Here is a 55,340-nt window from a genome sequence, read left to right on the forward strand (position 1 = left end):
GCCAATGCGCTTCGACAATTCGGGCGCGCCAAGCACCGGCTCACGCGCGCTGAATTCCGCCAGAATGCGCAGGCCGCGCTCGAGGCCCGGCACGAGATAAGTCGATCCGCCGGCGCTCTCTTCGTCGGTGGAATCCGGGGACTCGGCGTCGTTCGCCTGGGCCGGCGGCAACGCGCCGTCCTGCGAAATCGAGGCGGCCGCACCGCGTGGCTTTGCGTGCTTGCGTCCCACTCCTGTCTGCTCTTCTTTTGCCATCTTGGCTGCCGTTTCTGCTGTTCATCAAGGTCAGATCAGCATGATAGCGCGTGGCGCGCGCCGCCCTCACCGCCTTCGCTATTTCTTGCACGACGCCGTGGCCGCAAGCCGTGCGATCGTCGACCAACGCGACACGCGCGCGCTATGCCGGGTCGTGCGCCGGGTCGTGGTTAACCATGCCATTTGCTGCACCGCCACCATTTCGTGCGGTGCTATGCTTTGAAGCGGTCCATTGCGCGAGGTCTCGCTGCCGCGCATTCGCTCCGCCCAGGCGTCCGGAGGCCATGCTCATGTCCGATTCCATTCAGATTCAGGTTGCCGACTCGCACCTTTATCCGGGCTGCGCGGTGCGCATCGCGCACTTGCCCGAGCCGGCCCGGGGGGCAGCCGCCGTCGTCGAATTCGCGGATGGTTCCGGCGCCAACGCCACGTGCCACCGCCGAGCGCTCGACGAACTCGAATTGATGGTCGATCGCTATGCCACGCAAAAGCGTCACCCAGTCGATACGCGGCATTGGCTTCTGCTTGCCGTCGACGCCACGCATAACAGTTGGCGCGTGAAGCGCCGGCTGCCTTAGTCTGCATCTCTCGCCGCTTCGAATCCGCAACCGGTGCCGCGCGCACGCCGCTCCGAGCGGCGCTCTAGTGCCCGTCACAGCCACTTCGGAACCTACCGATGACCGACCACGACTCCACTCTGCCGCCGAACGCCGACAACGCCGATAACGCCCCCGACGACCCCGACCGCCGCCGAGTCCTGACCGGCCTGGCAGCGGTCGGTATCGGACTGGCGCTGACGGGCTGCAAAACCGACCAAAGCATGTCGAGCACTGGCGCGCCGCGCAGCGCTGCCGACTTGCGGCTCGACGCCGCGCTTCACGATCAGGTCAAGCACATCGTAGTGATCTACGCGGAGAACCGCAGCTTCGCGAACCTGTACGGCAATTTCCCCGGCGTCCAGCATCCGCTCGATGCCGTGAGCGCCGAGCGCTATCTGCAACTCGACCGCGACGGCAAAACGCCGCTGCCGCGCTTGCCGGCCATCTGGGGCGGCCTCGTGCCGCAAGCCCAGGAAGTGGACGGCAAGCGCTACATGATCGGCCAGAAGGATATCGTCAACCTGCATAACCGCCCGTTCCATATTGCCGACGCGCAGGGCGCGCCGCTGCCGACCGGCGTGATCACACGCGATCTGGTGCATCGCTTCTATCAGAACCAGATGCAGATCAATGCCGGCCGCAACAACCAGTTCGCCGCATGGGGAGATTCCGGCGGCCTGGTGATGGGGCACTACCGCAATTCCGCCGACACGCTGCGTCTGTGGAATCTCGCGCAGCAGTACACGGTGTGCGACAACTTCTTCATGGCCGCCTTCGGCGGCTCGTGGCTGAACCACATCTTTCTGATCTCGGCGCAGGCGCCGTTCTATCCCGACATCCAGAACAGCCCGGCGAAGAAGATGGTGTCGGTGGTCGACGGCGACGATCCGACCGGTACGCGGTTGAAGCAGTCGGAAGAGTCGCCCGCCTCCGCACTCGACGGCCCGCCGAAATTCGTCAACGACGGCGCGTTCACCGCCGACGGCTACGCCGTCAACACCATGGCGCCGCCGTATCAGCCGAGCAACGTGCGGCCGGCCGAAGGCGGCAATCCGGCCTTCGCGGACCTGTCGAATCCGCGCGTGCTGCCGCCGCAGAATTACGCGACGATCGGCGACCGTCTAACGGACAAGGGTGTCGACTGGGCGTGGTACAGCGGCGCCTGGCAGTACGCGTTGGAGCATCAGGATACGGGCGCGGTGCCCGACTTCCAGTATCACCACCAGCCGTTCAACTACTTCACCAACTACGCGCCGGGCACGGCGGCACGGCGCAAGTATCTCCGCGATGGTGGCCTCGGCAACGACGCGTCGACCAACCATCTGATCGCGGATATCGATGCAGGACGCTTACCGGCAGTCGCGTTCTACAAGCCGCAAGGCGATCTGAACATGCACGCGGGTTACGCGGACGTCGAGTCGGGCGACCGCCACATCGCGACGGTGATCGAGCATATCCAACGCGGGCCGCAGTGGGCGAACACGGTCGTGATCGTCACCGTCGACGAGAACGGCGGCTGGTGGGACCACGTGTCGCCGCCGAAGGGCGATCGCTGGGGTCCGGGCTCGCGGATTCCCGCGCTGGTGATATCGCCGCTGGCGAAGAAGGGTTACGTCGATCACACGGTGTACGACACCAATTCGATTCTTCGACTGATCAGCCGTGTGCACGGCCTCGCGCCGCTCGACGGTGTGGTGGCGCGCGATCGCGCATTCGCGAGCAATGGGCTCGCGCCGCTGGGCGATTTGACAGCGCCGTTGGATCTGGCTTGAAGGTTCGAGAGTTCGTGAGAGTTGAAACGCCTGCGGCCGCGCCGCCGGCGTTTCAGCACAAACTACTGCGCGACGCCATGCAGCTTGGCGATCACCGCATCTGAAATCTGCTGCGCCGTCTTCTTGATCGTCTTCTTCTCGTCACCGCTCGCCATCACGAACTTGGCGGCGATCACGTACGGATTCAGTTTGATGACCGCGCCCGGCATGCCCTTGCTGTCGGCTTCGTCGACGGCCTGATACAGCGGCGGCAAATCAGGTGCCCCGAGACTATCGCACGACACCGCCACCTGGATGTCGTTCTGGCCCGCGCCGAAACCCACCATGGCACGCCTGAGGCGATTGCCATCATCAACGCTCAGAAACACGCCGCGCACTTGCCAACCGACAGCCGGCAACGGCTGACCCGGCGCACTGCGGCGCGCATCGACACCAGCCTTCTTCAGATCGTCCGTCAGCGCGTCCGCCATTTCGTCCACGATGTGTTTGGCGTGGTCCTGAGGATTTTTGTCCTGCCCCATCGGTCCCGGTCCGCTCGGCAGCAAACCGCGCAGGCGGCGCGCGCGTTGGCCCGGTCCGCTGTCCGGCGTCACGTTCGCCACGTCCAGATCGAAGTCGGCTACATAGACGATCGGCACCGGCGCGGCGAACGGTGCGCTGTCCGCCGCGGCGCTGACGGCGGCCACCGCGCTCAGGCATCCCGCGATCACCGCGCATTGCAGAAATCGACTCAGCATGGCATGCCTCCGCGAACGTCAACAGGACGCGGCTATCGTACAGCCGTACGCATCGGGCGTCCGTTTTTTCGTGCCTGATCGTCATACGTTTTGCCTTGCATAACACGCTTTGCGGCGTAGACTGGTAAAGCCAACTTCGCACTTTGTACGGAACCCGCCATGCGACTGACCATCCTCATCAACGGTTCCGATCCCACCGTCAGCCATGACTACGCTGTGCTATGGCTCGATACCGACGAACACCGGTGGTCGAGAGAAGCACATCAAGGGATCGATCTGCCCCCCTGGGGCGAGTTACACGACGATAACGGTGTGACGACCCTCTGTGCGCCCAGCACGGATGCGCCGTTGTGCACGCTGCGCGGATTGCACGTGGACCGCAAGCAGCGCGTGAGCGCCGCGCAAGGCGCCGCAGCATGGACTGCCCTGCCGACGCGCGCGACGACCAGCGGCTTCTGGCGTCTGCAAGCAGTGGACCGCCAACAGGTCCGCGCTGAACACAGCGTATTCGGCAATTAAGTTTCCACACCCTTTTTTATCGGTCGAATTTTCCGTGCGCGAGCGGCGCTTCGCTAGCGCATGGGTACATTCGTATGCGCGTTCGTGCGCACTTTTTTTCGATTGCCGCTTTCGTCTCCTGCGCATTTAAGCTCGCCTTAAGTTTGCGTGCGTAGAGTTGGAAGTCCACGCATTAGGGTCGCTGCAAGGCGGCCCGTTTTTTTTGGTGCGGCGCGATGTGGTCGCAACGCTATACTTGCGCCCCCATCCCTCGACTGACTGACACATGAAGAAGTGGTTTGCCTGTCTGTTGTTCGCCGTTGCCGCTCACGCTAGCGCAGCGCCTTCCTGCACCCAATTCACACCGAATGCGCAATGGCCGGTTCTGAGCAATCAGAAGATGGCCCCGAAAACGCGCATGCTTTGCTATAGCGATTTCGCGGTTTTGCATTCGGGCATCACGCACGGTCCGCTGTGGTCCGCCGAGCATCTGACGCGCGACCATATCGAAGCCGCCAAAGACATGGTGCGCACCAACAAGTTCTTCGAAGACGCGCGTCTGCCGGACGGCGAAGGCGCCACGCTCGCGGACTACAAGCGCAGCGGGTTCGATCGCGGTCATATGAGCCCGGCGGGTAATCGCTGGAATCAGGAGGCGATGGCACAATCGTTCTCACTGGCCAACGTCGTGCCGCAAAACCGCGAGAACAACCAGCGTCTGTGGGCGCGCATTGAAACCTCGGTGCGCAAGATCGCCGTGTCGTACGACGATACCTATGTCGTCACCGGCCCGATCTTCAACGGCCAGCAGTTGCAGACCATTGGACCAACGCGCGTGTTCGTGCCGACGCAGTTGTTCAAGGTGGTCTACGTACCGTCGCGGAAGCTGGCGTTCGCCGTGGTGGTGGACAACGTCTCGACCAGCCGTTACGCCATCAAGACGATTCACGAACTCGAAGCAGCATCGGGCATCCGTTTTCCGGGCATTCCGGAGAACCTCAAAGATCAGCGACCGGGAGGACTGAAAGGTGTTTAAACCCTATTCGAACGACGACGATGTGCTGAACATTCAGGGCGATGCGTTGACCGTGAGTAACGGTACGACGCGCATCGTGCTGAATGGCACGCTGGAACTGACGCAGGATCAGCGCGGATTGAAGGCGGCGCTGGCACTCAAGGAAGCAGTGGATGCGATCGTGACCAGCTTGCAGGCGCAGAGCAATTTGCCCGCGAAAGTGAAGGATGAACCGGATGCGAAACCGGGGGTCGTCCAGAACCCGTTTCAATGACGCGCTAACTTAGCGCAGTCATGCGGAGGCGCGAAGACGTTCGCCGCCTTCGCCTTTCGCACGCGGTCTCACGTTTCGGAATACCCCTGCTAGCGCATCGTCGTATCCGGCACCGTTCACCGCCGTGGGCCGCGTAGCTGAAACTGCTTCGGGATCCCCAATATGTTTCAGCGGTTACGTTTTGTCACCACACCGTCGTCAACTCCTGTCTCCCCGCCAACGTTAAACCGGCAGCGCTGAAACATTTCAGCCGCGATACAAGAATCAACCAGGAATCAACCGGTTAACCAGGAGTTAAACCATGAAGACGCTTTTCGCCGCTCTCGCTTCCGCTCTGCTCGTGTCGACCGCTTTCGCTCAAACGGCCGCACCGTCCACCACACAAGCCGCCCAGCCCGCGCAGACGCAGCCCGCTGGCCAGGCGAACCTGAAGGCGAGCACCGCCGTGCAAACGGGCGCCACGGACGAAGGCGCCGCGGCAACGAAAGCGCCGGCCAAAGCCGCCACCAAAGCGCAAGTGAAGAAGACTTCCGCCCATCACACGGCAAAAGCCCACAAGACCACCAAGAAAGCCGCGGCAGAAACGAGCGCCGCCAAGACTAAAACGGAGAGCGCGAAAGAGGCCAGCAATGCCCCGGTGAAAACCGACGGCGCAAAGACCGACACGACGAAAACGCAATAACACGTGATCGGTTCCGGCACGCACCGGCCAGGCATGTATAGGTAATCGAAGCCGAATGTGCCGTTCAGGGAGGGCGAGTCATATGACTCGCCTTTTTTCGTGCGCGTTTCGGATCGCGTCGAGTTCTTGCACGTTAAGGGCGCCGTATGATTTTTCCAACGAACACCCCAATTTTTGCACCGCGTTTACCCGCAGACGTCTAATCTGAAGCTGTCTTGATCAACCATGGCGTCGACGAACGCCGCATCACATGGCTCTCACACAATCAATCGACAGTTTTGCCACTCAGCCGCTCAACGAGCCGCACGTTCAACGCAACAACGTCATTCCCTTTCCCGCGACGCGCGTCCGCTTGCAGGTAACCCTGCCGCACCGATCGTACGAACTTCCCGGCACCCAGCTTCGCGTCCTGCTCCATTCTCCTCTCGGTGTCTACGTCGTCTCCACAGAAGCGGTCCGCCAGGAAATCCGCGTGCAGCTCGACATTGCCCCCGACGACCTCGACTTCACGCTGCACACGCTGATCTCGACACTTCCCGCCGCGACGATCGGGCCATTGAAGCGCCGCAGCGCGGCCGCAAAGGCGCGCTAATCATGTTCTCAGGTATCTGGTTGCCCATCGTTACGCCGCTGCGTAACGGCGAAGTCGATATCGACTCATTGCAGCGCCTCGCGGAATACTACTTGCGCACGGAGATCAGCGGCATTGTCGCGTTGAGCACGACGGGCGAAGCCGCCTTGTTACAGGAAGCCGAGCGCCTCACCGTATTGCAGGCGCTGACCGAAGTGACCGGCTCCCGTCTACCGATGCTGATCGGCGTCGGCGGGTCGAACACACGCGACGTCCTGCACGATATTCAGCGCTATGAGCGCTGGGAGTGCGCGGGCTATCTGGTCTCCGCGCCGTCATACGTGTGTCCGGATCAGGCAGGCGTGCAATGGCACTTCGAGCAGGCCGCGCTCGCCACCGAGCGCCCCATCGTCCTGTACGACGTGCCGCACCGAACCGGCGTGACGATCGCGCCGGATACCGTCGCGCGACTCATCGAGTGCGGCAACATCGTCGCGATCAAGGAGTGCGTGAAGGAGCATTTCGACAAATTGAGCGCCCTGCCGATCAACGTCCTGTGCGGCACGGACGAAGCCTTGGACGATTGTCTGCATCACGGCGGAACAGGCGGCATTCTGGCCAGCGCTCACGTCTGTGCGGATCTGCTGGTCGCGTACCAGGACCTGCTCGGGGCTGAACGCGAGGTGGACGCGCGCAATCTGTTCGCCAGCTTGCTGCCCGTCTTGCGGCTCCTGTTCGCCGCGCCGAATCCGTCCGCAATCAAAGCCATGCTGGCCTTCGATCATGCGCTCAGCGACGAAACACGCATGCCGATCTCGCGCGCTTCGGCGCAACTCGTCGATCGTCTGAGCACCGCGCGCGACAGGCTGCAGGATTTGCGTGCCGAGTTTGCCGGCGTGATGAACTAGCGCACTCCCATTCGATCTCTCCTCACTGCGCCGCGAATGAGTACTTCATTCGCGGCGCAAGCTTGCGTAAAAACGCTGCATATTCAGCGCGACGCGGTGCGCATAGCCGCGCCCGCCGCCGCTGTAGCGAAACAACGCGGCATCGATATCGCCGTCGCTCTCGTCGAGATAGCGGCGCAGAATGGTCGAGCCGATCCGCACATTGATTGCCGGATCGGACAGATCGGTTGCGCCCGCGATCAATTGCGGATGTGCGGCGGGCAGGATCTGCATGAGCCCTCGCGCGCCCGCGACGCTGACCGCATGGCGATCGAAGCTCGATTCAACCGCCATCACCGCAAGCAGCAAGACGGGCGAGATCGCGTGGCGATCGGATTCGATCAGCACGGCGCGCGCGATCTTCAGCGATTCCATTGGCGCCACGCGAAATTGCGCGCGCAACACGGCGGTGATATCGCTGAGAGCCGGCAAGCTGGTTTCTGAAGTCGCCTCGCTCGCAACGATGGGTGCCTGTGCAACCGGCTGAGCGTCAGCGGCATGCGCGGCAGTGGCGCATGAGACGAAGATCGCCACAAGCATGATCGTCAAGCCGGATACCGGATAGCGGCCGACTTTTCGTTGTACTGGCACACCATCCAGAACACCATTTCCATGCATATTTTCGCTTCCTGACCGGGGTGTCTCGACCTTACCGGGCTGGATGTAGCGAATCGCAAAAGAAACAGGGGCGTGCCGTAAAAAGCTTATAAAGATTTCAGCGTCGCGTAGTGGATTGCGGCGGCCGTATACATCTCTTTTGCGCCGGGCAACGCGTTATTGAGCCGTTCGATATGGCGGAAATGTCAGACTCCAATGATCGATCATCGGAAAGTCATCATGTCCAGTCTGAACATCCGCCAGCACGCCGCCGTTTCGCTAGATGACACCAGCGACACGCCGCAACGCGCATCGCTCGCCGGGCGGAAGACGGCTCGTCAGCGCACGCTTGCGCTGACCGTCGCGAGCAGCGCCATCGCGGCCATCGCTATCGCGGTGGGCTTGCCGTCGATGGGTATCGCGGTCTATCTGGCCGCCACGCTGCCGTTTGCCTTCTTCTCGTGAGCAAGGCGAAAGAAAAAAAGCAAAAGCACAGCAATCAATCCGCAGCGGGATTCAACTCCGCCAGCGCGCCAAGTTTTTGCACATCGGTGATTTCGATTTCCGCATAGCCGAGTTTCAGTGCGCCTTGTGTTTCGAACTGCTTCAACACCTGGTTGATCGTTTGCCGGGAGAGCGCCAGCATCATCGCGAGATCTTCTTGCGGGACTTTGAGCACGCGCCGCAATGCACCGGGCTCGCCGTAGCCGCCTGCCATCAATAACAAGCGGCGCGCCACGCGTTGCGCGGCGGGCAGCAATGCGGCCTCTTCGATCGCGTCGAACGCAAGACGCAGCTTTTGCGTCAACAGCAAACCGAATAGATGCCAATAGGCGGGCGTGCGTTCGAGCAGCGCGGCGAGTGCGGCGCGCGGCACATGAAACAGCTCGGAATCGCGTTCGGCATACGCGTCATGGGTTCGCGGCCGGTTGTCGAACAGCGCGATCTCGCCGAACCAGTTCCCCGGATCGATGACGGCAAGCAAGGCCTCCTTGCCCGCCGAACTGGCCGCGCCGATTCTCATCAGGCCATCGAGCACACAATAGAGGCCATCATCGGAATCGCCGCGCGTGAAAAGTCGCTGACCGGCAGCGAGACGTTCGACACGCCCCGCTTCGATCAACTGCGCCTGCATCGCGGGCGGCGCCGAGCGAAACCACGCGCTGCGCCCAAGCAACGCGGCAAGCTCATTCGATGGAAAACTCGCTGTCATAGAACGGCACTCATGCCCGATTGTCGGCTACCCGATGGTTTCAAATTCCGCTGCCCGCGATTATGCTGACTTTGAAGGAGGAGCGGCATCCATGAGAACGCTGACGCAACAGCTTACGCAATACGCGGCCTACCATCGTGACCGGCGCAATATCGCCACGCACTTCGTCGGCATTCCGATGATCGTGCTGGCCTTGGCGGTGTTATTGAGCCGGCCTGCTTTCGCTGTCGGCGCGTGGCCGCTGACCTTGTCGCCGGCGTGGGTGTTATTCGTCGCGGCAACGCTGTATTACCTCGTGCTCGACGTGCCGCTCGGCGTGATGATGGCGTTCGTGTCCGCACTCTGCGTCGCGCTCGGCCAGTGGACGGCCACGCAATCCACGTTCGCGTGGCTCGTGATCGGCGTCGGGCTCTTTCTGGTCGGCTGGGTGTTTCAGTTCATCGGACACGTTGCCTACGAACATCGCAAGCCGGCCTTTGTCGATGATGTGATCGGCCTGCTGATCGGACCGCTGTTCGTGCTGGCCGAAGCGTTGTTCGGCTTCGGCTGGCGGCCCGCGCTACGCGAAGCGATCGAAGCGCAAGTCGGTCCGACGCGTATCAATGCTGACCGTACCGCGCCACATCGCTGAAGCGCGCCGCCCGCTTCATCGACTGCACGGTCGATCCGAATCAACCCAACTCAGTTCGGCGCGAAGCGAACGAGGCGCACGCTATGCAATGCCGTCAACGCGACCGCGATCCAGATGGGAATGTAGGTGGCCAACTGTCCCGCGCTCAACGTTTCACCGAGCAACGTGATCGAGATCAGCACCAGCAGCACCGGCTCGACGTAGCCGAGAATGCCGAACAACGCGACCGGCAACAACCGGCTCGCCTTGAGATACGACGCCAGCGCAATGGTGCTCAGTGCGCCGAGGCCAGGCAACAATAGACACCACATGTCAAGACGGCCGGAGATCATCGGCAGCGAGCCACCGCTGATCACGAACACGATTGCCGGCGGCAACAGCAGCACCATCTCCACGGTGAACATGGCGAGCGAATCGTGATTGATTTTGCGGCGCAACACGAAATATGGCGGATAGCCGAGCGCGACGAGCAAGGTCGGCCACGAAAACGCGCCCGTGATCCACAGCTCATGTGCGACGCCTGCCGCCGCGAACGCAACGGCCCACCACTGCAATCCGTCGAGGCGCTCGTGGTAGTAGAAACGCCCGACGAGCACCATCACCAGCGGCAGCAGGAAATAGCCGAGCGAGACGTCGAGCATCCGGCCGTGCAGCGGCGCCCATAGAAAGACCCACAGTTGCGCGCCGAGCAAGGCCGCGCTTACGATCATCGCGGCGCCGAGTGTCGGCTCGGTCACCATGCGGTAAAGAAGTTGCCGGAGAATCGGCAGGCGCTTTCGCAACGCCACCAGCAGTAGCGCGCCCGGCACAGTCCAGACGATGCGCCACGCGAAAATATCGAGGCCGTTCAGCGGCGCGAGCAGTGTGGCGTAAGCGGACAGTAAAGCAAACATCGTCGATGCGCAGACCGACAACGCGATGCCGCGCTTTGGGTCATACTGGTTCATCGAGCGCCCCGTTGGGCAAGCGCGTCGACGTGCAAGACAGGCGCGTGTGCAGGCAGATATGTTTGTAGCGCAGCATTCAATCGCGCAGCGTTCGTTGTTGTCATTAGAAGTGAGGTCTCACAAGCGGGCAGTGCGTATCCGGCACTGCGTTTTTTTGTCTTCGATAAGCGACGCAAAGGCGGCATTCTAGACGGGTTATCCGTTCGCGACTCCGCATGGTTTCGTCGGCGGGCTGAAATTATTCCGTGCGCATCGCGCGTCGATGGACTAGAACATAACTTCACGTGCGGCCAACAACGCCGGGCTTTTCACCGGCAACGCCGCACATCATCTCGCGCCAAGCGGCTCAAGCGCGAATCTTGCTACTTAGTCTTGCGACGCTGTTTGCATCACCGTTCGCAACGCCCTGCAGGAAGTCCCCTTGGGGGACGGCATGTGCAGCATCCATGAGCCGGGCCGGCGATGGCAGTCCTACGGACCGAGCCCGCCCTTCTTCTCCGCGGCACGCCTCAACTGCGTTTCATCACGCGTGCCGCCGCCCGGCAGCAATCCCGCTCATCGAATGTGACTACTGGAGCCAGCATGACCCAGCCAGCCCTATCGCACGACGCATCGCCCGACCTACGCTCCGCCTTTGCCGCCGACGTTCGCGCAGGCCTCACCCATACGCCGCAGAAAGAGCTGCCATCGAAGTATCTGTATGACGAAGTGGGCTCCGCGCTGTTCGAAGTGATTACCGTGTTGCCGGAATACGGGGTGACACGCGCCGAGGAACGTCTGCTGACCAGGCACGCCGCGGATATCGTCGCGCATCTGCCGCACGACGTGACGGTCGCGGAACTCGGCAGCGGCAGCGGCCGTAAAACACGGCGCATTCTGGAAGCGCTGTGTAAAAAACGCCCCACTTCTTACTGCCCAATTGAAATTTCGCGCAGCGCATTGCAGTTGTGCAGGCGCGAACTCGGCGACATCGAGCGCATTTCGATTGTCGGCTACGAACGCGATTACCTGGCCGGCCTCGCTGAAGTGAGCAAGCAACGCGCGGCGGACGAGCGGTTACTCGTACTGTTCCTTGGCAGTACGATCGGTAATTTCGGCAGACTCGCGGCGACACGTTTCCTGCGCGATATCCGCAACATGCTCGCTCCCGGCGACGCTTTGCTGCTCGGCACGGACCTGATCAAGCCGACGCCCGTCCTGGTGGCCGCTTACGACGACTCGATCGGCGTCACTGCGTCGTTCAATCTGAACCTGCTGGCGCGCATCAATCGCGAGCTCGACGGCGACTTTCCGCTGGAGGCGTTCGAGCACGTCGCGCGCTTCAACCCGGACGCGCGCAGCATCGAAATGCATCTGCGGGCGAAGCGCGATATCACCGCGCGTGTGGGCGCGGCGCAATTGACGGTGTCGCTCAAGGCGGGCGAAACGATCTGGACCGAGAGCAGCCACAAATATCGCGCGGAAGAAATGCCCGCGATTGCCGACGACGCCGGCTTCGTGTGCAGCCATCAATGGATCGAAGACGAATGGGGTTTTGCGGAGAGCCTGCTGGTGGCGCGTTGAGCGCGGCCGGCCGCTGACTGGGCCGCTGACTGAAGCACGGTCACGCAAACAAGGCGGCGCGCCATCGTGCATGATGGCGCGCCGCCTTTTGATTTTGCGTGTCTTGCGTGTTCTACGTGCGGCCGCTCAGTGCTGTTCGAAACGCTCGTAGCGCTTTTCGGTGGCGCGCTCTTCGCCGGTCACCTCGGTCACGCGCGCCGCCGGCGGCCCGTGACGCAGCCACGACAGCATCCGGTCGACCTGGTTGGCCGAGCCCTGCAACATGGCTTCGACGGAACCGTCGTCGAGATTCGCCACCCATCCCTTGATGCCGAGCGCGTGAGCCTGCCGCACGGTCGCGTGGCGAAAGCCGACGCCTTGCACAGTGCCGCGCACGCGCACGTAATACGTTTCGATCCGCTGGTCCAGATCCGGGGCCATGCCGTCCTCTCTTCGCAAACTTTCAAGCCGGCATTCTAGTCGTGTCGCGGCGAGCTTGCTCGGCAAGCGCGCGTTCAACCGCGTCTCTTTGAAACCGCCCACACGACACACGGCGCGCGCGCCACGTACAATCCGTCGACTGTCATGCAGGGAATGGAAACAGAATGACCGAACAGAATCGCGATCTCGTGCTCGTCACCGGCGCCTCCGGCTTCGTCGGCTCGTCGGTGGCGCGCATCGCGCAACAGAAAGGTTTCAAGGTGCGTGTGCTGGTGCGCGCCACCAGTCCGCGTCAGAACGTCGAGTCGCTGGACGCGGAGATTGTGATCGGCGATATGCGCGACGAAGCGTCGATGCGCAACGCGCTGCGCGGCGTGCGCTATCTGCTGCACGTGGCCGCCGACTATCGCCTGTGGGCGCCTGACCCGAGCGAAATCGAGCGCTCGAACCTCGAAGGCACCGAGGCGACCATGCGCGCGGCGCTGAAGGAAGGCGTCGAGCGCATCGTCTACACGAGCAGCGTAGCCACGCTGAAAGTGACCAGTTCCGGCCAGTCCGCCGATGAAACCGCGCCGCTCAAAGCCGATCAGGCGATCGGCGTGTACAAGCGCAGCAAGGTGCTGGCCGAACGCGCGGTGGAGCGGATGATCGCCGAAGACGGCCTGCCGGCGGTGATCGTCAATCCGTCCACGCCAATCGGACCGCGCGACGTCAAGCCGACGCCGACGGGACGCATCATCGTGGAAGCGGCGCTCGGCAAGATTCCGGCGTTCGTCGACACGGGCCTGAATCTCGTGCATGTGGACGACGTTGCGGCCGGCCATTTCCTCGCGCTCGAACGCGGCAAGATCGGCGAGCGCTATATTCTTGGCGGCGAGAATCTGCCGCTTCAACAGATGCTCGCGGATATCGCGGCGCTGACCGGCCGCAAGGCGCCGACGCTGAGCTTGCCGCGCTGGCCGCTCTACCCGCTCGCCATGGGTGCCGAAGCGGTCGCCAAGATCACGAAACGCGAACCGTTCGTCACCGTCGACGGGTTGAAAATGTCGAAGAACAAGATGTATTTCACGTCGGCGAAAGCGGAACGTGAGCTTGGCTATCGCGCCCGGCCCTATCGCCAGGGCTTGAGCGACGCGCTCGACTGGTTCCGGAAAGCGGGCTATCTGAAGCCGTGATGTCTGCGTGAATAAGCGGCTCGCACCGGGCGATCCGGTGCAGCCGCAAGCATTTTGTTACAACGTCACTGTGTTAGCGACAGGTAAAAGCCTACGCGCAGCAGTTAAAATCGTGGGTCTTACCAGAGAAACCTCGCATGAATCTTCACGAACAGCTCGGCGCACTCGAATTGGGCGTCGATCAGCTCATTCAGGCTGTCGTGGCCCCGCAGGCCGAAAACATCCCCGAGACACCCGTAGAGCACGCTGCGCCGCAAGCGCCGGCGCAGCAGGCCGCGTCCGAATCCAATGCGGAAGCAACTGAGACCGAGGCGGTCGTCGTCGAAGACGAGGCGGCGGCTCCGAAGCTTCAGCCCACGCTCGAAATCAATCGCCCCGCGCAGAACGAGATCACCATGACGATCGGCGGCCAGACGGTCGCGCTGCGCGCGGAGCAGATCGGCCAATTGATCGAAGAGTTGTCGAACGCCCGCGCGTCGATGACGCCGGAACCGCCGCCGGGCATTCCGCCGGGCTGGCGCTTCGTGTCCACGAAAAATCCGGTCATGGCGGTGCAGAAGCAGTCGAACGGCGATCGTTTGCTGGTCATGCGCCACACCGGCCACGGCTGGGTACCGTTCACGTTCTCGCCCGACATGGTGATCCAGCTCTACATGATGCTCACCAAAGGCTGATGTGAAAAAGCGGCGCCGAGAGCGCCGCTTTTCTATTCCGCTGCGATTGCTGACCGCTGCTTCAGCGTTCCTGCACCGGCGCCTGAACCCGCGCCTTCCATTGCCCGCCTTTGCCGCGCCAGTAGCGCACCGCCGACGCAAACGTCGCGCCGACATAGAACAACGCGACCAGCGGCAGAAACGGTGCCCACAGTGGTGAGCGGCGATAATAGCTCAGCATCGGCGCATAAGCGCAGCACATGGCCGCCCACGCGAGCCACGCCGGCCAGCCCGTCGGACCGAGCACCAGTGCGGCCACCGGCGGCATCAGGTAAATGATCGCCATGCCGGCCAGCGTACCCGCCAGCAGCAGCGGCGAGTAATGCAACTGCGTGAAGGCGGTACGCGCGATCATGTTCCAGATCTCACGCCAGCTATCGTACGGACGCAGTGACACGCTGCGCGCCGCCACATCCAGCCGGATCGGATGACGCCCCGTGCCGCGATGCTTGATGCGCGCGGCGAGACTGCAGTCGTCGATCAACTCGGCGCGGATCGACTCGATGCCGCCCGCTTCTTCCAGCGCGCTACGGCGCACGAGCATGCAGCCGCCCGCGGCCGCCGCCGTACGATTGCGCGGATTGTTGACCCACGAGAACGGGTACAGCTTGGCAAAGAAGAAGACGAAGGCCGGAATCAGCGCCTTTTCCCAGAACGAATCGCAGCGCAAACGCACCATCAGCGAGACGAGATCGCGCTGTTCCGCATCCGCACGCGCGACGAGTTGTGCGACCGCGTCGGCGGGATGGCCTATGTCGGCGTCGGTCAACAGAAGGAAGTCCGCGGACAAGCCGAGCGTGCGCACGGCCTCGATACCTTGCGACTGCGCCCACACCTTGCCGGACCAGCCCGGCGGCAGTGGCTTCGCGCTCAGCACGGTCAGACGGTCCGGGCATTGCAGCTGCAACGCGGCCGCGCGAGCGGCGTCGGCGGTGCCGTCGGTGCTGTGGTCGTCGACGACGATCACATGGAATTCGCCTTCGTAGTCCTGCTCAAGCAGCGTGGTGACCGCCTCGGCGATCACATCGACTTCATTGCGGGCCGGTACCACGGCCGCCACCGCCGGCCACGTTGCGCGCGGCTCGATGGTCAGCGGCGCAGCGGGGCGCGCGCGCCAGAAACCGCCGCGCGCAAACAGCAACACACACCAGATCAGCAAGGAGAGACACGAAAGAAGAAACAGAACCACCGCCATTAAGCATTACCCTCGATTGAACGCGCTTGCACGCCGACGCGCCGCGACAGCCACATCACCACGGTGCGGGCCGCGACGACGCACCATTCAAACGTATTGAGCACCGGCCGCTCGTGAAACACGTCGTAGCCCGCCTTCTCGATCCGTTCGAGAAAGCGCAGGCCGCCGTGAACGGCGCCGCACAACTCGAGGCCCAGCCGCCCTGGAATTCGCAACGCGAGCGGCGCGCCGCGCACCAGCGTCTCACGGACGAAGGACACTTCGTGCGCCATGAGCGCCCGCCAGTCTTCGTCGGCGACACCGTTGGCGATGTGCGCCTCGGTCACGTTGAAGCGCCGCATATCGGCGCGCGGCAGGTACACGCGGTCCTTTTTCCAATCGGCGGAGACGTCCAGCCAGAAGCTGATCAACTGCGACGCCGTGCAAATCGCGTCGGCGTCGGCGAGATTCTCCGGCGTGGCCGCGCCGATCAGATGCAGCATCAGATGCCCGAGCGGGTTGGCCGAGTGGCGGCAGTAGTCGAGCAGCGCGGCGCGGTCGGCGTAACGACTGGTGTCGATGTCCTGGCCGCACGCGTGGAGCAGATCGTAGAACGGCGCGAGCGGCAGTTTATACTGTGCGACCACGCCGGCGAGCTTGCCGAACAGCAGCGGATGGACTGGCGCCGCGCGCCGCTCCGCTACCGCGTCGAGGCCCGCGCGGAAGTCGGCGAGACGGGCGTGCCGCTCGGTTGCGCTCCAGTCGCCTTCGTCGGCAATGTCGCCGGCCGTGCGGACAACCTGGTAGATAATGCCGATCGGCGCGCGCAGCGTCTTTGGCAGCAACACGCTCGCGACCGGAAAGTTTTCGTATTGATCGACGTCCATCCAGCGAGCCTCGAAACCCTTTTGTAAGGCGGGCGCCCACGCGCCGCAGGACTACGTAGTTTAAGGGTTCCGTCAAACCGTTGCAGCGTGCAATCATTGCCACATCCGCATTGCCGCAACCAGCCGCTCAGGGCGCCGGGCATCGATCCGCTGCTGCGGCGTCTGCCCAACACCCGCCGGGCGCCGCCGAAGCAAAGCCGGCCTGATAGCGTTAGAATGCGCGTTTGGTTTTGCTGTACCGGCACGTCGCCGGGGCTCAAGACGTCAACTAATTAGATGGTCGCGGCGATAAAGTCATATTTACCGACTTCTTCGAAACCCGCGTCAGTCGGAGTTCGCCAACTTATGCGAGTCATCCTTGCTCAACCCCGCGGCTTTTGTGCGGGTGTTGTTCGCGCAATCGAGATCGTCGATCGCGCGTTACAGCAACACGGCGCACCCGTGTATGTCCGCCACGAGATTGTTCACAATCGCCACGTGGTCGACAATTTGCGCCAGAAGGGCGCGCGCTTCGTCGAGGAACTCGATGAAGTGCCGCAGGGCGCCGTGGCGATTTTCAGCGCTCATGGTGTCGCTCAAACCGTGGAGCGTGACGCGCAAGCGCGGGGTCTCGACGTGCTCGACGCGACCTGCCCGCTGGTCACCAAGGTGCACGTGCAGGGTCGCCAATACGTCAGCGCCGGCCGCACGCTGATTCTGATCGGCCACGCCGGGCATCCGGAAGTGGAAGGCACGATCGGCCAGATTCCAGGCAAGGTGCTGCTGGTGCAGAGTGAGGCCGAGGTCGCGCATCTGGACCTGCCGCTCGACACGCCGCTCGCTTATGTCACGCAGACCACGCTGTCGGTGGACGACACGCGCGGCATTATCGACGCCCTGCTGCGCCGCTTCACCGACATCGTCGGTCCGGATACGCGCGACATCTGCTACGCCACGCAGAACCGCCAGGCAGCGGTGCGTGAGTTGAGCAAACAGGTCGACGTGCTGCTGGTGGTGGGCGCAACCAATAGTTCGAACTCGAACCGGCTGCGCGAAATCGGCAGCGAAAGCGGCGTGGCGAGTTATCTCGTCGCCGACGGTTCGGAAGTGAAGCCGGAATGGTTTGCCAACGTGCAAACGGTCGGCATCACGGCCGGTGCTTCGGCGCCGGAAGAGATGGTCAAAAACGTAATCGATGCGCTGAGCGCATTGGGGCCTGTCGATGTCACGACGATGGCGGGCCGTGAAGAAAAAGTCGAATTCAAGTTGCCATCGAAGCTGATGCAACCACTCGCTGCACGCGAAGTTTAAGGAGGACGTCTTGTCTATTCCGCTGCTACAGAAAGTCCGGGTCGGCGCATACATCATGCGTCAGCATCTGTCCGGGAACAAACGCTACCCGCTCGCCCTGATGCTGGAGCCGCTGTTCCGCTGCAATCTCGCCTGCAATGGCTGCGGCAAGATCGACTATCCGGATCCCATCTTGAATCAGCGTCTGTCGCTGGAAGAATGCCTCGGCGCTGTCGACGAATGCGGCGCGCCGGTGGTGTCGATCGCAGGCGGCGAGCCGTTGCTGCATAAGGAAATGCCGCAGATCGTGAAGGGCATCATCGCGCGCAAGAAGTTCGTGTACCTGTGCACGAACGCGCTGCTGATGGAAAAGAAGATGGACGACTACGAGCCGAATCCTTACTTCGTCTGGTCGGTTCACCTCGACGGCGATCAGCAGGCGCACGATCACTCGGTGTCGCAGGAAGGTGTGTACGACAAGGCTGTCGCCGCCATCAAGGAAGCGAAGCGCCGCGGTTTCCGCGTGAACATCAATTGCACGCTGTTCAACGACGCCGTGCCGGAACGCGTCGCCGCGTTCTTCGACACGCTGGGCCCGATGGGCGTGGACGGCATCACCGTCTCGCCGGGTTATGCGTATGAGCGCGCGCCGGATCAGCAGCACTTCCTGAATCGCGACAAGACCAAGCACCTGTTCCGCGAGATTTTCAAGCGCGGCAACAATGGCAAGAACTGGTCGTTCAGCCAGTCGGGCATGTTCCTCGACTTCCTGGCCGGCAATCAGACTTACGAATGCACGCCGTGGGGCAACCCGGCGCGTACCGTGTTCGGCTGGCAAAAGCCGTGCTATCTGGTCGGCGAAGGTTACGTGAAGACCTTCAAGGAACTGATGGAAACCACGCAGTGGGAAAAATACGGCACGGGTAACTACGAGAAGTGTGCCGACTGCATGGTGCACTGCGGCTTCGAAGCGACCGCCGTGATGGATACGGTGGCGCATCCGCTGAAGGCGCTGAAGGTCAGCCTGCGCGGTCCGAAGACGTCGGGCGCGTTCACCAAGGACATTCCTTTGGATAAGCAGCGTCCGGCCGAGTATGTCTTCTCCCGCCACGTCGAGATCAAGCTGGAAGAGATCAAGGTGTCCGGCAAGGGCAAGAAAGTGCAGACGGCGACGGCGGCACACTGAGCGGTCGAAGGGGCGGTCTAGCACCGCCCCTGGTCGTGAATACAAAAAAGCGCGGTGGCCAGCAAGCCACCGCGCTTTTTTTATACCTCAGGCCTCACGCACGACGTCAGGCCATCAACCGTCACCCCGCGCTGCGCGCATTGTGAGCGGTCAAAAACTTGATCAACCCGTCGATGCCGCCTTTCGAAATCTGATCGGCAAATTGCGTCTGATACACCTGGATCAGCCAGGCGCCCATCATGTTGATGTCGTAGACCTTCCAGCCGGCGGCACCCTTGGTCATGCGATAGTCGATCGCATCATCGCCGCCGTTGCTCAACACATGCGACTGCACGACAACGTCTTTAGCGCCGGCCGGAACGTTGACCGGCAAGAACTTGAACTTCACGTCCTGGTCACGCAGTTGAGACAGCGAGGCCGCGTAAGTGCGCGTGAGCAGCAGCGTAAACTGCTCGTACAGTTGCTTTTGCTGGTCGGGTGTCGCGGTAGCCCAAGCCTTGCCGACCGCGATCCGCGTGGTTCGCTGGAAGTCCGTGGCCGGCAGGAAGCGTGACTCGACCAGTTGGGTGATCTTCGCCATGTCGCCGCCGCGCGCCTGCGGGTCAGCCTTCATCGCGGCCACCGTGCCCTCGACAGCACTTTTTACAACCGCGTCGGGCGCGCTTTGCGCATATGCCGCGGTGGATACCACGGCCGCAGCCAGAAAAGCAGACAGATAACGTTTCATACGCTCGACAGAACCTGAAAGAAGTAAGCGCCGCCGGGCTTGCAAGCACGCAGCGAACGCAGGATAGACCAGTATACCGAGATTGCGTTCCCGCCCCGAAGAGCGTCTGCGGGAGCCGCACTTGCTACCGAACCGGAGACTGAGCCCTCCGGCTCTGTATACTTGTGCACTTTCGTCAAAAACAACAACCGTGATAAGGCCACGTTCGCCTACATGCTGAAGTCATCTATTGTCCGTCTTGTCGCCTATTCAGTGCGTCATCCGATGAGGATCGTCGCGCTGTCGCTCGTGCTCGCCGTTTTGAGCGGTTTCTACGTTGTCTATAACTTCAAGATCAACACGGACATCAGCCGTCTCGTCGAGACGGACAAGCAATGGTCGTCGCTCGAAAATGCCATGGACCAGGCTTTCCCGGATCGCGGTCAAACCGTGCTGGTGGTCGTCGAAGCGCGCGCGCCGGAATACGCCGACGCCGCCGCGCAAGCCCTGACCACGGCGCTCAAGGCCGATCCGAAGGAGTTCGTAGCGGTTTCGCAGCCGGCCGGCGGTCCGTTCTTCGAACACAACGGCCTGCTGTTCCCGTCGACTGACGAAGTCATGTCGACCACCTCGCAGCTCGTCCAGTCGCGCCCGCTCGTCAACGCCCTCGCACACGATCCCAGCCTGACCGGCCTTGCCGGTACGCTGACCACGAGTCTGTTGCTGCCGCTTCAGCTTGGTCAGGTGAAGCTCGGCGACATGAGCCATCTGCTATCGCAAAGCGCGGCTACGCTCGACCGCGTGCTGGCCGGCCAGCCGGCCGCCTTCTCGTGGCGTGCGCTGGTCGACAAGAGCGCGGCCACGGAGCCGGCGCGCGCCTTCGTCATCGTGCAGCCGGTCGTGAACTACGACGCGCTGGAGCCGGGCGCGACGGCCTCGAAGTCGATCCGCGACACCGCCGCCGCACTGCACCTCGACTCGCGCTTCGGCGCCACCGTCCGTCTGACGGGCGAACAGCCGCTCGCCGACGAAGAGTTCGCGTCGGTCAAGGACGGCGCGGTGCTCAACGGCATCGGCACCTTCATCGTCGTGCTGATCATTTTGTGGCTGGCCCTGCGCTCGGGCCGCATGATCGCCGCCGTGTTCATCACGCTGTTCGTCGGACTCGCGATCACCGCGGCGCTCGGCCTGATGCTGGTCGGTGCGCTCAACATGATTTCGGTTGCCTTCATGGTGCTATTCGTCGGGCTCGGGGTCGATTTCGGCGTGCAGTTCGGCGTCAAGTATCGTGAGGAGCGCAATCGCGACAACCGTCTTTCCGCCGCGCTCATGCATACGTCGCACAGTATCGGCGTGCCGCTCACGCTCGCCGCGGTCGCCGTCGCGTTGAGCTTCTTCTCGTTCCTGCCGACGGCTTACCGCGGCGTGTCCGAGTTGGGCGAGATCGCGGGCGTCGGCATGTTCGTCGCGTACTTCACCAACATGACGCTGCTGCCGGCCCTGCTGAAGATCTTCCGGCCGCCCGGCGAAGCCGGTTCGCCAGGCTTCAAGCGGCTCGCGCCCGTCGACGATTTCCTGGACCACCATCGCAAGCCGGTGCTGATCGGCACGCTGATCGTCGTGATCGGCGCCACGCCCTTGCTCACGCATTTGCGCTTCGACTTCAACCCGCTGCATCTGAAGGATCCGCACACGGAGTCGATGGCGACGCTGCTGTCGCTGAAGGATTCGCCGGAAGCGGCGGTCAACAACGTCCATGTGCTGGCACCGTCGCTCGCCGACGCCGACCGCATGGCCGCGCGTCTGCGTACGTTGCCGGAAGTGGGCCGCGTCAATACGCTCGACACCTTCGTTCCCGCCGACCAGCAGCAAAAGCTGATGCTGATTGCGAGCGCCGCGCAGCAGCTATTGCCCGCACTGCAGCAACCACCCGCGCCACAAGCGACGGACGCGGTGCGCGTCGCCGCGCTCAAGCGCGCGTCGAACCAGCTCTCGCTCGCCGCCGACGATCACCCGGGCCCAGGCGCCGCCGAAGCCAAGCATCTGTCCGCCACATTGCAGAAGTTAGCCGCCGCCGATGCGGCCACGCGAGATCGCGCCGAAACCGCGATGTCCGACACGCTGCGCATTGCGCTGAAGCAGTTGGCCAACCTGCTGCAACCCACCGAGATCACCCGCGAGAATCTGCCCAAGGAAATCTCCAAAGGCTGGGTCTCGAAAGACGGCCGCGCCCTCGTCGACATCTCGCCGAAGGTGAAACCCGGCACCGATCCGAACGACGACGTCGTGCTCGCGCACTTCGCCCACGCGGTGAAGAAGGCGGAGCCGGGCGCGATCGGCGGGCCGATTTCGATCCTGCATTCGGCCGACACTATCATCAAGGCGTTCCTGCAGGCCGCCGGCTACGCGCTCGTGTCGATTGCGATCCTGCTGTGGATCGCGCTGCGGCGCATCGGCGACATGCTGCGCACGCTGGTTCCGCTGCTGGTGTCGGCGCTCGTGACGCTCGAGTTGTGCGTGGTATTCGGCATGCCGCTGAACTTTGCGAATATCATCGCTTTGCCGCTAATGCTCGGCGTCGGCGTAGCGTTCAAGATCTACTTCGTGATGGCGTGGCGCCACGGTCAGACTGGCCTCCTGCAGTCGAGCCTGACGCACGCTGTGCTGTTCAGCGCGGCGACCACGGCGACGGCGTTCGGCAGCCTCTGGCTGTCGCACCATCCGGGGACGTCCAGTATGGGGCGCCTGCTGGCGCTCTCGTTGTTCTGCACACTGATCGGCGCAGTGGTGTTTCAACCCGTGTTGATGGGCAAGCCGCGCTCACGTCCCGCGAAGCAAAAAGGAATATAAGCATGAAGCTGCGTAACACCGCGCTGGCACTCGTCGCCATCGGTTTGATTTCTGGCTGCGCCACCGGCCCCGACCGTAAACCCGGCGACCCGCTCGAGCCGATGAACCGGGCCGTGTTCAATTTCAACGACGGATTGGACCGCTACGTCGCCGTTCCGGTGGCGAAGGGTTACCAGAAGGTGACGCCGCAACCGTTGCGCACCGCCGTGAGCAACTTCTTCTCGAATCTGGGCGATCTGACCAATGCCGCGAATGCGCTGCTGCAGTTGAAGATCACCGACGCGACCGAGGACTTCGTCCGTTTCGCGTTCAATTCGACCTTCGGTCTGGGCGGCCTGCTCGATTGGGCGACACCGGCCGGGCTGCCCAAGCATCATCAGGATTTCGGTCTGACGCTGGGTCACTGGGGCATTCCGTCGGGCCCGTATCTAGTCCTGCCGCTGTTCGGACCGAGCACAGTGCGTGACAGCATGGGGCTTATCGTCGACGTGAAGTTCAACCCGCTGAACTACATGGAGCCGGCGGTGCGCAATCCGCTGTACGTGCTGCAGTTCGTGAGCGTGCGCTCCGACCTGCTGGGTGCGTCGGACCTGCTGCAACAGGCTGCCTTGGACAAGTACTCGTTCGTGCGCGACGCCTACACGCAACAACGTCGTGCGCGTCTGCGCGGCACCAGCGACAACGCGGCGCCGCTGCCGAACTATGACGATCAGGGCGATTCCGGCGCCTCGTCGGCGCCCGCAGCGGGCGCGCCGGCAGCAGGCGCTCTGCCCAACTACGCGGATCCGGGCGACGCCGCGGAAGCCCCGAATGCGGCCTCTGGCGCCGCCACGGGCGCCCCGGCAGGCGTGCCCAACTACACCGATCCGGGTGAGACGCCCGCGAGCGGCGCAGCGGGCTCGACGCAGCCGGCCGCGCCGGCTGCGGCACCCAACGGCGCTTCAGGCACGGCCGCACCGACGCCGCCAGCGGCGCCTTCCGCAGCGCCGGCCGACAGCACCCAGCCGGCCTCAGCGCCGGTGACGCAATAAGTATCGGGATTCAGGCGGGGCGCCCAGAACGGGCGCCCCGTAAAGCCGAGCTAGACGCCGGCCAAGACAGGACAAGCTACAACTTCGGCGTGCAACGCGCCGCAGTCTGGGTTAGAGCCAATCAACCGGTTCAATGCAGGCTATCCACCTCGGCGCGCGACGCAACCCGCTCTTCTTCGACCGCAACCGCGCCTTGCGACACCGGCCCCGAATCCTCGCGATACCGGGCAAACGCCTCATCCGCATAACGAATCCGCGTGCGCCCGTGAGACGCCGGCTCGCCGTTTTCGTCGAGATTGACGAACACCATCTTCTCCACGGTCAGGATGCTTTTGCGCGTGATCTTGTTGCGCACTTCACAGCGCAACGTGATCGAGGTGCGGCCGAAATGCGTGGCGGTCATGCCGAGTTCGATGATGTCGCCCTGCCGCGCCGAACTGACGAAATTGATCTCGGACATGAACTTGGTCACGACGCGCTGATTTTCGAGCTGGCAGATGGCGTAAATCGCGGCTTCTTCGTCGATCCAGCGCAGAAGGCTGCCACCGAACAGCGTGCCGTTGGGGTTCAGATCTTCGGGCTTGACCCACTTTCTGGTGTGGAAATTCATTCGGTACTCCGTGTTCGAGGCACCTGGGCCGCGCGCTTGGCAGCACGACCTAGGGTTAACACTGACATTGTACCAAATCTAAGGGTTTTCCCTAGTATTTCAATATCTGCTGATAAAAGGGACAGCGCCGTCGTGACGCGCGCTTCAGATGGTGGCCATGCGCAAGGCCCCGGCCTCGCCCATCGCACGCCGTGCCTGGACCAGCGAGAGGCGCGCCGCCCGAGCGTCGATGGCAACCTGGATCAGCGCGCCGAGTTGCGACGGCTGCCGGATCAATTCCCGCAGAATCGGCCCGAGCGCCGTGCTGCCGTCGTCGCGCAGGCTGGCGGTCGCCGCGGAAGGCAGCGTGCGCCACGCCGGATCCACGATCGCGCGGCACACGGCAAACGGAACCCCATGCGCGGCGGCCTTCGCGCCGGCAATGTGCGACTCCATATCCACCGCCAAAGCGCCGTTCGAGCGATGCAGCACGTCCTTGTCGCCCGCCGTCACCAGCGGCGCGGTGACGGCCGCCATGAGACCGCGCCGCAAACGCGCGGAGAGCGGCCCGGCCGCCAGCGCGGCCGCGAGCCTGTCGGACCATGGCCGATCGGTCTGGAGGCGCCCAAATGGCCCCTCGACGGCATCCGCAACGATCAGCGAGCCCGGCTGCAGATCCGGCGCCAAACCGCCCGCCGTGCCGAAACTGATGATGCCCGAACAGCCTCGCGCCACTGCAGCGCTCAACGCGCGCTCCAGCAGATCGGCGCGCGCCGCGTAGACGACCTCGACGCCTTCGCCACGGGCGATGCGCGCCTCGAACGCCATGCCCGTCACCACGATCACCGGCAAGGGACTGCGGCCGTCATCGGCTGACGGCGGGGTGGATAGCGGCATCCGTTACATCCCGACCGCGACGCGCGTGAGGCCGTTGCGCTTCAGATGACGGAAGCGCGCCAGCGCCCACAACGGGAAGAACTTGCGATAGCCGTGATAACGCAGATAGAACACGCGCGGAAAGCCCGTCGCGGTGAAACGCGTTTCGTCCCACAGGCCGTGCTCGCGCTGTTCACGCTGCAAATACGCGACGCCGCGCGCGACCGCTTCGTGATTGACCTCGCCGGCCGCCATCAGGCCCATGAGAGCCCACGCGGTTTGCGAAGCCGTGCTCGGCGCGCGCTCATAGCCGTGGTAGTCGAGCTTGTAGCTCTCGCCGCCCTCGCCCCAGCCGCCGTCTTCGTTCTGGATCGACAGGAGCCACTGCGCCGCGCGCTTCATGCGCGGGTCGTCGTGCCGCATGCCGGCGGCGTTCAGCGAACACAGCGCGGTCCACGTGCCGTAGATGTAGTTCAGGCCCCAGCGGCCGTACCAGCTGCCGTCCGATTCCTGGTCCTTCAGCATGTAGTCGAACGCGCGCTGCGCCGGCTCGCTGTTCTGCGGCAGTTCGCCGAGTTGCGCGAGCATCGACAGACAGCGGCCCGAGACGTCCGCGGTCGGCGGATCGAGCAAGGCGCCGTGATCCGAGAATGGAATGTTGTTCAGGTAGTACTGCGTGTTTTCCGGCTCGAACGCGCCCCAGCCGCCGTCGCTGCTCTGCATGCCGACCACCCATTCGCGCGCTCGCACAATCGCTTCGCGATCGACATCCGATTGCGTAATCGTCCCCGAGCGCTGCATCGCCATCACGACCACCGCCGTATCGTCGACGTCCGGGTAGTGCGCGTTGTTGTACTGGAACGCCCAACCGCCCGGCCGCACATTCGGACGGCGCGAAATCCAGTCGCCGCGCACATCGAGAATCTGCAGCGGACGCAGCCACGCGAGTCCGCGTTCGGCGGCCTGTTCGGCATGCGCCTCACCGGTTTCGAGCAGCGCGTGCGCCGCGAGCGAGGTGTCCCAGACCGGCGACAGACACGGCTGGCAATATGCTTCGTCATCCTTGATAACGAGCAGCTTTTCGATCGACTGGCGAGCAATCGCGCGATTCGGATGATCGGCCGGATAGCCGAGCACGTCGTACATCATCACCGAATTCGCCATGGCCGGGAAAATCGCGCCGAGGCCATCTTCGCCATTGAGCCGTTCATCGACGAAAGCCACCGCCTCGCGCACCGCGCGCTCGCGCGTGGCCTTCGGGAACAGGCCGTCGACGGCGCGCAGCAGCATGTCCACGCCACTGAAAAACCGGAACCAGCCGGCATGCTGATGCGGCGCCCGATCGCGCGGGCCGGTGTTGACCGGCGCACCGCGGAACAGCTCGTCGATCCGCACACGGCGCGGGTTGCGCGCCACCGGCCGCTTCGCATTGAGCACGAGGAGCGGCACGATCACGGTACGCGCCCAGTACGACACCTTCGACAGATGGAACGGGAACCACATGGGCAACAGCATGATCTCGACGGGCATCATCGGCACCGCGCGCCAGGACACCACGCCGAACAGCGCGAGCAGAATCCGCGTGAAGACGTTCACGGTTTCGGCGCCGCCGTTCGCGAGAATCGCCTCGCGCGCGCGGACCATATGCTCGGCGTCAGCCGGGTCGCCGATCATCTTCAGTGCGAAATACGCCTTCACGCTGGCGCTGATGTCGAGCGCGCCGTCGGTAAACAGCGGCCAGCCGCCGTCGGGCAACTGGATGCGGCGCAGATACCGCGCGATCTTCTGTTCGAGTTCCACGTTCGGCGTTTCGCCGAGGTAGTGGACCAGCAGCACGTATTCGGCGGGAATCGTCGCATCGGCTTCGAGTTCGTAGACCCAGTGGCCGTCCGCCTTCTGCGCGGCGAGAATCGCATCGGTCGCGCGCGTGATCGCGGCGTCGAGCGATGCCGTGGGCACATCGCCCGCATTAGCCGGCGCGGACGCGTTCGGCGCTGCTTCGGCGAAATCAGGCAGCACGGCGTCCAGCGGCTGGGCTTGAGACAAATCGTTCATCGGCGTTCCATCGGTTCATTCAGCAACGTATCCGCGGCCTTCTGGCCGGAGCGGATCGCGCCTTCAATCGTCGCGGGCAGGCCGGTAGCCGTCCAGTCGCCCGCGAGCATCAAGTTATTCCAGCGAGTGCGCGTGCCGGGCCGCCGCATTTCCTGATCCGGCAGCGCGGCGAAGGTCGCACGTTTTTCCACGACGACTTGCCAGGCCGGCATCGGCGCGACCGGCAAGCTCGCCGCCTGAGCCACTTCGGCCCAGACGGTGGCCGCGAGTGCTTCATGCGGCGTGTCGAGCAACCGCTCAGCGCCGTTCACCGTCACCGACAAGCGGCCTTCGAAGGCGAACAGCCACTCGGCCGTGCCGTTGAGCAGCCCGGTGACCTGCGGCAAACCAAACGGCGGCTCGACCGCGAAATGCACGTTGACGGTCGCCGCGAAGCGCGTCGGTGCGCGCAAGCCTTGCACGAGCGTTTGCGCGATTTCCGGCGATACCGCGAGAATCACGGCCTGATTCGCGTCGAGCGGGATGCTTTCGGCGGCGAAATTCAGCGCTTGCACGCGGCGGTTGTCGGCGGCAAAGACGATTCCGTCGAGGCGCGAGCCCAGCCGGATCGCCGCGCCGCCGTGCTGCAACAGCCGCAGCGCCGGATCGACGAACGCGCTGCCCAGCCCGTTGCGCGCCACCAGCGGCCGGCACGCAAGGCCGCCGGCAAGCAGCGCCTCGCGCACCATGGCGCCCGTCAGTTCCGCCGACGCTTCGCGCGGCTCGACGTTCAGCATGGCGTGAAACAGCGGCCGCAGCAGACGGTCCCACAACGGTCCGTTGCAGCGCATGGTCTGCGCGACGCTACGCCCGGGTTTGGCGAACAGCAGCGGCGCGAGCGCCAGATAGTCGCCTGGCCCGGTGTTCGGCACGCGCGCGTTCGGGTCGAAGATCCACCACGGCAGGCGTCCCGGCGACAGGCGCACGGTCCAGCGCGCCCGCGTGGCCAGATCCACGAACGGATATTCGGGCTGGGCCGGGCCGGCCAGTTCGTCGGCGGCGCCGATCGCCCGCGCGTAGTTGAGCGTCGCGGCATTGCCCGACAGCACCATATGATTGCCGGTGTCGAGTGTCGCGCCCAGCTTGGAGTCGTAGTATGAACGGCAACGGCCGCCCGCCTGGGCAGCCGCTTCATGCAGCACGACGTGCGCGCCGCGCCGCTGCAACTGCACTGCGGCGGCCAGACCGGCAAGGCCCGCGCCGACCACATGTACGAGCTTTTGCATCAGCTCAGAAGAGCGCGTAACGCGCGACGATCCACAGCATGCGGAGCTTTGGCTTGCTGACCTTCGTGCGCGGAATGTCGAAGCCGCGCTCCAGCGTCCGTTCGAGCAGCACGCGATACACGCCCGACATGATGCGCGGCGCCCGCACCTGGTTGCGCGGCTCGCGGTCCATGATCGCGTCGGAGGCGGCGAAGTGTTCCTTGGCCCGCTCGGCGAGCGTGGCGCACACGCGCGGCAGCGACGGGTCGTCGGCGATCTGCGTGGGGCTCGTCACCGCAATGCCTTCGCGCGCCAGCAATTCGTGCGGCAGATAGCAGCGGTTGATGCCGGCGTCTTCGTCGATATCGCGCAGGATGTTGGTGAGCTGCAGCGCGCGGCCCAGATGGTGCGCGAGCAAACGGCCGGGCTCTTCCTGCATCCCGAATATCCTCACCGATAGGCGGCCCGCCGCGCTGGCGACACGGTCGCAATAGAGGTCGAGCGTCTCTTCATCGGGAGCGCAGATGTCGGCGGCGGCGTCCATCGCCATGCCGTCGATCATCGCGTGAAAATCGTCGCGTTGCAGATGAAACGTGTGAATGTGCCGCGTCAACGCGCGCAGCGAAGCGCGCGGCGCGCCGGCGTAGCACGCGTCGATATCGGCACGCCAGCGTTCGAGCGCGGCGGCGCGTTCGGCGGGCGGCAGGTCGCTGTCGGCGATATCGTCGACAGCGCGGCAGAAAGCGTAGACCTGATACATCGCGTCGCGCTGCGCCGCCGGCAGGATGCGCATTGCGAGATAGAACGAGCTGCCGGATGTGGCGGCAGCGGCGTCGATTTCTGTATCGTCCACGACAAGATTGGAAACAGCCAAGACGATCTCCGCTGGAGGCGCCCGCTGAAAGGCGTTCAAGAAGTTTTATGCCTGCCCGCAGGGCCGGCGGCACGCGCGCGGGGACACGCGCGAAACACCCGGCTGGGAGGCCGGAAACGGCGAAAAGTATATCAACGTTTGTGAGATGCCGCAGTTTCGTCGGCGGATAAGGGGCCGGAAGGAAGCCTGAAGTGGGTCAGGCAGTGCGCTTCACGCCATCCACTGTGGCCTGTACGGCGCCTCTGGCGAGGCGCAACGCCGCTGTGGAGCGGCGTTAGACGAACCCGACCGAGCGGTTGCGTCCTTGCCGCTTCGCGCTATACAGCGCGGCGTCGGCTTCGTTGATGAGCACGTCATACGAAGGCACGCCGACCCGCGCCGACGCGCCGCCGACGCTCGCCGTCACGGGTACGCTCGTACCCTGCACTTCGACCGGCGTGTCGGCGATCGTGCAGCGGATCTTTTCCGCGACGCGCATCGCGTCGTCGAGCGGCGTGCAAGGCAGCAGCAACGCGAATTCCTCGCCGCCGAAGCGCCCGAAGGTATCCTGCGCCCGCACCACCTCGGCGACGCGCTGCGCCATCACGCGCAACACCGTGTCGCCGACACCGTGGCCGAACTGGTCGTTGATTTTCTTGAAGTGATCGAGATCGAACAGCAGCACCGACATATCGCCGCCGTAGCGCTGCCAGCGCGTGTATTCGTCGCGCAGGCGCGCTTCGAAGAAGCGGCGGTTGGCAATGCCGGTCAGGCCGTCGCGATCCGCATATTCCTGCAGCTTCGCGACCGCCTCTTCGCGTTCGCGCTGCACGATGCTCACGTGCGTGACGTCGGAAATGGTCACGCACACGGCCACCACTTCGCGCTCGCGCATGAGCGGCATGAAGGTGCAGTCCTGCTGCATGAAATCGACGCCGCCGGTAATCGGCCGGTCGTGATCGAACTTGAAGAGATACGGGCGCTGTTCCCACGAGCTGAATGCAAAACTGCCGAGCTGAAACACGCTTTCGATCTTGCGTGCCAGCCACACGCGCGGCAGTTCGGGAAAATGCGTGAAGAGCGACTTGCCGACCACCTGGTCCGGCGTCAGTCCGCTGTGATCCTGCATGAAGCGGTTCCACATGAGCACGTTCATGTCGCGATCCAGCACGAAAATGCCGAAACCGACACGTTCGACCACCAGATCGCTCAACGAGTCCACGGGCACATTCATAGGCTCGACAGCAGCGCGTCGAGCGCGCCGTTCATGTGGCGAATCGATTCTTCGGCCATCAGCATCACGAGGTGCGCGCGGAAGCTCTGGTCCTCGAGCGCGAAATTCACTTCGACCAGCAAGGCCACTTCCCATTGCAGCACGCCGGGCTGGAAGACCTCGTCGAGCGTCATGGCTTCGCCGAGCAAACCCGGCGCGGAGAAGATCGGCGTACGGCCGAGCTGATCGAGAATGCACGACACGCAGGCGCCGGTCAGCACGTTGGCCACATCGAACACCAGCTCTGTCTGGCTCACCGCTTCGTAGGACGAGCGCGAGTACGGGTCGCTGACGAGCGCACACAGTTGCTCGATGCTGTCGCTGCGGCAGATCACCAGCGCCTCGCCCTTGATATCGGAGCGAAAGCCCTGGCGCACCGCGCTCACCGTGTCCTCGATCCCGGTCATCTCCCGCAGTGCCTGCGCCGCCTCGCTGACCGCCACCACCTTCACGCGCGGCACCGACAATTCGATGAACGCATCGAGCAGCCGCGCCAGACGTGTCGCGGCTTGACCCATCGCCAGATTGGCGACCTCTTGCAGCGCGTCGCGCTGATCTTCGTTGAGAACTGGCTCAGACATACAACCCGTACTCCTTGAGGATGGGTAGTACCGCCTCGGGCGTCACGGGCTTGGCGATGAACGCCACGGCGCCGAGCGCGCGCACGCGCGACTGGGCCATCGGCTGAACATCGGCGGAGACAACGATGACGAAGGTGTTCAGATCCTCGTGCTGCAACGCTTCCAGCACCTGATAGCCGGTCATGTCCGGCATGGTCAGGTCGAGGAACATCACCGACGCTTTGCCTTCGCGATACAGAGCGAGCGCTTCGCGCCCGTTCGATGCGTAAGACACGTCGACCTCCCAGTCCGGCGGCAATGCCTTGGTGAGCACTTTGCGGGCAAGCAATGAATCATCGGCGATCACAATGGGCAAAGGCATGGGCGGGTCGGAAAGCGGAATTAGCTCATTCGCGTTAACGGCGGATCGAGGCGGATTCTTTAGCGCGAAGTCTGTCGACCAGCGTCAAAGTCGGCTGAAGCTTGCTGAAATGCGGATTGCAGGCGAGCGGGGAGCGCGCGCGGCGAGGCGCGTTGGACGGAACCGGTGGGAACGCCTGAAAGCGTACGCGCACGGTGGACGACGGCTATGACCGGCATGTTCGAAGCCTACCCCGTAGATGAATCTGCGCGGCTTCGTGGATCGGGCTGGTCCCTTGCCGCGCACGTGATTCCGCGAACGCCTTCCGCCACGCGTGGTACGCATGGCCTGGCTGGGTGCCCTCGCGGCAGATGCGTCCGAACATGGCGGACGCATTTTTATCATGGCGCTGATTTTCGAAGTAAAACGGCGGAAAGGCAACTCGCCAATTTCACTTTCATTAAAGAGATTTTCCCATTAAATACTATTTTTGAAAATCTTTTGGTAGATTTGGAAGGGATTCTTTTACTTCCATCCTTTTGTGTACGTTTGCGCTTCTCGATTCGTCGCTGTTTTAAAACGCAGACAATTGAGTCGTCAGTCGATGGGCGGTCCGGCAGCCGCCCGAGGCGGTCCGTTTGCCGCGGGTAACTTCTACCGCCGCTCCGTGTCTATGCTTCTCGTATGATGCTGACTCCCGGCCTCTGTCCCGAACGACCTTCGCATTACCGACAATGACACCAGACCGGTTCGAACCGCCGCCCGCGAGCCGCCTTGCCACTCACCGGCAGGACGAGGCATTGTTCCCCGCCGTGCCGGAACAGAATTTTCAGGTGCGGCGCATCACGTTGATCGCGCTGCTGATCGCTGCGATCGTCCTGCCTTGCGTGTATGTCGCGGCCATGGCGCTCAGCGATCTGCGCACACGCGAGGCCGACGCCACCGACATGACGCTGCGCACGGTGCGGATCGCGGAAGAGCACGCGCTGAAAGTGTTCGACATGAACGAGACGCTGGATGCGCGCATCGTCGATCTGACCGAGGGTCTGGACGACGACGGCATTCGCGAGCGCGAAGCCGCCATTCACGAGAAGCTGCGCGTCATGGGCGGCGGCTATCCGCAAGTGGCCGCCGTGTCGATTTTCGGGCGCGACGGCGCCTTGCTCGCCAGCAGCCGCTACCTGCCGTCGCCGGTCATCTCGGTCGGCGAGCGCGAGGATTTCACTGGCATTCGCGACGGCAAGGATCTCGAGCATGTGTCGAAAGTCATGACGGGACACGTGGCCGGCGAACAGGTGTTCAACATGGGCGTCGAACGGCCCGCCGCCGACGGCTCGTTCGCCGGCGTGGTCTCCGTTGCGCTGCGGCCGAGCTATTTCGACGCGTTCTACCGCGAACTGCTCGGCGGCAACAACAGCGGCACGCCGATGACCATGAGCCTCGTGCGCACGGACGGCTCGATCCTCGCGCACTATCCGCGCACGCCGCGCGAGCCCACTGCCATGGCACCGCAAACGCCGTTCGCCGAAGCGCTCGCGCAGGGACGGCGGGCCGGCGTGGTGCGCATGCATTCGAATGTCGACGGCGAAGATCTGATTCTCGCGTTCCGCCACGTCGGTTCGTATCCCGTCTACGTGGTGTGCGGCTATCGGGCCTCGGCGATCTGGGCGGCGTGGTACCGGCATCTCGGCGTGCTGATCCTGTCGATGTTCACGCCGTCCATCGCGCTGTGGTGCGTGATCTGGTTGTCGCTGCGCCGCCTGGGCGCCGAACAGGAGGCGTGGGAGCGCTGGCAGGCCGAAGCGTCCATGCGCCGCTCGATCGAATCGGCGTATCGCCAGTCGCGCAAGATGGAAGCGCTGGGCACGCTGGTCGGCAGCGTCGCGCACGATTTCAACAACCTGCTGATGATCCTCTCGGCCAACGTGCAGATTGCGCGGCGGCGCGGCGTGACGGGTCTGGACCGCGAATTGTCGGCAATGGAGCGGGCGCTCAAGAACGGCCAGTCGCTCACGCGGCAATTGCTCGGCGTGGCGCGCAAACAGCCGCTGCGCAACGAGACGCTGTCGCTCGAACGCTGGCTGCCGGCCTGCCGCGAATTGCTGCGCGCCTCGCTCGGCGCGAAGGTGTCGCTGGTGATCGATATCGGCGTCGAGATCTGGCCGATGCGCGTCGACGTCGCGGAACTGGAGCTGGCGCTCATCAACGTCGCGGTGAACGCGCGCGACGCCATGCCGAACGGCGGGCGCTTCACGGTACGCGCCACCAATATCCAGTTCCGGCACGAAGACGGCTTTCCGCTGACGGGCGACTTCGTGCAACTGTCGCTCGAAGATACAGGCGTAGGCATGGCGCCCGACGTACTCGCGCGCGCCTTCGAACCGCTGTTCACCACCAAGCCGAAAGGCATGGGCACGGGCCTCGGCTTGCCGCAGGTTTTCGCATTCTGCGAGCGTTCCGGCGGCCTCGCCGCGATCGACAGCGCGGTCGGCGCGGGCACCTCCGTGCGTCTCTATCTGCCACGCGCCACGGCTGAGCCGGAGATCGACGGACCGCCCGAAACCGGCGCCGAGGAGAACGGCGCGCCGCCGGGCCTGCGCATTCTGCTGGTCGAAGACAACGAGGAAGTGGCAGCCGGCACCGAAGCCCTGCTGCAGATGATGGGCCATCAGGTCACGTGCGTCTTCAACGCCGACACCGCGTTGCGCCTGTTCGACGACGCCCACGCGCGGCAAGCGCGCACCGGCGAACCGCTGCCGTTCGATCTGGTGCTGTCCGACATCCATATGCCCGGCACCATGAACGGCATCGATCTGGCCGAGGCGGTGCTCGCGTTCGAGACCAAACTGCCGGTCATTCTCGTCACCGGCTACGCGGAAGAACTCGACCGGGCGCGCCACGTGGATGTGCGTGTGCTATCCAAGCCTTTCGATATCGGTTTGCTGGAAGAACTCCTGCAAGCGATCCAGCACGATCTGACGCAGACGGGCGCCGACCCGGCGGCGCATCCGGCGGAGTAAGGCCCGCCTTGGCGGGCGTGGAACCAAATCTGACATTTACCGGTGGTTGTAAAAGCGCGGCGGCGGCATGCCGCGCTTTTTTGCGCCGCCGCCGCGCGCAGGTCGGCGCCGGCGGGCGCGGCAGGCCCGTCGCACGGGCCCGGCATGATCGTTGCGGCGTCAAAATAAGCAACGAGAGCGGCGCGTTGGCGCGTCGTCCGTCCTGCCTAAATACGTCGGGAGACAGCCATGCGACACACCGTGATTGGTTTATTCGACACCTTTGCTCAAGCGGAAGCCGCGCGCGACACGCTCGTCCAGACCGGTTTTGGACGCGAGACGATCGAATTGCAGGCGAATCCGGAACCGTCGGTCGGTTCCGCAACCGACGAAGTCGCCAGTTCGGGCGTGCTGGCAAATATCGAGCGTTTCCTGTCGAGCCTGTTTGCAAGCGGTCCACGTGCGCCGGAAACAGCGCGCTACGCCGAGGCCGTACGGCGCGGCGCGGTGCTCGTGTGCGTCAACGCGGCGAGCGAAGCCCACGCGGACCTCGCTCGCAATACCTTGACGAGATTGGGCGCGACCGATATCGGCGAACGCTCGCCCGATTGGGACGCGCCTGTGGAAGACTCCGGGCGCGAGCATTCCGTCCTCGATGAACTCGGCATCGGCGCTATGACGCCCCGTACGTCGAGCGTATCGACGCCAAGCGCGGCCGCGACTACGCGGCCTGCCACGATGGCTGATCCAGGGTACACCGTGCCGCCCGGCAGCACCGACGCCGAGCCGTTCGTGCCGCCGCCGCTCAGCGAGCGCCCGCGGACGGATCCGGTCAACGAACCGGTCACGGATCCGCTGGTCGGCGACGTAGGCCGTAGCGCGATCGCTGCGGGCTCGGTACCGGGTTCGGGCGCGATCATGCAGCCGTCCGAAGTCGTCCCCGAAGCGAGCCAGCCGACCGCCGGTTTAGGCGGCCAAATGCCGAACGAATATCTCGAGTACGAGGAAGACTTCCGCGCACACTACGACGAGCAGTACGCCTCCGAAAACGCCCGTTACGAAGACTATGTGCCGGCCTACCGCTATGGCGCGGAGATCGGTAAGGACATGCGTTATCGCGACCAGCCTTGGGACGACGTCGAACCGGAAGCACGACGTCATTGGGAAAGCACCTCGCCGGACAGCACCTGGGAGCGCTTCAAGCTGGCCGTGCGTCATGGCTGGGAGCGGGTGACGGGACATCATCACGTCTGAGCCTGAGCAATTCGTGGCGGCATGCCGTGGAGGTCACGGCAATGCCGCCGCGTTCAGTCTCGTCTGACGCGCTCGCGCCTTTCGCTTCAAGCAGCGGTCTGGTGCTTAACCCACGCGACGTAGCGGTCGACGAAAGTCTGCAGAAATTTGCGTGTACTGTCGCTCAGGATCTCGCCTTTTTCGTTGATGACCGCCGCATCGTGCTTGATGAACACCTCGGGTTGGCCGAGCGTCGGCACATCGAGATACGCCAGCACATTGCGCAGATGCTGTTGCGCCAACGCCGTGCCGGTCGCGCCAAGCGACGTGCCGATCACGGCGCCGGGTTTGCCGGCCCATGAATTGGTGCCCCACGGGCGCGAGCCCCAGTCGAGCGCGTTTTTCAGCACGCCGGGCATGGACCGGTTGTATTCGGGGGTGACGAAGAGCAGGCCGTCCGCGGCTTCAATGCGCTGCTTCAAGTGCTTGCCGGCTTCGGGATAGTCGGCGTCGTAGTCCTGGCTGTAAAGCGGCAGCGAGCCGATGTCGATGAATTCGAAGGTGAAGTCGGACGGCGCCAGTGAAATCACGGCTTGCGCCAACTGCCGGTTGAACGACTCGCGGCGCAAGCTGCCGACGACGACTGCAATGTGATGGGCCATGATTCGCTTCCTTGTTGTGAGGCGCTCGAGGCGCAAAGGGTACGAACTGTCCATCATAGGCAATAGCTGCGCGGGCGGCGGCGACGGGCGGCAAAATACTGCCCCGCGAATATTGGGGCAGGTACGGTAGCGGTGCGCGGTGGATAACTCTGCATTCCACAAAGTTATCCACAGATTCACTGAATAACCTTGTGGATAACTGGTACTTTTGCCTTGTCAATCAAGCATGCTTTCGGTCTAGGACGTTTTGAGGCAAACAAGCGTTTGTCGCCTGTCCTGCTCAGCCGGAAATCCACGCGACGGGCATAAATGACCGATGACGCGCGCCGCGTGAGCAAGTCTACTTGATGGAGGATCGAGCCATGAGTCCGAATTACGCAGGTAAATCCCACGACGAAGCAGTGGCTGCTCGCAAGAAGGAAAAGCAGCGGGCACAGGAACAGCCCGGCGGCGAGATGGCCGTCGACGGTACGGAAGCGGACGCCGTGCATAGCAGCGGCGAGTTGTCCGAACGCGGCAAGGAAGTGTGGCGCCGCGGTAGCGGCATGGATGGCGGCGGGAAGATTTAGCCGGCGGTAGCGCGGCGTGCCTGTTGGCCTGTTGTCTTGCGCCGTCGCGCAGCGCTTGGCGTTTGACGCTTCGCGGTCGCGACTTTTTTTGCCAAGCTATGAAGGCGAGGTGTCGTGCTCGGCTGCCTTATGTCACGAGTTGGTCTCGCTGCGTGTTCAGCGTGTCACTCCGGCACGGCAATGTCGCCATCTACCAATTGCCAGCCGTAGGTCTCGGCAAACAACTGGGCCGCATCGGCGTCTTCGAAAAAGGGCATGTCGGCGTGCCCCTGGAACGGGTAGATCACCCGCTCGTCGCTCAAGCGGATCACTTTCAGTGTCGGCACCGTGCCGCTAGAGGTACGGCGCGACGACGCCATCACCTGATAGTTCGCACGGCCCGTAAGTGCCGGAAGATTCGCGCCTTGCGAGCGCCTGGAAGCTTGACTTGCCATTGGCGCGCGCATCAGAGCCCAGCGATCGACTGGCCTGCAACCATGCCGTCGATGACCTGCTCCGCGTAGGTGGCTGAAGCAATGCGCGCGTCGCCGGCCGCGCCGAACGGTGAACGGCTCGGCACGCGAAACACGCGGCTGCTGGTCATCGTGTCGTCGGTGCCGCGCCGGCAGATTCGCACGGCGGCATCGAAGCCCGAATCGTAGTGGCGAACGCCATCGAGACCGCTCGGTTGGTGCGGATACACCAACGGATAGATCTCTAGACCCCGGTAACTTCTGATCGTATTGCCCATGATGCTCGTCTCCGATGAAGGCTTTCGTGGAACGTGGCGTCGTTGTCGGGCGCAATGCCGGCCGGACCGCGGCGTACCAGCGAAACGTGATGTTGATCGACGATGTGCGTACAGAGCGGCCGCTTCAATCAAGCCGGGCCGACGACATCGCAGAGATGCGTAGGAGGAAGGGACCCTGTTCGGTGCAGGGCGCTGTGATGCGAGGCGTTTGCGTCAGAGACTGCGCGCGATGTGCAGGAGAACTGCAAGCTGTTGACCCACTGTAACACGTTAGTAGGGTGAGCATTGAACGCATTTGTGTGCCGGGCGCGAGTGTTGCTTCGGAGTGCCGGGTATTGTTTTCCGCTGCTGTGATGCGCGGCGTCTCCTGGACCGAGTCTCTATGGATTTTTTTGGCCGATGGCGTTCGCCGCGTTGATTCGGGCGTGTAGCGGTGTTGCCCGGAAGATCTCATGCCAGCATCAGGCAGTCAGTCTAATTCTCTGCTTCAAAAGCAAAAGGGCGCCCACATCGGCGCCCTTCTTTTTGTCTTCGAAAGACTTTCTCGTCGACGGGTCCGTGCCCGTCAGCCGATCAGTTGCCGAAGAATACGTTGCAATACGACGCCGGGCCGTTGCACTGCGACGGAGCGGCAGCCTGGGCTGCGCCGGAAGCGGCGGCAAACAGGGCGACGGAAGCGATCAGGGCGGAAAGAATGCGTTTCATGGTGCTGCTCCTCAGCGTTTGGTTCGCGATCTGGTGCGATCGATGGACTGAAGAATATCGACTGAGGGTCCGCCGACAAACAGCGAAGTCAATAAGACTTTTTTTCAATTATTGAAATAATCCGGTGGGCCGTCTGGTGCAGCTTCGGGTGCCAATTGGCGGTGGGTATTGCTTGCCCGGCGCTACGCCGCCAGCATCACTCCCGCGCGATTTCACTTTCCGCAATAATCTATTGTCATTGTCATAACGGCCTGCACGGCGCGACTAAGCTCATCTGGTCATCGCTCATGGTCGGGCCTATGTTCAATACCGATTCGATTGCGCAGGCGCTCGCGGGAGAATGGCGCACGCGCTCAGCCACAGTGCGAGGAAAATCACCCGCTCATGAATCACTACGATCCGAGAAAAAACGCGCGGCAGGCAGGATCGCGCCAGCGGGGCAGTCCATGGCGCAAGTAGGCGGCCCGGCGCTCGACGATCCCGTTTATCTGACGCAATTGCGACGCGACCTGGTGCGTTTTGCCCGTCTGCAATTGCGCGACGCCGCCGCTGCGGAAGATGCCGTTCAGGAAGCGCTCGCCGCGGCATGGACGCATGCCGATCGATTCGCCGCACAGTCGGAACACAAGACATGGGTGTTCGGCATCCTGCGGCACAAACTCGTCGACACCCTGCGTGCCCGGCGACGCACGATCAACCTGTCGGCGCTCGAATCCGAACTCGACGGTGAAGCCTTGCTCGATCGCGAGTTGTTCAAGGACAACGGCCACTGGTCGCGCGAAACGAAGCCGCGTCCCTGGCCGACGCCGGAAACGGCGCTGCGTCAGCAGCAGTTCTGGGCCCTGTTCGAGATGTGCCTCGAACACTTGCCGGAGCACATCGGACGCGTGTTCATGATGCGTGAATTCCTCGATCTCGACACCGAGGCGATTTGCGCCGAATTGCAGATGACCGCCAATCATTGCAGCGTGCTGATCTACCGCGCGCGGCTGCGCTTGCGCACTTGCCTGAGCGAAAAGGGCCTATCCAGCGAGGATGCGAATGGGGAAATGTAAGCACATCACGCGCTTGTTGTCCGACGCGCTCGACCGTTCGTTGACGACCGGCGAATGGGTCGCGATCCGGCTGCATCTGCCGACCTGCAGCGGCTGCCGCAACTATCGCAAACAGATCCGTCTGCTGCGCGTGGCGGCGCATACGGTCAGCGGAATCGCGACGCCGGGCGCGTTGAACAGCGACGATTGAAGCGCGCTGTGCGTCATGCTTGGATGGCACGGCATGCGTGGGCGCGCCGCTTGGTCTAGCGCTCGCCGGGCGGCGTGTTCTGGTAGCGCTCGAAGAAACGCGCATGCGACGCTTCGTCGATCGAAACGGGATGCGGTGTGGCGCCGGCCGGATGTTTCTCGAGCTGCGCGCGCGTGCGAATCGGCCGATGCTGGAAATTGCCGCCGCAGTTCGGACACACGTTGCGCAGCGTAGTGAGCGCACACACTTCGCAGAAGGTGCACTCGTACGTGCAGATCATGGCATCGGATGCGTTCGGCGGCAGTGACTTGCCGCATCCTTCGCAGGAGGGTCTCAGTTCAAGCATGGTGACTCCGCGTTTTCAGAGGAGCGAGCTGCGGGACCGCTGCTCGCCTGCCAGGCAGTGTAAGTGGCGTCGGCCGCCCGGAATGGACAGCCGCGCATCAATTCCTGCCAACGCCGCGAGAGCCTGGTGCGCGGTCACGTCAGCACGGTCCACAACACGAGCGTGAGCGCGAGGCCGACGACGGACACGATCGTCTGCAACACCGACCAGACCAGCACCGTCTGTTTCAGTTGCAGGCCGAAATACTCGCGGACCATCCAGAAGCCCGCATCGTTCACGTGGCAGAAAAAGACCGAACCCGCGCCGATGGCGAGCGCCATCAGCGAATTGTGCGTCGTGCTGAGACCGGCGACGACCGGCGCGACGATGCCGGCCGTCGTGGTGGTGGCAACCGTCGCCGAGCCCGTCGCCTGGCGCAGCGCGACGGCGATCAGCCACGCCAGCAGAATCAGCGGCATGTGCGCGCCGACCGCGATCTTGCCGATGGTCGAGCTGATGCCCGCCACCACGAGCGCCTGCTTGAGACCGCCGCCGGCGCCGATGGTCAGCAGCAGCGCGGCGATGGGCGGCAAGCTCTTGCGCAGAATGCCGCCGACGCGCTCGCGCGCCATGCCCCGCGACCAACCCAGCGCCACCACGGCGAACAGCACGGTGAGGCCGAGCGCGACCAGCGGCTCACCCAGGAAATTCAAGGTGTTGAACAGGAACGTTTCGGGCTGAAGCAGCAGCTTGGCGACGGTGCGCCCTAGCATCAACACGACGGGCAGCAGGATCGTGATGAGCGAGATCGCGAAACTCGGCGGCTCGCCAGTGTCTTCCTTGGCGCTGAAGAGCTTGCCCATTTCCTCCGGTTCGACCACGTGCATCCGCTTGGACAACCAGATGCCGTACAGCGGACCCGCGAGAATCACCGCGGGAATCGCGACGATCAGACCGAGACCGAGCGTGAGGCCGAGATCGGCGTGCAATGCGCTCACCGCGATCAGCGGACCCGGGTGCGGCGGCAGGAGTGCGTGCAGCGTGGTCATGCCGGCCAGCGCAGGAATCGCAATGCGCAGGATCGGCTGCTGCGAACGGCGCGCCATCACGAAGATGATCGGCACCATCATCACGAGGCCGACTTCGAAGAAGAGCGGCAAGCCGATGATCAGCGCGACGACTGCCATCATCCACGGCAGCGTGCGAGGCGTGGAGTGTTTAAGGATGGTCGAGACGAGCCGGTCGGCGGCGCCGGATTCGGCCATGAGCGCACCGAGCATGGCGCCGAGCGCAATGATGATGCCGACGTCGCCGAGCAGCGCGCCGGCGCCTTTACTGAATGCGCTGGCGACAGCCTCGAGCGGTAGGCCGGCGGCGAAACCCGCGGCGAACGTGCCGACCAGAATCGACAGGAACGGCGCGAGTTTCAGCACGCTGATGAAAACGATGATCAGTGCGAGCCCGAGCACGCACGACAGAATGAGTTGGGTGTCGTGGGATGACCACGGCGCGAGTGTTGTCGTCAGATGCACGGTGTTCCTTTTTTTGTCGAATGACGCAGCCGCGGCCGGGCGCGGATGACGAATTGTAGCGACCGCTTCAGATTCGACGCAGTTACGCGGACAGATTTGAAGGCCGCAGTGCTTCGTTCCGTCCGCGTGATTTGCTTATGCGAATTTATCGGTTCGTCCAGGCTTGCAGACGAATTATCGTCGGAGCCAATCGGTCCGTTTTGCGTCCGTCTTTTTTACGAGCCCTGTTATGTCACGTCATCCGCTGCTCACGCGCCGCGCGTTCATTGCCGGCGTGAGCGCAACGCTCGCTGCCGCCACGCTGCCCGTCATTTCCGCGTCCGCTTTTGCCGCCGAGGCGCACGCCAAGGAATTCCGCATCGGTCATCAGAAAGCCGCCAATACGCTCGTGTTGCTGAAGGCGCACGGTACGCTCGAAAAACGGCTCGCGCCGCTGGGCATCACCGTCAAATGGACCGAGTTTCCTGCGGGGCCGCAGTTGCTGGAAGGACTGAATGTCGGCGCCATCGACTTCGGCTATGTCGGCGAGGCGCCGCCCGTGTTCGCGCAGGCCGCTGGCGCGAACTTCGTCTACGTCGCCTATGAGGTCCCGACGCCGCATGCCGAAGGCATCCTCGTGCATCAGGATGCGCCGATCAAAACGCTGGCCGATCTGAAGGGCAAGAAAATCGCCTTCAACAAAGGCTCGGATGTTCACTGGTTTCTGGTCGCCGCGCTGCAGAAAAGCGGCGTGAAGTACAGCGAGATTCAGCCGGTCTATCTGGCGCCCGCCGATGCGCGCGCCGCCTTCGAACGCGGCGCGATCGATGCGTGGGCGATCTGGGATCCGTTCCTCGAAGCGGCGAAGCGGCAGTCGAATGCGCGCTTGCTCGCGGATGCCGACCGCATTGTGAGCCATCACCAGTTCTTCCTGAGCGCGCGACAGTTCGCGCAACAGAACGCCGATGTGCTCGCGATCACGATGGACGAAGTGGGCAAAGAAGGCGCGTGGGTGCGGGAGCATTACAGCGAGGCTGCCGCGCAACTCGCGCCGATTCAGGGGCTCGACGCCGGCGTGATCGAAGCGGGCTTGCGGCACTATGCGCACGTGTATAAACCTGTCGATGCGAATGTGCTTGCGGAACAGCAACGTATCGCTGATACCTTCAGCGAGCTGCGCATCATCCCGACGAAGATCGTTACCAAGGATGCGGCGTTGCCTGGTAGCAAGGTCTAGTCTGCAGGCGTAGCTTCGATTTGCTGGCCTTGCTACGCCATTCAGGCGAACAGTGCGGCAACGTTTTCCGGCGGGCGGCCGATTACCGCTCGCCCGTTTCGCACGACGATCGGCCGTTGCAGAAGGATAGGATGTTTCTCCAATGCTTCGTATAACTGAGAGTCGGTCAAGGGGGTGTCGGCGAGTTGCAGTTCCTTGTATTCGGCTTCGTTGTCACGAATCATCTCGCGAACTGTGCAGCCTAGTTGTGCGTTCAGTCGCTTGAGTTGTTCGACCGTGAGCGGATGCTTCAGGTATTCGACGATTTCTGTCGCTTCGTTTGCGCTGTTGTAGGTGGTGGTGATTAGCTCGCATGCGGCGCGCGATTTTGAGCAACGGGGGTTGTGGTAGATGGTGATCATGGGTTTTGGGGTGGTGTGGGTGGTTGCGGGATGCTTGTGCATGGCGCACGTTGGATGGGATTTTAGCGGGTGGGGAGATGGCGGAGCGAGGCGGTGCTGTAGAGATTTTTGAATTGGCGAGGTCGCGAGATAAGCAGGCTAGTGGATGTGGATTCGGAGAGGAAAGGCGAGACATGACCGTAATCGCGTGACGTGCGTGATGGTCACGTTCGGCTAGGCTTTCGCGTGAAGAGGTATTTTTCTGTTCGCTTCACTTCCGAGTTAATTGCGTCTGCGAAATGGTATCGGGCGCGGCAGGCCATGCTAGGTCTTTGTGGATTACCTCCCCTGCGGCGCGTGAATGCGATTTGGCGAGTTTCCGAACGCCATACGATCCATGAACTCCCGGCTAGTTCGACTTGCGGCGTAGTGGCTCGGCTAAAAGGAGCTAAGTGGTGAACGGCGCCCCCCTGTTTGTAATTGCTCAATTTCGCAGTTTATGCGCATAAACTGTCCTACCGACTTTTCGCAATAGTCGGATTTCTCATGCGGCGCAGCCTCCAATCTACGCATGCTGTGCACAAGCGTCCTCCGTGCTCGTGGGTTTAGCTGGTGCCTACGCTACTCGGCTCTCGTGTAGCTCATTGCACCGATCATCGTGTCAACGCATTGAACTGCGGGCCGGCTCTCTCTCGCAAATCACGGTTACGGCAGAGCCCGCTGCCGGGCTTTATGCGCATAAATCTTGCGGCCAGTTCCGGCGACCTATCACGGGTTCATCGGCAGCGCATGTCACGTTGCCGACAACGCTCGCGTTGATGAAGACAGCGATCCGGACACGGCGCGAGCGCAATCGAATTGGTGCCATGCAGGCCAAACCGGTCAGCCGGCACATCGCCCCAGCACCCTCTCTCAACCTCAACAGCGCCTCCATCACCGCGCCTCCATCCTTTATGCGCATAAACCTATCCGAACGGCTAATCCTTCTCGTGTTTACACAAAAACGATTGAAATACAAATTCATCCAGGTAAAATCCATTTGCGTCTAAAAAGAGGAGGTGAAGATTGGCAGCTGAAATCATCGCGGTAACTCAGCAGAAGGGCGGGGTCGGGAAGAGCACAATCGCGATGCACCTCGGCGCTGCATTTCATGAGAAAGGCAAACGCGTCCTCGTCGTAGACGCAGATGGTCAAAACACGCTGATCCACTGGGCCAGTGCATCATCAGACGGCGACACCGGTATCCCCTTTCCAGTCGTCAACCTCTCCGAAGCAGGCAGCCAGATCCATCGCGAGATCAAGAAGTTCGTGTCTGACTACGACATCATCGTCGTCGACTGCCCGCCGTCTATCACCGAGAAAGTGTCCGGCGTCGTCCTTCTCGCTGCGAGCGTCGCGGTGATCCCAACATCGTCATCGCCCGCCGACTACTGGTCGAGTATCGGACTGGTGAAGCTTGTCCAGCAGGCTCAGGTCATGAACGAAGACCTGCGTGCGGTCTTCCTGCTCAATAAGACCGAAGAGAAACGGATGCTGACGCGCGAACTGAAGCGTGCGTTGGAAGAGCTCGGGTTCCCGCTGCTCAAAACACAGATCCCGACTCGCGAGGCCTACAAGCAGGCTATGGCGTTAGGGCAAACAGTGCTTCAGATGAATGATCGCGGCGCCAAGCTGGCCGCCATCGAAGTACGGGCATGCGCGAATGAGATCGCCGCCTTGCTCCCGTGAAATTTATGCGCATAAAGGACCCTGAATGAAACCCTCCCAATTCGCCAAAGGCTTTCAAGCGCGTCCTGATTCGACCAGCAGCGAAAAGCGAACTGCGCTCGATCGCCTGAACGCTATCGACGGACTGGTCAAGAATGACCCGAAGAATAGCGAGGCGGCGGGGCGTACCCTCGCGCCCGTCATGACATCGCAGAGCGTTGCCGAAGTCGACGCTGTTGACACAGCCAATGAATCGGCGGCCTACCGCACCTGGCGCAACGAGCACGGCTACCGGCCAGGCCAGGTCATCGAGCTGGCGCTTAAGACGATCAAGCCGAGCCCGTTCAATCCGCGGCACTTCTATCTGAAGTCGTCGATTGCCGAGCTCGCTGTCAATCTGGCAAAGCAGGGGCAGCAGCAGGCGATTCACGTCATCCCGGATTACGACAATCCCGGCACCTACTACGTCAGCGATGGCGGTCGACGCGTGCGGGCCCTGAAAGAAGCGAATAAGGAAACGGTCAAGGCGATCGTCATCGATCTGCCGATCGGTATCCAGAGCTACAAGCTCGGTTACGACCTCAACGTCCAGCGCGATTCGCAGACGGTGTTCGACAACGCGGTCGTATGGAAACGCTTTCTCGACGACCGCCATTTCCAGAGTCAGAAGGAACTCGCCGAACACCTCGGGCTAGACGAGTCGACCGTTGCAGTCGCCTTGTCGATTGCCAAATTGCCTGAGGTCGTCATGCACGAGATGGTCGCGCGACCAGACCGCTTCGGCTCGAACATGGCGTATCAGGTGGGGCGTTATCACACTGCCCGCGGCGCCGATGCAACGCTGCGTCTGATCAACAAGATCCTCTCGGACGATCTGAGTACGCGGCAAGTCGCAGACATCGTCAAGGGGAGGGCGAGCGCTCAGGAAAGCACCAAACCAGCGGGCCGGCAACGCTATGCGCAACGTCTGGAAATCAAACTCGACGGTGTGTCGGTCGGCGATCTCAAATCGTACGGGGATGATCGAATCGAACTGCGTCTGAAGGGGCTCACGCGTGAAAAGCGCGACGACATCCTTCGCCAGATTGAAAAGATGTTGAAGTAAGAAAGACTAGTAGAGAGATGGGGCACGCGGCAGCCGAGAGCCGCGCCCCGCTCGCTAGATGATTACGCCGCGCGCGATTGGCTCAGCGTGAAGGCTAGCAGGTCACCGTCAGTCGGCTCGCCCCAGGTCTTGCGAGCCAGCCAATCGAAGAATGCCGTTTCGACAATCTTCGAATCCAGCCCTCGGCGGCGCCAGTCGTCGCGCATGTGCGTGCCAAGTCCCGGCAATTCATCTTCTTCAAACGACTGCCGCGCGATCTCCCGCTCGGACTCACCTTGTTCGTCGTACAACTCGCGCGCTTCCTTGCGGCGATACGCCGAGTACTCGCCGAGCAGACGCGCCTTGAGGTCGTCGGCCGGCGCAGCAACCGCAGCCTTGCCGCCACCACTCGACGGCAACGCTTCGACCGGCGGCGCGTAACCTTTCTTCAATGCGTCCTTGAACAACGCGGGCGCGCTGCGCACCGGCGGCAACGACGTGCTGCGCATGCGTTGCTCGGTCATCTGCAGCGCGGCGCGAATGCGATTTTCTTCGCTGTCGGCGTAGAGCGTTTGCGCTTCTTTCAGCGGGATGCCGATCTTCACCATCCGGTCGACCAGCGTACTGTCGAACACGTTCGGATGTTCGTCGAGCGCGAGCATCGGCTGCTTGCGTTCGGTCACGCGAAACTGGATCTCGGCGACCCGGCGTCCTTCCCGGTGCTCGATCAGTTCGACGAAGATGTTCGTAACGGCGTTGACCTCGGCAATGGCCGGGCGCAAGTAATCACGTTTGAAGTATTTGTACTCGCGCTTCGCTTCATCGCCCGCTTCCGTGTCGGGCGTGCCGGAGAGGATAGGGCGCCACCACTCCCACGTCTCGCGCATCGTCAGATGGCTCGGGTTGGTCAGGTAGCGCACGCAAATCTCGTACAGCGCGAGACCCGCGCTGCTGCGCAACTGGCTCTGGAACTGGAGACTCAAGCGGGCATACTGAACCGGATCGAGCAGTTTCTTCTTGATCTTCGGTGCGAACGAGAATTCCACCCAGACACGGCGGGTGGTGGGGTCTTCGAGAATTTCCGCGTCGGCAATCAGCGTGGAAATACCCCATTTCCGCCCCGGCTTCTGACTGGACGTGCCGGTGCTCCATTCGACCTGCACCGACACCATGCGCCGCAAGTGCTCCTTGACGAGCGCGGTGTCGTTGGAATCAAACGCGGAGTTCGCGACGATATCGGACAGCAAGGCCCGATACGTGTCGCCGGATTCGTCCGCTTGCTGAGCCACGGCGAGGAGCACGTTGAACAGTTTGCGGGTAAGGAGCGTGATTTTGCCGCTTTTAGGCTGAATCGCGATCGCCTCGACGGCTTTGCGCAATTCGGCCGAGCTCGGGCTGACTACGTCGGTCTTCTTCGCGCGCTTCGTGGCCATGCGTCTGGTCGAGGAGGGATTTGGCGAGAGCATACCGGCTGCGGTGATACGCGTCTATAGCGTGCATCTCACCGTTGCGGGTGAAGCGAGTTTACGAGGCGCGACTCACCTCGAGCAACTCCCGAAAACCCTCACCTCAGCCGTTTCGCGCCAGGTTCGGGCCATCCTTGCAGGTCGCGGGCCTGGCAAATTCGGACCATTTCCGCAGCGGGCGCGAACCGGCGCCATCTGATCCCGAATGTTCTCACCTCAAAAAAATTTCGAGAATTTTGACGGGTTGCCCGCCGACCCGGTGCACTTGCGGTCTACCAAGTCCGTGAACAAGCTTCGAGCAATATTTGGCCAGCAGGGGAGGGCTGCGCCGGCGCAAAGCGTGCCACGCTGACAAGCCAAACGGTGGAATCGACGCCACCTTAACAAGCAACACCTCCGCATGCGTGCTCCGCTGTGCGAAGAGCGCGCCGAGCACGGCTACAAGCCTGTCGCCGGCTTTCTTGACCCGCCCTGCACGCAGCTCTGCCCATGCATTCACGCGATGCAGCAGCCCCACGCGGGATCTCTCCGCAGGCGTCGCAAGCTTTCCAACCGTGCACCCGGCCCAGATCGGCACCGCCTGAGCTTCGTGCATCGATGCCACTGCCACTTGTCACTGCCACTTGTGCAACCGTTATAGGCAGTGGTCGACCAAGACGTCCTGACTCGATGGGTTCGAATCAACACTCTCGAAGCCCCCGAAAAAGCTCACCTTAATGCTAGCGGCATGCTTGGAACGACGCGGCCTTCAGGCATGTTGAACTCCCAAAGCACGGAAAAACGGTCCCGAAAAACCTCACCATAGGGCTATCTGAGGGTCCCCAAACCACCTAAAAAAGAGCCCCCGAAAAACCTCACCTTTGCGAAAGCAATCGAAAATACTCAATGATTTCATAATCTTATAGATTTCAGTTTAGCCGCGTCATCTGCGAACGCTCCCGTAAAATCTCACCTCAAAGCCGATTTCGGTGAATTCCGGCATTTTTGATCGCGGCCGTCGCCGTCCTGAAAAATCTCACCTTTCGATTTCAGCGACCGTAAAACGCAAACGACTTCGGCAGCGTCGGTAGGGCTTTTCCGGGCGATGGAAGCCATTTTGGTCCTGTATTTCCTCACCTTAACGATCGCCGAGCACCCAAACGACTCCTGAAAAACCTCACCTTTGATCCAAACCAGGTGCATTTCACGGACGGCGCATGCCACAAAACCCGACCTCCCGAATTTCCTCACCGTTGGCAGGCAGCGATCGACCAACTCATCGCCGTCGACTTTGGATTCAGCCCGAAAAGCAGCCTCGCTCCCGAAAACTCTCACCTTAGGCACCGGAATGCACAGAAATAAGGCAAAAATGCCACCCCTTCCCCGTAAAATCTCACCTTCGGTTCGCGTTTTCTCCCGACTTGACTCACCAATGGGGTTAACGAGCTCAAAATAAGGCCGAAATTGGGCGGACGAATCCATCCCGAAAGCGCTCACCTTCGCCCTGGTCGACTCTCGAACAGACTTTCGAGCGCCGCCGGGCGATCCACGTCATTCAGGTCCTGCAAAATCTCACCTTTGGTCACACCGCACTTTTGGGGTGACTCCTGAACCCGCTCACGTTCTGTCCCGGACCCGCTCACCGAGGCCCCCGAACCTCATCACTCGACATTCCCGCAAGACCTCACCACCTCTCCCGCAAAGCTTCACCTTACCGGGCTGGAACCCTTGCCAGATAAGGCTTTGCCATGGCGTTAACGTTTTTAACATGGGTTCAAAGGTGTTTACTTTTATTACTCTCTAGCATTTCCCCGCGTGTCCTTCGGACAAAGCCTTCCAACCAAAGTAGCCATGATGAAGCGCTCGTGAAACAGTGCACGATCGCTGTAAAATCTTTAAAAGCTCTTTCTTTACAAGACCTTATTGGCTATTCTTCGTTTTGTTTCACGGAAAAAATCAGCTAGCGCAAATCCGCCGACTCACTTCTAGCAACAAAACACGCCTTTACTCGAATCCATGTCCCAGCCCAACAAATACGTAGCAAACAGTACGTAAATTGTTATGATTCATCCAATTCGAGCGACATCGAGGTATACATGAATCTGGATCAGGAACGGCAATCCATTCGAAACGAGCTTGAAGCTCTGCGAGCCAATGGGGCACGGCGACAAGAACTTTCGCTGCATGCATGCAAGCGACTGTTTTTCGATCTGGGAATCCGGCCCTCCATGGCCACCGTTCGTGATCTGACCCAGACCGGCAGCGCGAGCGACATTCCTAAGGACATCGACCACTTCTGGGAGCGCATCCGAAGTGTGTCGCGCGTGAAAGTTGGCGCCGGCGCTATTCCGAAAGCACTCGAAGACCGTGCCGGCGAATTGCTGGGCGTACTTTTCGAAGAAGCCGTCGCTCATGCACGCACAACGCTCGACGACGAGCGCGAGGAAATTCGCGCGCAGATCACCGCCGCCGACCAGCGCGCTCGAGAAGCGGAAATTCGTCAGCAAGCATCGGAAGACGCGATCAAGCGCAGCGAATTGCGAGCGGAGGCCGCCTGGGAACGTGTTCGCGCGCTCGAAGCCGAGTTGTCGAGCACAACCACACACGGAAATGCTCACCAGGAGGGTTTACAGGCAACGGTGCGCCGACTCGATCACGAAAATGAAGCGCTTCGTCAACGGCTCGACACCGAACTCGCGACCAATGCAACGCTCCGGGACCGGATCGACGCATTGCACGTCGAATTGCGCCAAAGCACTGAACACTATGCGCAGCAGATCAAGGACGCCGTCGCCGAAGCCGAGCGGCGCGTCAAGCCGATGCTAGTCGAGCTCGACTCCTTGCGCAGCATGGCGGGCACTTATCAGTCCGGGGTGCGCGAAGCGAGCCGCAAAGAATTTGAGTTTATTCAGCAAATCGCCGCGGCCAAGGCGCGCGGCGACCGGCTCGACGCTCAGTTGCGCGAGCAATCCGACGAAGTAGACTCGCTCACGAAAGAGGTCGCCGTCCTGCGCGGTCAGCAAGGTATCGATCCGGCGATCGCGAGTCTACTCTGCTCGCTGGTGGACGCTGGCCGGTTGACAAGTGACGAATTAAGGGCGATCGGCACGGCGGCGGATGGTCATGTCGCCCTGCCGCTGCGGTGCCCAAAATGTGAGGAAGGTGAGCCGGAACTGTCGCAGGTGGATCACCGCTTTGAACTGCAATGTCCGGAGTGCGATCACTCATCGGGTCTCGGCAAATCAAGGCTGGAGGCGGTTAGCCGGTTTCTGTCGAGCGACCCGATTGCGGCGTCGGCGTGACGTTTGACGCGGTGCAATAGCGGACAAATTGCCAAAGGTGAGGAAATTCGGGACTCGAAAGGTGAGGAGTTTCAGGACTCGGCGTCTCCCCTTTTCCTTGTCAAACGCCCGTCACGCCTAGGTGCTGGCAGCGGCGGAACGGCCGGATCCGGCACCTCTGCGGCAGGAGAATCCTGCTGATCCATCCAGTTTTGCCACGCGCGATACAGACGGTTCGCCGACACCGCCTGCACGAACCCCAGCCACTGCCCGACCAGTTCCGCCTCGACCCCGCTCTCGAACAGATCGGCTGCAAACGTGTTGCGCAATGTTTGCGGACTGGCTCGCGACGCTCGCGACTCGGCGATCCCGGCTCCGTCGATCAAGGCGTCGACCGCGCGCAGCATGGTGGCTTTATGCATCGGACGTCCGGAAGGCGATGCGGGAAAAACCAGATTACCCGCCAATTCCGACAGACGCCGTTCGGCGAGCCAAGCGTCGAGAATCGCGGCGGCGAAAGGTGCGAGCCGGGTGCGCCGCGTCAGCATCGGATTGGCCGACTCGATTGTTACCCAAGGTGATCCCACATTCACGCAACTAACCGTAAGCGAAGCAGCCTCGCCCGTTTTCAATCCGCCGCCTAAAAACACGGCGATCAAAGCGCGGTCGCGCCGCTCCCGCCAACGTTGCGCCGCAGACAAATCCGGCAACGGCGAAAACAGATGCGCGATCAATGCGGTTCGTTCGGCGTGGTTGAGAAAGCCGGTCGGCTCGTTATCGCGCGCGTTTCGCCACGCTGCTTCGCCATCCTGAGCAATGAAGCGCGCCGGATTGGTCGAAGCGGATTCGATCTCGCGCACATGATCGAGCACTCGCTCGATCAGCCGCAAATACCGCACACGTTGAGTCTTTTTGACGTCGAGTCCGGCGACGAATTCGGCAATCGCGTGAGCTTCGACCGTGACCAGACTCTTTTGACGTGCGCTCAGCCAATCGAGAAAAAGCCCCCACTGCGCCTGGTAGACTTCAGCGGAAGAACGGCGGAAATGTTGTTTGGCTAGCCATGCGTCGAACGCGATTTGCGGGTCGCGGCGCCAGTCTTCACGTTGCTGATCGAAGAGATCCGTGGACGGCGCTGGACGCGGGACCGGGTCGGTCAGGTGAGGAGGTGACATGGGTTATTCTTCCGTTAGTTGCACCCATTGTAGGTGGCAACGGATGGAAATGCAGCCCGGATTCAGTCGCCCCAAGCGCGCGCGTGTTTCAAAGGCGCGTTCTCGGACGACGGCTGCGCAGCCCGCCGTGCCGCTTCTTCATAAGCACTGACCGCGAACGCGAACACCGCCGGCAGTGCCGTGGACGTGCCGAAGTCCACCGCCTCGTCCGTTTCCGGATACGGCAAATCGGACGGTCGTTGAAAAAGACCCAGCATCACCGCGTCGTGCCGGCTGGCGAAGCCGAGGTCAGCCAGCGCTTCGGCTTCGATGGCATGCAGCAAACGCCAGGTGAGCGGCACCTGTTGCACGATGTAGCGCGCAGCAATATTGCGGACAATGTGTTCGAGATCACGCGCTGCGGTTTGATAGCGCAGCGCGGCCAGAGCGTGGTCGGTCGAGTCGGTTGTCAGCTTGTTCATGATCGGCTCCAGTCGATACCCTGTACTGTACAAATATACAGTGTCGGATGCAACCTCGGGCGAAGTCCCGATTCCGCCAACAACTAGTTACGGTGCGCCGGAAGATCAGCCGTGAATCACCACCAGCAGCGCCTTCGCCTCGCCCTTGCCGGCGTTGCGGATCGCGTGCGGCTCGTCGGCGACATAACGCGCGGTGTCCGCCGCCTTGAGCCGTTTCGTCGTGCCGGCCGCCTCGATTTCGATCGATCCTTGCAGCACGGTCAGATGCTCGCGCGTACCGGGTTCGTGCGCGTTCGACACCAGCGCCCCACTTGGCTGCAGCGTCAATTCGTACCACTCGAACTTGCCGGCCAGCTCGATCGGCCCCCACACTCGCAATTGATACTTGGCGTCGTGCCCGCTCAAAGTGGGAATCTCGTGCGGCCCGGAGACAGCGATCGCTTCCGGCGTCTTTTGTGGCGCGAACAGCGAATCGAGGCTGACGCCGAGCGCATTGGTCAGCCGCCAGGCGACCGCGATGGTCGGATTGGCCTTGTCGCGCTCGATCTCCGAGAGCATCGATTTCGACACGCCGGCCGCACGCGACAGATCGTCGAGCGTCATGCGCCGTTCGGCGCGCAAACGCTGAATCTGTTCGCCGACGCGCGGCGGCGCCGCGACTGCCGGGACCGAAGTTGCGCCTGGGATGGGCGCCGCGTTGGCCGCGGCGCGGCGGATACCCGAACTTGCCATTTCCTGACCCATCGTTTAGAGTTGTTCGACATACCGGATTTTAGTTCGGAAAAACGAAAAAATCCGATAAAACTGACAGCCGACTATAACAGGCCGCCTCGTGGTCGCACATGCCGAACACGCTGACACGGGCGCTATCACCCTTTTCAGGAGTCTGGTTCATGCGTGACCTTTACCTCGCCCATCTGCGCGGCACCCTCGAGCAGATTCGCGCTGACGGCTTTTACAAGAACGAGCGCGTGATCGCCAGCCCGCAATCGGCCGACATTCGTCTGGCTAACGGGACGGACGTGCTGAACTTCTGCGCCAACAACTACCTCGGCCTCGCCGGCGACGCACGCCTGATCGAGGCCGCCAAGCAAGGTCTCGACAACGACGGCTTCGGCATGGCGTCCGTGCGCTTCATCTGCGGCACGCAAACCGTGCACAAGGATCTGGAACACGCGCTCGCCGCGTTTCTGCAGACCGACGATTGCATCCTCTACTCCAGCTGCTTCGATGCAAACGGCGGCCTGTTCGAAACGCTGCTCGACGAAAACGACGCGATCATCAGCGACGAACTGAACCACGCGAGCATCATCGACGGCGTGCGGCTTTCGAAGGCGAAGCGCTTTCGTTACAAGAACAACGACCTCGCCGATCTCGAAGCGAAGCTGATCGAAGCGGAGGCCGCCGGCGCGCGCTTCAAACTGATCGCGACCGACGGCGTGTTCTCCATGGACGGCATCATCGCCGACCTCGCCGGCATCTGCGATCTGGCCGACCGTTACGGCGCGCTCGTGATGGTCGACGACTCGCACGCCGTGGGTTTTGTCGGCGAACACGGGCGCGGCACGCCGGAACATTGTGGCGTGCTGTCGCGCATCGACATCATCACCGGCACGCTGGGTAAGGCGCTCGGCGGCGCATCGGGCGGATACGTGGCCGCACGCAAGGAGATCGTGGAGTTGCTGCGTCAGCGCTCGCGTCCCTATCTGTTCTCGAACACGCTGACGCCGAGCATCGCCGCCGCTTCGCTGAAAGTACTCGAACTGCTGGCGAGCGAAGAAGGCGCGCAATTGCGCGCGCGCGTGCGCGAAAACGGCGCGCACTTCCGCAGCAAGATGAGTGCGCTCGGTTTCACGCTCGTGCCCGGCGAACATCCGATCATTCCTGTCATGCTCGGCGACGCGCAGCTCGCTTCGAAAATGGCCGATGCGCTCCTGAAGGAAGGCGTGTACGTGATCGGCTTCTCGTTCCCGGTCGTGCCGAAAGGCCGCGCACGCATTCGCACGCAGATGAGCGCCGCGCACACGCCCGAACAGATCGACCGCGCGGTGGATGCATTCGCGCGCGTCGGCCGTGAACTCGGTGTCATCTAATACGGAGGCGCACGTGAAAGCATTGGCAAAACTCGAACGCGCTCCCGGCCTCACGCTCACGGACGTCAAGAAACCCGAAGTCGGCCACAACGACGTGATGATCCGCATCACGCGCACCGCGATTTGCGGCACCGATATTCACATCTGGAAGTGGGACGACTGGGCGCAAAAAACGATTCCCGTGCCGATGCATGTCGGCCACGAATACGTGGGCGAAATCGTCGAAATGGGCCAGGAAGTGCGCGGCTTTGCGATCGGCGATCGCGTGTCGGGCGAAGGCCATATCACCTGTGGCTTCTGCCGCAATTGTCGCGCGGGCCGCCGGCATTTGTGCCGCAATACGGTGGGCGTCGGCGTGAATCGTGAAGGCGCGTTTGCCGAGTATCTGGTGATTCCGGCATTCAACGCATTCAAGATTCCGCCCGAGATTTCCGACGACCTCGCCGCGATTTTCGATCCGTTCGGCAACGCCACGCACACCGCGCTGTCGTTCAATCTGGTCGGCGAAGACGTGTTGATTACCGGCGCCGGACCCATCGGCATCATGGCGGTGGCGATCGCGAAACACGTGGGCGCGCGCAATGTCGTGATCACCGACGTCAACGACTATCGCCTCAAGCTCGCGCGCAAGATGGGCGCGACGCGTGCGGTCAACGTCTCGCGCGAATCGTTGCGCGACGTGATGGCGGACCTGCACATGACCGAAGGTTTCGACGTCGGGCTGGAAATGTCCGGTGTCCCGAGCGCCTTCACCGGCATGCTCGAAGCGATGAACCACGGCGGCAAGATCGCGCTGCTCGGCATTCCGCCCGCGCAGACCGCGATCGACTGGACTCAGGTCATCTTCAAAGGCCTTGAAATCAAGGGCATTTACGGACGCGAGATGTTCGAGACCTGGTACAAGATGGTCGCGATGCTGCAAAGCGGCCTGGATCTCTCGCCGATCCTCACGCACCATTTCAAGGTCGACGACTA

Annotated in this window: 57 protein-coding genes (2 of these 57 running past the window's edge); 28 read left to right on the forward strand and 29 right to left on the reverse strand. The window is 62.6% G+C overall.

All coding sequences use genetic code 11. The annotated features are described in order from the left end of the window. Positions 1–255, reverse strand: the 5' portion of a protein-coding gene (locus P0D73_RS09915; RefSeq protein WP_408431204.1) for an IclR family transcriptional regulator. 720 nt of this gene lie to the left of the window's left edge; only the first 255 of its 975 coding nucleotides appear in the window; its start codon is at positions 253–255; the stop codon falls past the left edge of the window. A gap of 290 nt (positions 256–545) precedes the next feature. Between P0D73_RS09915 and P0D73_RS09920 the strand changes: the two genes are divergently transcribed. Together P0D73_RS09920 and P0D73_RS09925 are read left to right on the forward strand one after the other, a co-directional pair. Next, positions 546–833, forward strand: coding sequence for a hypothetical protein (locus P0D73_RS09920; protein ID WP_132379269.1), 288 nt, complete (start codon positions 546–548; stop codon positions 831–833). A 98-nt stretch (positions 834–931) separates the two neighbouring features. Further along, positions 932–2,626: an acid phosphatase gene (locus P0D73_RS09925; RefSeq protein ID WP_408177564.1), complete on the forward strand. Its 1,695-nt coding sequence runs from the start codon at positions 932–934 to the stop codon at positions 2,624–2,626. A gap of 62 nt (positions 2,627–2,688) precedes the next feature. On the opposite strand, the gene P0D73_RS09930 is transcribed toward P0D73_RS09925, so the two are convergent. Further along, complete coding sequence (locus P0D73_RS09930; protein ID WP_408286150.1) at positions 2,689–3,363, reverse strand: DUF4410 domain-containing protein; 675 nt, start codon at positions 3,361–3,363, stop codon at positions 2,689–2,691. Between the two features lie 159 nt (positions 3,364–3,522). Here P0D73_RS09930 and P0D73_RS09935 point away from each other — a divergent pair, with 159 nt between their 5' ends. The 6 genes from P0D73_RS09935 (at position 3,523) to P0D73_RS09960 (ending at position 7,311) form a co-directional block, all read left to right on the forward strand. Next, positions 3,523–3,882, forward strand: coding sequence for a DUF3564 domain-containing protein (locus P0D73_RS09935; protein WP_342960212.1), 360 nt, complete (start codon positions 3,523–3,525; stop codon positions 3,880–3,882). A 265-nt stretch (positions 3,883–4,147) separates the two neighbouring features. After that, positions 4,148–4,897 (forward strand): DNA/RNA non-specific endonuclease, encoded by a 750-nt coding sequence (locus P0D73_RS09940; protein WP_408431206.1) that lies wholly within the window; start codon positions 4,148–4,150, stop codon positions 4,895–4,897. Continuing rightward, on the forward strand, positions 4,890–5,150 hold the full coding sequence (locus P0D73_RS09945) for a hypothetical protein (RefSeq protein ID WP_132383314.1): 261 nt from the start codon (positions 4,890–4,892) through the stop codon (positions 5,148–5,150). The genes P0D73_RS09940 and P0D73_RS09945 overlap by 8 nt, the downstream gene beginning before the upstream one ends. A 301-nt stretch (positions 5,151–5,451) precedes the next feature. Further along, positions 5,452–5,832 carry a hypothetical protein gene (locus P0D73_RS09950; RefSeq protein WP_408286147.1) on the forward strand — a complete coding sequence of 127 codons (381 nt, stop codon included), beginning with the start codon at positions 5,452–5,454 and terminating at the stop codon, positions 5,830–5,832. Positions 5,833–6,082: 250 nt separating this feature from the next. Further along, positions 6,083–6,424: a hypothetical protein gene (locus P0D73_RS09955; protein WP_132383318.1), complete on the forward strand. Its 342-nt coding sequence runs from the start codon at positions 6,083–6,085 to the stop codon at positions 6,422–6,424. Between the two features lie 2 nt (positions 6,425–6,426). Further along, a complete protein-coding gene (locus tag P0D73_RS09960; RefSeq protein ID WP_132383320.1) occupies positions 6,427–7,311 on the forward strand; it encodes a 4-hydroxy-tetrahydrodipicolinate synthase family protein in 885 nt (294 codons plus the stop codon). A 45-nt stretch (positions 7,312–7,356) separates the two neighbouring features. On the opposite strand, the gene P0D73_RS09965 is transcribed toward P0D73_RS09960, so the two are convergent. Continuing rightward, positions 7,357–7,941, reverse strand: a complete 585-nt coding sequence (locus P0D73_RS09965) for a lytic transglycosylase domain-containing protein (protein WP_408431208.1) — start codon at positions 7,939–7,941, stop codon at positions 7,357–7,359. 246 nt (positions 7,942–8,187) lie between these two features. On the opposite strand from P0D73_RS09965, the gene P0D73_RS09970 reads away from it, so the two are divergent. After that, positions 8,188–8,412 carry a hypothetical protein gene (locus P0D73_RS09970; protein WP_408177567.1) on the forward strand — a complete coding sequence of 75 codons (225 nt, stop codon included), beginning with the start codon at positions 8,188–8,190 and terminating at the stop codon, positions 8,410–8,412. Positions 8,413–8,446: 34 nt separating this feature from the next. Here P0D73_RS09970 and P0D73_RS09975 read toward each other — a convergent pair whose 3' ends face one another. Further along, entirely contained in the window at positions 8,447–9,160 is a 714-nt protein-coding gene (locus tag P0D73_RS09975; RefSeq protein WP_408177568.1) for a Crp/Fnr family transcriptional regulator, read from the reverse strand. Positions 9,161–9,251: 91 nt separating this feature from the next. Here P0D73_RS09975 and P0D73_RS09980 point away from each other — a divergent pair, with 91 nt between their 5' ends. Next, positions 9,252–9,791, forward strand: a complete 540-nt coding sequence (locus P0D73_RS09980) for an Mpo1 family 2-hydroxy fatty acid dioxygenase (protein ID WP_408431210.1) — start codon at positions 9,252–9,254, stop codon at positions 9,789–9,791. Positions 9,792–9,841: 50 nt separating this feature from the next. On the opposite strand, the gene rarD is transcribed toward P0D73_RS09980, so the two are convergent. Further along, positions 9,842–10,738 (reverse strand): EamA family transporter RarD, encoded by an 897-nt coding sequence (rarD, locus tag P0D73_RS09985; protein ID WP_408177570.1) that lies wholly within the window; start codon positions 10,736–10,738, stop codon positions 9,842–9,844. Between the two features lie 582 nt (positions 10,739–11,320). Between rarD and egtD the strand changes: the two genes are divergently transcribed. Then, positions 11,321–12,301, forward strand: a complete 981-nt coding sequence (gene egtD, locus P0D73_RS09990; RefSeq protein ID WP_132383341.1) for an L-histidine N(alpha)-methyltransferase — start codon at positions 11,321–11,323, stop codon at positions 12,299–12,301. Positions 12,302–12,427: 126 nt separating this feature from the next. Here egtD and P0D73_RS09995 read toward each other — a convergent pair whose 3' ends face one another. After that, positions 12,428–12,721 carry an acylphosphatase gene (locus P0D73_RS09995; RefSeq protein ID WP_063500556.1) on the reverse strand — a complete coding sequence of 98 codons (294 nt, stop codon included), beginning with the start codon at positions 12,719–12,721 and terminating at the stop codon, positions 12,428–12,430. 164 nt (positions 12,722–12,885) lie between these two features. On the opposite strand from P0D73_RS09995, the gene hpnA reads away from it, so the two are divergent. Both hpnA and P0D73_RS10005 read left to right on the forward strand, forming a co-directional pair. Beyond that, positions 12,886–13,896: a hopanoid-associated sugar epimerase gene (gene hpnA / locus P0D73_RS10000; protein ID WP_408431212.1), complete on the forward strand. Its 1,011-nt coding sequence runs from the start codon at positions 12,886–12,888 to the stop codon at positions 13,894–13,896. Between the two features lie 137 nt (positions 13,897–14,033). Beyond that, the gene (locus P0D73_RS10005; RefSeq protein WP_132383345.1) at positions 14,034–14,570 is read left to right on the forward strand and encodes a hypothetical protein; all 537 of its coding nucleotides are present in this window, start codon (positions 14,034–14,036) and stop codon (positions 14,568–14,570) included. 61 nt (positions 14,571–14,631) lie between these two features. Here the strand turns inward: P0D73_RS10005 and P0D73_RS10010 are convergent, their stop codons facing one another. Both P0D73_RS10010 and hpnC read right to left on the reverse strand, forming a co-directional pair. Beyond that, entirely contained in the window at positions 14,632–15,804 is a 1,173-nt protein-coding gene (locus P0D73_RS10010) for a glycosyltransferase (RefSeq protein ID WP_408284700.1), read from the reverse strand. Next, a complete protein-coding gene (gene hpnC / locus P0D73_RS10015; protein ID WP_408431214.1) occupies positions 15,804–16,670 on the reverse strand; it encodes a squalene synthase HpnC in 867 nt (288 codons plus the stop codon). Before hpnC ends, P0D73_RS10010 begins: the two co-directional genes overlap by 1 nt. Positions 16,671–17,015: 345 nt before the next feature. On the opposite strand from hpnC, the gene ispH reads away from it, so the two are divergent. Both ispH and hpnH read left to right on the forward strand, forming a co-directional pair. Beyond that, positions 17,016–17,960: a 4-hydroxy-3-methylbut-2-enyl diphosphate reductase gene (ispH, locus tag P0D73_RS10020; RefSeq protein ID WP_132383351.1), complete on the forward strand. Its 945-nt coding sequence runs from the start codon at positions 17,016–17,018 to the stop codon at positions 17,958–17,960. 10 nt (positions 17,961–17,970) lie between these two features. Further along, positions 17,971–19,125 (forward strand): adenosyl-hopene transferase HpnH, encoded by a 1,155-nt coding sequence (gene hpnH, locus P0D73_RS10025; protein ID WP_132383353.1) that lies wholly within the window; start codon positions 17,971–17,973, stop codon positions 19,123–19,125. 121 nt (positions 19,126–19,246) lie between these two features. Here hpnH and P0D73_RS10030 read toward each other — a convergent pair whose 3' ends face one another. Continuing rightward, positions 19,247–19,852: an MlaC/ttg2D family ABC transporter substrate-binding protein gene (locus P0D73_RS10030; RefSeq protein ID WP_132383355.1), complete on the reverse strand. Its 606-nt coding sequence runs from the start codon at positions 19,850–19,852 to the stop codon at positions 19,247–19,249. A gap of 213 nt (positions 19,853–20,065) precedes the next feature. On the opposite strand from P0D73_RS10030, the gene hpnN reads away from it, so the two are divergent. Next, a complete protein-coding gene (gene hpnN, locus P0D73_RS10035) occupies positions 20,066–22,681 on the forward strand; it encodes a hopanoid transporter HpnN (RefSeq protein ID WP_408431216.1) in 2,616 nt (871 codons plus the stop codon). 2 nt (positions 22,682–22,683) lie between these two features. Next, positions 22,684–23,712: an MlaA family lipoprotein gene (locus tag P0D73_RS10040; RefSeq protein WP_408284710.1), complete on the forward strand. Its 1,029-nt coding sequence runs from the start codon at positions 22,684–22,686 to the stop codon at positions 23,710–23,712. 130 nt (positions 23,713–23,842) lie between these two features. Here P0D73_RS10040 and P0D73_RS10045 read toward each other — a convergent pair whose 3' ends face one another. The 8 genes from P0D73_RS10045 to P0D73_RS10080 form a co-directional block, all read right to left on the reverse strand. Continuing rightward, positions 23,843–24,322: an acyl-CoA thioesterase gene (locus P0D73_RS10045; protein ID WP_408177577.1), complete on the reverse strand. Its 480-nt coding sequence runs from the start codon at positions 24,320–24,322 to the stop codon at positions 23,843–23,845. Positions 24,323–24,466: 144 nt separating this feature from the next. Further along, the gene (locus tag P0D73_RS10050; RefSeq protein ID WP_408431218.1) at positions 24,467–25,198 is read right to left on the reverse strand and encodes a phosphorylase; all 732 of its coding nucleotides are present in this window, start codon (positions 25,196–25,198) and stop codon (positions 24,467–24,469) included. Between the two features lie 3 nt (positions 25,199–25,201). Further along, positions 25,202–27,232, reverse strand: coding sequence for a squalene--hopene cyclase (shc, locus tag P0D73_RS10055; protein ID WP_408431220.1), 2,031 nt, complete (start codon positions 27,230–27,232; stop codon positions 25,202–25,204). After that, entirely contained in the window at positions 27,229–28,497 is a 1,269-nt protein-coding gene (gene hpnE / locus P0D73_RS10060) for a hydroxysqualene dehydroxylase HpnE (protein WP_408431222.1), read from the reverse strand. The genes shc and hpnE overlap by 4 nt, the downstream gene beginning before the upstream one ends. Before the next feature lie 4 nt (positions 28,498–28,501). Continuing rightward, entirely contained in the window at positions 28,502–29,350 is an 849-nt protein-coding gene (gene hpnD / locus P0D73_RS10065; protein ID WP_132383369.1) for a presqualene diphosphate synthase HpnD, read from the reverse strand. Positions 29,351–29,624: 274 nt separating this feature from the next. Beyond that, positions 29,625–30,563 (reverse strand): sensor domain-containing diguanylate cyclase, encoded by a 939-nt coding sequence (locus P0D73_RS10070; protein ID WP_132383371.1) that lies wholly within the window; start codon positions 30,561–30,563, stop codon positions 29,625–29,627. Next, positions 30,560–31,183, reverse strand: a complete 624-nt coding sequence (locus P0D73_RS10075) for a chemotaxis protein CheC (protein ID WP_132383373.1) — start codon at positions 31,181–31,183, stop codon at positions 30,560–30,562. Before P0D73_RS10075 ends, P0D73_RS10070 begins: the two co-directional genes overlap by 4 nt. Beyond that, the gene (locus P0D73_RS10080; protein WP_132383375.1) at positions 31,176–31,544 is read right to left on the reverse strand and encodes a response regulator; all 369 of its coding nucleotides are present in this window, start codon (positions 31,542–31,544) and stop codon (positions 31,176–31,178) included. Before P0D73_RS10080 ends, P0D73_RS10075 begins: the two co-directional genes overlap by 8 nt. A 713-nt stretch (positions 31,545–32,257) precedes the next feature. Between P0D73_RS10080 and P0D73_RS10085 the strand changes: the two genes are divergently transcribed. After that, complete coding sequence (locus P0D73_RS10085) at positions 32,258–34,543, forward strand: hybrid sensor histidine kinase/response regulator family protein (RefSeq protein WP_408431224.1); 2,286 nt, start codon at positions 32,258–32,260, stop codon at positions 34,541–34,543. 228 nt (positions 34,544–34,771) lie between these two features. Next, on the forward strand, positions 34,772–35,776 hold the full coding sequence (locus P0D73_RS10090; RefSeq protein ID WP_408177582.1) for a hypothetical protein: 1,005 nt from the start codon (positions 34,772–34,774) through the stop codon (positions 35,774–35,776). A gap of 86 nt (positions 35,777–35,862) precedes the next feature. Here the strand turns inward: P0D73_RS10090 and P0D73_RS10095 are convergent, their stop codons facing one another. Further along, the gene (locus tag P0D73_RS10095; protein WP_408177583.1) at positions 35,863–36,417 is read right to left on the reverse strand and encodes an NADPH-dependent FMN reductase; all 555 of its coding nucleotides are present in this window, start codon (positions 36,415–36,417) and stop codon (positions 35,863–35,865) included. A 362-nt stretch (positions 36,418–36,779) separates the two neighbouring features. On the opposite strand from P0D73_RS10095, the gene P0D73_RS10100 reads away from it, so the two are divergent. Further along, entirely contained in the window at positions 36,780–36,986 is a 207-nt protein-coding gene (locus P0D73_RS10100) for a hypothetical protein (RefSeq protein WP_408177584.1), read from the forward strand. Between the two features lie 164 nt (positions 36,987–37,150). Here the strand turns inward: P0D73_RS10100 and P0D73_RS10105 are convergent, their stop codons facing one another. The 3 genes from P0D73_RS10105 to P0D73_RS10115 all read right to left on the reverse strand — a co-directional run bounded on the left by P0D73_RS10105 (position 37,151) and on the right by P0D73_RS10115 (position 38,421). Next, the gene (locus tag P0D73_RS10105; RefSeq protein ID WP_243658573.1) at positions 37,151–37,420 is read right to left on the reverse strand and encodes a DUF6723 family protein; all 270 of its coding nucleotides are present in this window, start codon (positions 37,418–37,420) and stop codon (positions 37,151–37,153) included. 11 nt (positions 37,421–37,431) lie between these two features. Beyond that, on the reverse strand, positions 37,432–37,716 hold the full coding sequence (locus P0D73_RS10110) for a hypothetical protein (protein WP_132383386.1): 285 nt from the start codon (positions 37,714–37,716) through the stop codon (positions 37,432–37,434). 573 nt (positions 37,717–38,289) lie between these two features. Continuing rightward, a complete protein-coding gene (locus tag P0D73_RS10115) occupies positions 38,290–38,421 on the reverse strand; it encodes a hypothetical protein (protein WP_279388651.1) in 132 nt (43 codons plus the stop codon). Positions 38,422–38,867: 446 nt separating this feature from the next. Here P0D73_RS10115 and P0D73_RS10120 point away from each other — a divergent pair, with 446 nt between their 5' ends. Continuing rightward, a complete protein-coding gene (locus P0D73_RS10120; protein WP_408431227.1) occupies positions 38,868–39,476 on the forward strand; it encodes an RNA polymerase factor sigma-70 in 609 nt (202 codons plus the stop codon). Further along, positions 39,463–39,666: a zf-HC2 domain-containing protein gene (locus tag P0D73_RS10125; protein WP_132383388.1), complete on the forward strand. Its 204-nt coding sequence runs from the start codon at positions 39,463–39,465 to the stop codon at positions 39,664–39,666. The genes P0D73_RS10120 and P0D73_RS10125 overlap by 14 nt, the downstream gene beginning before the upstream one ends. Before the next feature lie 55 nt (positions 39,667–39,721). Here the strand turns inward: P0D73_RS10125 and P0D73_RS10130 are convergent, their stop codons facing one another. Then, positions 39,722–40,012, reverse strand: a complete 291-nt coding sequence (locus P0D73_RS10130; RefSeq protein WP_408213618.1) for a DUF1272 domain-containing protein — start codon at positions 40,010–40,012, stop codon at positions 39,722–39,724. 134 nt (positions 40,013–40,146) lie between these two features. Further along, positions 40,147–41,523 carry a GntT/GntP/DsdX family permease gene (locus P0D73_RS10135; protein ID WP_132383392.1) on the reverse strand — a complete coding sequence of 459 codons (1,377 nt, stop codon included), beginning with the start codon at positions 41,521–41,523 and terminating at the stop codon, positions 40,147–40,149. A gap of 229 nt (positions 41,524–41,752) precedes the next feature. Between P0D73_RS10135 and P0D73_RS10140 the strand changes: the two genes are divergently transcribed. Then, positions 41,753–42,739 carry a sulfonate ABC transporter substrate-binding protein gene (locus P0D73_RS10140; RefSeq protein WP_408431229.1) on the forward strand — a complete coding sequence of 329 codons (987 nt, stop codon included), beginning with the start codon at positions 41,753–41,755 and terminating at the stop codon, positions 42,737–42,739. Positions 42,740–42,780: 41 nt separating this feature from the next. On the opposite strand, the gene arsC is transcribed toward P0D73_RS10140, so the two are convergent. Further along, the gene (gene arsC / locus P0D73_RS10145; RefSeq protein WP_408177588.1) at positions 42,781–43,140 is read right to left on the reverse strand and encodes an arsenate reductase (glutaredoxin); all 360 of its coding nucleotides are present in this window, start codon (positions 43,138–43,140) and stop codon (positions 42,781–42,783) included. Positions 43,141–44,184: 1,044 nt separating this feature from the next. On the opposite strand from arsC, the gene parA reads away from it, so the two are divergent. Together parA and P0D73_RS10155 are read left to right on the forward strand one after the other, a co-directional pair. After that, on the forward strand, positions 44,185–44,847 hold the full coding sequence (parA, locus tag P0D73_RS10150) for a ParA family partition ATPase (protein WP_012428795.1): 663 nt from the start codon (positions 44,185–44,187) through the stop codon (positions 44,845–44,847). A 25-nt stretch (positions 44,848–44,872) separates the two neighbouring features. Then, the gene (locus P0D73_RS10155) at positions 44,873–45,931 is read left to right on the forward strand and encodes a ParB/RepB/Spo0J family partition protein (protein ID WP_408284742.1); all 1,059 of its coding nucleotides are present in this window, start codon (positions 44,873–44,875) and stop codon (positions 45,929–45,931) included. Between the two features lie 62 nt (positions 45,932–45,993). Here the strand turns inward: P0D73_RS10155 and P0D73_RS10160 are convergent, their stop codons facing one another. Then, positions 45,994–47,343: a replication initiation protein gene (locus P0D73_RS10160; RefSeq protein ID WP_040124205.1), complete on the reverse strand. Its 1,350-nt coding sequence runs from the start codon at positions 47,341–47,343 to the stop codon at positions 45,994–45,996. A gap of 244 nt (positions 47,344–47,587) precedes the next feature. Further along, positions 47,588–47,893 (reverse strand): hypothetical protein, encoded by a 306-nt coding sequence (locus tag P0D73_RS10165; RefSeq protein WP_408431231.1) that lies wholly within the window; start codon positions 47,891–47,893, stop codon positions 47,588–47,590. 1,558 nt (positions 47,894–49,451) lie between these two features. On the opposite strand from P0D73_RS10165, the gene P0D73_RS10170 reads away from it, so the two are divergent. Then, complete coding sequence (locus P0D73_RS10170; protein ID WP_408431233.1) at positions 49,452–50,657, forward strand: DNA-binding protein; 1,206 nt, start codon at positions 49,452–49,454, stop codon at positions 50,655–50,657. Positions 50,658–50,728: 71 nt separating this feature from the next. On the opposite strand, the gene P0D73_RS10175 is transcribed toward P0D73_RS10170, so the two are convergent. The 3 genes from P0D73_RS10175 to P0D73_RS10185 form a co-directional block, all read right to left on the reverse strand. Further along, entirely contained in the window at positions 50,729–51,811 is a 1,083-nt protein-coding gene (locus tag P0D73_RS10175) for a tyrosine-type recombinase/integrase (protein WP_408431235.1), read from the reverse strand. Between the two features lie 62 nt (positions 51,812–51,873). Continuing rightward, on the reverse strand, positions 51,874–52,272 hold the full coding sequence (locus P0D73_RS10180) for a DUF2471 family protein (RefSeq protein WP_132383406.1): 399 nt from the start codon (positions 52,270–52,272) through the stop codon (positions 51,874–51,876). Positions 52,273–52,377: 105 nt separating this feature from the next. Continuing rightward, positions 52,378–53,016, reverse strand: coding sequence for a helix-turn-helix domain-containing protein (locus P0D73_RS10185; protein WP_408177594.1), 639 nt, complete (start codon positions 53,014–53,016; stop codon positions 52,378–52,380). A 149-nt stretch (positions 53,017–53,165) separates the two neighbouring features. Between P0D73_RS10185 and P0D73_RS10190 the strand changes: the two genes are divergently transcribed. Further along, a complete protein-coding gene (locus P0D73_RS10190; RefSeq protein ID WP_132383410.1) occupies positions 53,166–54,365 on the forward strand; it encodes a glycine C-acetyltransferase in 1,200 nt (399 codons plus the stop codon). 13 nt (positions 54,366–54,378) lie between these two features. Next, on the forward strand, positions 54,379–55,340 hold the 5' portion of the coding sequence (gene tdh / locus P0D73_RS10195) for an L-threonine 3-dehydrogenase (protein WP_408177595.1). It continues 70 nt past the right edge of the window; only the first 962 of its 1,032 coding nucleotides appear in the window; its start codon is at positions 54,379–54,381; its stop codon lies off the right edge, out of view.

Origin of the sequence: Paraburkholderia sp. RL18-101-BIB-B (genome assembly GCF_046026985.1) — a bacterium.
Lineage (GTDB): Bacteria > Pseudomonadota > Gammaproteobacteria > Burkholderiales > Burkholderiaceae > Paraburkholderia.

What these genes read in the sequence shown, in the direction of transcription:
- P0D73_RS09920 (WP_132379269.1), top strand. Translation starts at nt 546, where the DNA reads ATGTCCGATTCCATTCAGATTCAGGTTGCCGACTCGCACCTTTATCCG.
- P0D73_RS09925 (WP_408177564.1), top strand. Translation starts at nt 932, where the DNA reads ATGACCGACCACGACTCCACTCTGCCGCCGAACGCCGACAACGCCGAT.
- P0D73_RS09930 (WP_408286150.1), bottom strand. Translation starts at nt 3,363, where the DNA reads ATGCTGAGTCGATTTCTGCAATGCGCGGTGATCGCGGGATGCCTGAGC.
- P0D73_RS09935 (WP_342960212.1), top strand. Translation starts at nt 3,523, where the DNA reads ATGCGACTGACCATCCTCATCAACGGTTCCGATCCCACCGTCAGCCAT.
- P0D73_RS09940 (WP_408431206.1), top strand. Translation starts at nt 4,148, where the DNA reads ATGAAGAAGTGGTTTGCCTGTCTGTTGTTCGCCGTTGCCGCTCACGCT.
- P0D73_RS09950 (WP_408286147.1), top strand. Translation starts at nt 5,452, where the DNA reads ATGAAGACGCTTTTCGCCGCTCTCGCTTCCGCTCTGCTCGTGTCGACC.
- P0D73_RS09955 (WP_132383318.1), top strand. Translation starts at nt 6,083, where the DNA reads ATGGCTCTCACACAATCAATCGACAGTTTTGCCACTCAGCCGCTCAAC.
- P0D73_RS09960 (WP_132383320.1), top strand. Translation starts at nt 6,427, where the DNA reads ATGTTCTCAGGTATCTGGTTGCCCATCGTTACGCCGCTGCGTAACGGC.
- P0D73_RS09970 (WP_408177567.1), top strand. Translation starts at nt 8,188, where the DNA reads ATGTCCAGTCTGAACATCCGCCAGCACGCCGCCGTTTCGCTAGATGAC.
- P0D73_RS09975 (WP_408177568.1), bottom strand. Translation starts at nt 9,160, where the DNA reads ATGACAGCGAGTTTTCCATCGAATGAGCTTGCCGCGTTGCTTGGGCGC.
- P0D73_RS09980 (WP_408431210.1), top strand. Translation starts at nt 9,252, where the DNA reads ATGAGAACGCTGACGCAACAGCTTACGCAATACGCGGCCTACCATCGT.
- rarD (WP_408177570.1), bottom strand. Translation starts at nt 10,738, where the DNA reads ATGAACCAGTATGACCCAAAGCGCGGCATCGCGTTGTCGGTCTGCGCA.
- egtD (WP_132383341.1), top strand. Translation starts at nt 11,321, where the DNA reads ATGACCCAGCCAGCCCTATCGCACGACGCATCGCCCGACCTACGCTCC.
- P0D73_RS09995 (WP_063500556.1), bottom strand. Translation starts at nt 12,721, where the DNA reads ATGGCCCCGGATCTGGACCAGCGGATCGAAACGTATTACGTGCGCGTG.
- hpnA (WP_408431212.1), top strand. Translation starts at nt 12,886, where the DNA reads ATGACCGAACAGAATCGCGATCTCGTGCTCGTCACCGGCGCCTCCGGC.
- P0D73_RS10005 (WP_132383345.1), top strand. Translation starts at nt 14,034, where the DNA reads ATGAATCTTCACGAACAGCTCGGCGCACTCGAATTGGGCGTCGATCAG.
- P0D73_RS10010 (WP_408284700.1), bottom strand. Translation starts at nt 15,804, where the DNA reads ATGGCGGTGGTTCTGTTTCTTCTTTCGTGTCTCTCCTTGCTGATCTGG.
- hpnC (WP_408431214.1), bottom strand. Translation starts at nt 16,670, where the DNA reads ATGGACGTCGATCAATACGAAAACTTTCCGGTCGCGAGCGTGTTGCTG.
- ispH (WP_132383351.1), top strand. Translation starts at nt 17,016, where the DNA reads ATGCGAGTCATCCTTGCTCAACCCCGCGGCTTTTGTGCGGGTGTTGTT.
- P0D73_RS10030 (WP_132383355.1), bottom strand. Translation starts at nt 19,852, where the DNA reads ATGAAACGTTATCTGTCTGCTTTTCTGGCTGCGGCCGTGGTATCCACC.
- hpnN (WP_408431216.1), top strand. Translation starts at nt 20,066, where the DNA reads ATGCTGAAGTCATCTATTGTCCGTCTTGTCGCCTATTCAGTGCGTCAT.
- P0D73_RS10040 (WP_408284710.1), top strand. Translation starts at nt 22,684, where the DNA reads ATGAAGCTGCGTAACACCGCGCTGGCACTCGTCGCCATCGGTTTGATT.
- P0D73_RS10045 (WP_408177577.1), bottom strand. Translation starts at nt 24,322, where the DNA reads ATGAATTTCCACACCAGAAAGTGGGTCAAGCCCGAAGATCTGAACCCC.
- P0D73_RS10050 (WP_408431218.1), bottom strand. Translation starts at nt 25,198, where the DNA reads ATGCCGCTATCCACCCCGCCGTCAGCCGATGACGGCCGCAGTCCCTTG.
- shc (WP_408431220.1), bottom strand. Translation starts at nt 27,232, where the DNA reads ATGAACGATTTGTCTCAAGCCCAGCCGCTGGACGCCGTGCTGCCTGAT.
- hpnE (WP_408431222.1), bottom strand. Translation starts at nt 28,497, where the DNA reads ATGCAAAAGCTCGTACATGTGGTCGGCGCGGGCCTTGCCGGTCTGGCC.
- P0D73_RS10070 (WP_132383371.1), bottom strand. Translation starts at nt 30,563, where the DNA reads ATGAATGTGCCCGTGGACTCGTTGAGCGATCTGGTGGTCGAACGTGTC.
- P0D73_RS10075 (WP_132383373.1), bottom strand. Translation starts at nt 31,183, where the DNA reads ATGTCTGAGCCAGTTCTCAACGAAGATCAGCGCGACGCGCTGCAAGAG.
- P0D73_RS10080 (WP_132383375.1), bottom strand. Translation starts at nt 31,544, where the DNA reads ATGCCTTTGCCCATTGTGATCGCCGATGATTCATTGCTTGCCCGCAAA.
- P0D73_RS10085 (WP_408431224.1), top strand. Translation starts at nt 32,258, where the DNA reads ATGACACCAGACCGGTTCGAACCGCCGCCCGCGAGCCGCCTTGCCACT.
- P0D73_RS10090 (WP_408177582.1), top strand. Translation starts at nt 34,772, where the DNA reads ATGCGACACACCGTGATTGGTTTATTCGACACCTTTGCTCAAGCGGAA.
- P0D73_RS10095 (WP_408177583.1), bottom strand. Translation starts at nt 36,417, where the DNA reads ATGGCCCATCACATTGCAGTCGTCGTCGGCAGCTTGCGCCGCGAGTCG.
- P0D73_RS10100 (WP_408177584.1), top strand. Translation starts at nt 36,780, where the DNA reads ATGAGTCCGAATTACGCAGGTAAATCCCACGACGAAGCAGTGGCTGCT.
- P0D73_RS10105 (WP_243658573.1), bottom strand. Translation starts at nt 37,420, where the DNA reads ATGGCAAGTCAAGCTTCCAGGCGCTCGCAAGGCGCGAATCTTCCGGCA.
- P0D73_RS10110 (WP_132383386.1), bottom strand. Translation starts at nt 37,716, where the DNA reads ATGGGCAATACGATCAGAAGTTACCGGGGTCTAGAGATCTATCCGTTG.
- P0D73_RS10115 (WP_279388651.1), bottom strand. Translation starts at nt 38,421, where the DNA reads ATGAAACGCATTCTTTCCGCCCTGATCGCTTCCGTCGCCCTGTTTGCC.
- P0D73_RS10120 (WP_408431227.1), top strand. Translation starts at nt 38,868, where the DNA reads ATGGCGCAAGTAGGCGGCCCGGCGCTCGACGATCCCGTTTATCTGACG.
- P0D73_RS10125 (WP_132383388.1), top strand. Translation starts at nt 39,463, where the DNA reads ATGGGGAAATGTAAGCACATCACGCGCTTGTTGTCCGACGCGCTCGAC.
- P0D73_RS10130 (WP_408213618.1), bottom strand. Translation starts at nt 40,012, where the DNA reads ATGCTTGAACTGAGACCCTCCTGCGAAGGATGCGGCAAGTCACTGCCG.
- P0D73_RS10140 (WP_408431229.1), top strand. Translation starts at nt 41,753, where the DNA reads ATGTCACGTCATCCGCTGCTCACGCGCCGCGCGTTCATTGCCGGCGTG.
- arsC (WP_408177588.1), bottom strand. Translation starts at nt 43,140, where the DNA reads ATGATCACCATCTACCACAACCCCCGTTGCTCAAAATCGCGCGCCGCA.
- P0D73_RS10155 (WP_408284742.1), top strand. Translation starts at nt 44,873, where the DNA reads ATGAAACCCTCCCAATTCGCCAAAGGCTTTCAAGCGCGTCCTGATTCG.
- P0D73_RS10160 (WP_040124205.1), bottom strand. Translation starts at nt 47,343, where the DNA reads ATGGCCACGAAGCGCGCGAAGAAGACCGACGTAGTCAGCCCGAGCTCG.
- P0D73_RS10170 (WP_408431233.1), top strand. Translation starts at nt 49,452, where the DNA reads ATGAATCTGGATCAGGAACGGCAATCCATTCGAAACGAGCTTGAAGCT.
- P0D73_RS10175 (WP_408431235.1), bottom strand. Translation starts at nt 51,811, where the DNA reads ATGTCACCTCCTCACCTGACCGACCCGGTCCCGCGTCCAGCGCCGTCC.
- P0D73_RS10180 (WP_132383406.1), bottom strand. Translation starts at nt 52,272, where the DNA reads ATGAACAAGCTGACAACCGACTCGACCGACCACGCTCTGGCCGCGCTG.
- P0D73_RS10185 (WP_408177594.1), bottom strand. Translation starts at nt 53,016, where the DNA reads ATGGGTCAGGAAATGGCAAGTTCGGGTATCCGCCGCGCCGCGGCCAAC.
- P0D73_RS10190 (WP_132383410.1), top strand. Translation starts at nt 53,166, where the DNA reads ATGCGTGACCTTTACCTCGCCCATCTGCGCGGCACCCTCGAGCAGATT.